This window comes from Butyrivibrio sp. Su6, assembly GCF_900108105.1.
GTDB lineage: Bacteria > Bacillota > Clostridia > Lachnospirales > Lachnospiraceae > Butyrivibrio.
This window is the reverse complement of the sequence record NZ_FNUR01000010.1, coordinates 1-57671: the sequence shown is the minus strand read 5'-3', so window position 1 is coordinate 57671 and position 57671 is coordinate 1. Positions and strand designations below refer to the sequence as shown.

The following is a 57671-nucleotide window of genomic DNA, read 5'->3' as shown; positions in this document are numbered from 1 at the left end:
CAAACATCTTGGGGATAGATGGACCTGTTATATCAGCATCCATGATTGCTGTCTTAAAGCCTTTTTTATTCATAGCCACTGCTGAAAGACCTGTAACAAGGCTCTTCCCAACGCCGCCCTTACCACTTACGATTCCAATCACTTTTTTTACATGTGAATTGGGATTTGGCGCAGCCTTCATATTGTCTTCCATCTGCTTTTTAAACTCTTCTGGTTTCTTTGCCATTTTTAATAAATCTCCTACCATACATATTATTCATAAAGCAATGACAATCTATAATGATTGAAATTATCTCTTATAGACATACTCAGATGTCTCCATATCCTCTTTATCGCCGACATAAGACTCGATGATAAATCTTGGTCTGTTCTTAGTCTCGAGATATATCTTACCAACATACTCTCCTATTACACCAAGAGAGATCATGATAAGGCCTCCAATCGCCCATACAGAGAGAACTGTTGTAGTCCATCCCGGAATTGTCTGGCCTGTAAAGTGTCTTACAAGTGAATAGATAAGAACAACTATGCTAACGAAGAAGATAAAAAATCCAAGCCCCGTGATGAGCTTTATTGGTTTTGTACTAAGGCTGGTAATTCCCTCAATTGCAAAACTCAGCATCTTTTTAAGAGGGTACTTGCTCTCACCGGCAAATCTCTCTGCTCTCTCATAGTAAACAACATCAGTATTAAAGCCTACCATTGGCACAATGCCGCGAAGGAAAAGATTAACCTCACCAAATTCAGCAAGTGCCATAAGGGCACGTCTGCTCATAAGTCTATAATCCGCATGATTGTACACTGTGTTTGCACCCATGGAATTCATAAGCTTATAAAAAGACTCTGCTGTAAACTTTTTAAAGAAAGTATCAGTAGCTCTTTTGGACCTAACTCCATAAACAACGTCACATCCGTCAATAAACTTATCAACCATTCCGTCTATGGCATTTATATCATCCTGAAGGTCGGCATCAAGAGAGATTGCTGCATCACACAGATCCTTGGCTGTCATAAGCCCGGCTAAAAGAGCATTCTGATGTCCCATATTTTTTGAAAGATTGATTCCCTGAAAAATCTCATTTTTCTCATGAAGCTCTTTTATGATATTCCAGGTATTGTCCTTAGAACCATCATTTACAAAAAGAATCCTGCTATCATCTGAAATTTTTCCGGCAGCAATAAGGTCTCTTAACTTTGCCTCAAGCCTTTTTGAAGTTTCCGGAAGAACTTCCTGTTCGTTATAGCAGGGAATTACACAAAATAATCTATTCATGACTTTTTCCTTTTTCTTATTATTAAAAAATACACATTTACTATGATAATATAAAATGCTTTGTTTTTAAAGTGCGTCACACTCCAAAAACAAAGCATTCTTATATCATTCTTTACTGTTTATGTAGTTAATAAGACCCTCAGAATCAATTATCTTTTGCATAAAAGGTGGAAATGCCTGTCCTGTAAAAGTCTTGCCGCTTGTCTCATCTGTAATAAGGCCGGTGTCAAAGTCAATGCTTACAACATCACCTGCTTTTATGTTTTCTGCCGCCTCCTCGCATTCAATAATAGGAAGTCCGATATTGATGCTGTTGCGGTAAAAGATCCTTGCAAAACTCTTGGCTATTACACAGCTTACACCTGAAGCTTTGATGGCAATAGGTGCGTGCTCTCTTGATGAACCGCAGCCAAAATTTTTATCTGCAACAATTATGTCTCCTGCCTTAACCTTTGATGTAAAGTCCTTATCGATATCCTCCATACAATGCTTAGCAAGCTCTGCATGATCTGTAGTATTAAGATATCTGGCAGGAATTATTACGTCAGTATCTACATTATCTCCATATTTAAAAACTGTTCCCTTAGCAGCTTTCATTTTTTCCCTCCACAAAATCTGATATTTTAATGAAATGATATTCTGTATTATTCCAAAATCACAGTCCAAGCTCTGATGGCTGAGAAATCTTGCCTGTTACAGCACTTGCAGCAGCAACTGCAGGTGAAGCAAGGTAAATTTCTGAGTCTATAGCGCCCATTCTACCAACAAAGTTTCTGTTTGTTGTTGAAACGCATCTCTCACCGGATGCTAAAACTCCCATATATCCGCCAAGGCATGGTCCACAGGTTGGAGTTGACACGATTGCGCCGGCTTCTATGAAGGTTTTTAAAAGTCCCTCTTCCATCGCCTGCATATAGATTTTCTGTGTGGCAGGGATCACAATGCATCTCATGCCTTCTGCAATATGATGATCAGTCAAAACTTCTGCTGCAATCCTAAGATCATCAATTCTGCCATTTGTACAGGATCCAATAACAACCTGATCAATCTTGATATCATCTATATCATCAAATGTATGTGTATTCTCAGGAAGATGTGGGAATGCAACTGTAGGTGTAAGCTTACTAAGATCGATTGTGTATTCCTCATCATATTCTGCATCAGGATCTGCTTCATATACTGTATATTTTTTGCCCTTTGCATGCTCATTTATATATGCAAGAGCAATGTCATCAACAGGGAAAATACCATTTTTGCCGCCAGCCTCAATGGCCATGTTTGCAATAGTAAATCTGTCATCCATGGAAAGGTTTCTGATTCCTTCTCCCACGAATTCCATTGATTTATACAAGGCTCCGTCAACGCCTATCATTCCGATGATATGCAGAATGACATCTTTACCGCTCACCCATTTAGATGGCTTGCCAACAATGTTGAACTTAATAGCTGAAGGCACTTTAAACCAGGCCTTTCCTGTAGCCATTCCGGCAGCCATGTCTGTTGAACCGATTCCTGTTGAGAACGCTCCAAGAGCTCCGTACGTACATGTATGAGAATCGGCGCCAATAATAAGATCTCCAGGTAAAGTAAGACCGCTCTCAGGTAAAAGAGCATGCTCAATGCCCATTTTTCCTACTTCAAAATAGTTTGTAATACTGTTTCTTTTAGCAAATTCTCTGACACATTTGCAGTTCTCAGCTGACTTGATGTCCTTATTTGGAACAAAGTGATCGGGAACAAGGGCAATCTTGTCTTTATTAAACACGCCCTCTTTAGTAAACTTCTCCATTTCCTTAATGGCAACAGGGCTTGTTATATCATTTCCAAGCACCAGGTCAAGATCTGCCTCAATAAGCTGTCCAGCTTTTACCTCGGAAAGTCCCGCATGTGCCGCCAAAATCTTTTGTGTCATGGTCATTCTGCTCATACACGTCAATCTCCTCGTTAATTAATGTCAAAAATATACTAGTAAATATAACATGAAAACAAACAGTAAAACACATATCAAATTTAATCATTTTTCTTGATATATTTTAATGTATACCATGTGAGGCCACCCAAAATCAGAAGTCCGATGACGCTCATAATAAGGCCACTCTTAAAACCTTCAGGTGTATATGTAACTCTTATCTCATGGCATCCGCCCTCTACAGGAATTGCCATAAGTCCATAATCTGCAGACAAAATCTCAGTATCTTTTCCATCTACAGTGCAGCTAAAGCCTTTTGTATAAGGCACTGAGAAAAAGACAAGTGTACTATCCGGAAGCATTGCTGTCTTGGCAGTAAATCCGTAAGTATCAGTCACAAAACTCGTACAGGAAGTCGCAGCTCTTTTATCGCACTCAAGCTCAAAATCATAGTAAGAAAAATCATCTTCCATGAGATCTTCCGCTGTGAGCTCTGTCATTGCAAGCGTATCTCCGTACTCAACTGCTACATCATCAGGAATTATAAGGACTCTTGAGAGATCAAGGTCATGATCATCAGCATTCAGATCACTCCACTCTGACTCAGTAATATAGTACTCATAAGTAAATCCCATAGGAATGAAGTTCTGATTTACAAAAATATCGAATCCGTCCTGAGTATCAAGGTAAGTATAGCCTTCTGTTCCTTCACCATTGGCATATACTCTGTTCTTACTGATCTCAGCATTTTCAAAATAATATCTTGCTGAAAGAATAGCTCTTGCTCCGGCTCTTGAAACAGGGATGTTGGTCTCGACAGTTCTTGTTATTCCCAGTGTTCCATCAAGGAAATCAAAAATCTCAGAAGGAACAGTACTTAAAAAGCAGTGTATGGATGGCACACCCCAGACAATATCATAGTTCGTGGAGGTAGAATCAACCTCGCCTCTGCAGAAATCACTCTGATCCACATTGACTTTATTAAAGAGCATCTGCTCCTGCCACATTTTTTTGCCCCTGTCACTTATGATGGAACTGCCGTTTTTAACAGGTATGAAGGTAGCAAGAATGCAACTGCATATAACAACTATCAAAACAACAACATCTCTGATCTTGATCAGTGAATGTTCCTTGTCGAATTTAACTTTCTTTGGCAGTACAAAAACTGTAAGCAAAAGGAAGAAGCTAAGGATTGCCGTTCCAAGCACATCACGCAGGAATATCGTATTATTCTCTGTCATGTTGAACATGACCATCTCTCCGCTGTCATTTTTAGACGGGAAGAAATACACGAGAATGAAAAACATGAACATAAGCACTGCTGCAACTGCGCCTTTTTTCAGCTGAGGAGACTTTCCTCTCTGGGCAACCTGCGCTGTCATAAGGCACATCAAAAGAATCGGCATGTAGAACCAGCGTGCATAATATGAGCTGTTAAACATCGAAAATGCTGCGTTAAACACCGGTATAAAGGCGATCACTCCGCAGATTATCAGCATTGTCTTTTCCCAGTTGTGCTTCTTTTTGTTTAAAAGAAAATACGCGATGACACCTGATAATCCAAACAATGGCAGGTAAGCTGCAAGAGACGCATTCTTAACTGTTCCTGTGTAGAAAAGTGTTCCTTTTCCAATGATATCCGGAAGCATTGAAAGACTCTTTACTATATCCCAAAGAAGCTTCTCACTTGGATAAATCAGGATGTCATAACCGTTTATGTAATTATCAAGTCTTGAATTGCCCTGAATACCTGCAAACGCCTGCATTAGGAAAAAACCTGAGATCATAACACCCAGCACTCCGCTAAGGAGAGCTCTAAAGAAATGTGTTATGACCTGTTTAACAGTACTTCCCTTTATGTATCTGACCACAAAGTACAGGACCATATATACGACCTGTCCAAAGAAGAAATAGTAATTCACAACAGACATAAAAGCTGTCATAAGAGCAAAAAAGATGAATCTCTTATACTTATCTTTGCCCTCAGCTGACATAAGCTCTTCAAAGCAAAGAAGGAAAAGCGGGAAAAATGCAACTGAATCCGTAAAATGGTTGAATACAATATTGCAGGCATTAAATCCTGAAAAAGCATACAAATACCCACCGATCATTGCATAGGTGTACTTATAGACATATCTCTCAATGTACAGATATGCACAGGTAGCTGCTGTAGCATATTTCAGTGCCATAAGAAATGGCATAATATATGGAATTGCACTTTCAGGGAAAAGAACTGAAATCCAAAAGAATGGACTTCCCCAAAGATAGAAGGCAAAGTCACCGAACATGGTTCCGCCAAGATCAATATTCCAGTTCCAGAAAAACTCTCCGCTTCTTACAGCTCTATGAGCAGCAATATAAAACGGAACCTGCTGAACATTATAGTCGCCGTAATAGAAAAAAGGCAGACCTCTGGAAATGAGAATGGGTAAAATAGCAAGCACATACATCAGAAATGCGCTCAAAAACATTACTACAGGAGTATAGTACTTCTTTTTCTCAGACATTTTTTCATAATCCTCATCAAATAAAAATAGAAAGAGCACCGCGAGGCGATACCCTTTCTATCATAGTCTAATTTATGAACATTTTCAATTAAATGGACCCCTAACCCCGTCCCCAAGGTCCGTTTGCAGTTTAGTTGTTGATGAGCTTGTCTGACTCGTTGTTCCAGCTGTAGAGCTTTCTGATCTCTTCACCGATCTTCTCTGATGGGTGCTCAGCATGAAGCTTTCTCATAGCCTGGAAATGTACCTGTCCGCCAGCTTCAGACATATCAAGAAGGAATTCTTTAGCAAATGTTCCATCCTGGATATCAGAAAGAATCTTCTTCATTGTCTTCTTTGTCTCATCTGTGATGAGCTTAGGTCCTGTTACATAGTCACCATACTCAGCTGTGTTAGAAATAGAATATCTCATTCCTGCAAAGCCTGACTGATAGATAAGGTCAACGATAAGCTTCATCTCGTGAACACACTCGAAGTATGCATTTCTTGGATCATAACCAGCCTCAACAAGTGTATCGAAACCAGCCTGCATAAGTGCACAAACACCACCACAAAGAACTGCCTGCTCACCAAAGAGGTCTGTCTCTGTCTCTGTTCTGAATGTTGTCTCTAAAAGACCAGCTCTTGCTCCACCGATTCCAGCGCCATATGCAAGTGCAAGATCAAGTGCCTTACCTGTAGCATCCTGCTCAACAGCTACAAGACAAGGTGTTCCCTTTCCAGCCTGGTACTCAGAACGAACTGTATGTCCAGGAGCCTTAGGTGCGATCATAGCAACATCAACATCCTTAGGTGCCTTGATAAGTCCAAAGTGAACGTTAAATCCATGAGCGAACATAAGCATGTTGCCTGGCTGAAGGTTTGGCTCAATGTCCTCTTTGTACATCTTAGCCTGTTTCTCATCGTTGATAAGGATCATGATGATATCAGCCATCTTAGCTGCTTCTGCTGTGTTATATACTTTAAGTCCCTGTGCCTCAGCTTTTGCCTTACTCTTTGAGCCCTCGTAAAGTCCAATGATTACGTTGCATCCTGAATCCTTAAGGTTAAGAGCATGGGCATGTCCCTGTGAGCCATAGCCAATAATAGCAATTGTCTTTCCCTCAAGTAAAGATAGATTACAATCTTCCTGGTAAAAAATACGTGCATCCTGTGACATTAATTTTTCCTCCTACTATATAAAAAATTGAATAAACAACTTATTCATCAAAGAAAATAACCTTATCTGTTCCCCTGCCAAGACCTGCAATACCGGTGCGGGCAAGTTCAAGGATCTCGTAGCCTTCAAGTAACTTAAGGAAAGCATCAACTTTGGACTGGCTACCTGTTATCTCTATAATCACTGAATCAATGCTGACATCAACAATGTTGCCTCTGAAAATATTGGCAGTAGCAAGAATACTCTGTCTCTTGTCCGCCTCTGCCCTTACCTTAACAAGAGCGAGCTCTCTATATACACTATCCTTAGGTAAAAGCTCATGAATATCTCTTACATCAACCAGCTTACTAACCTGCTTTTCAATCTGCTCAAGAATCACATCGTCGCCAGATGCAACAATGGTAATCCTCGTAAACCTTGGATCTGCAGTGGTTCCTGCAGTTATACTTTCAATGTTATATCCTCGCCTGGAAAAAAGACCTGATATCCTGGAAAGAGTTCCCGGATTATTATCAACCAGTAATTGAAAGACTTTTTTTTGCATTTTGTGCTCCTTTTTAAGTCTTACTTTATGCTTTTAAGAATACCGGCTTCGATTTTTGAACCGATAATAACAAATTATACTCCTCTAGTGTACCACGTCAACAACTTTTTCTTTTAGACTTTAAACTTGCACTATTTTACAGTATTAAAGTATTTTTTGCAATCGTTTTTTATATTGAGGTTATTATAAACAAAAAAATTTATCGAAGGTAAAACTTTTTACTTCGTGAGTTATACTAATGGCATAATACTCTCTCTTTGTATAAGCGTAACTGACTTTTCTAACTCTCTATAAAAATTTAGATTGCGGCTACGTACGCCACCATTGACTGAACCTGAGGAAACCGCCCTGCAGGCTCTGCCGACGGTGAGGATGATGGGAACAGTAGATTTTCTCGCACCGTCGAATTCAGCATTTTAGCGTTTTCCCCAGAACCCGTCAATGTCAAGCACCTTCGGTGTGGCTGGGGTAAGGTGCCTCGGAATCCAATTCCGAGAACAGTAGCTGTTGATACTTCTAGAACGTATAAGGCTTTATTCCCTCGGCTCCCAATGAGAGCGAGCTGCTGTTTTGGGCATATAGCTCGTTTTCAATAGCTCAGCCACCTGCAATTAACCGGTTTTGGGCTCATAGCCTGATTTCAGGCTTTCAGCCACCACGCATTATAGCTTTTATCGTAGGCAATTGGGCATATACGGTAATTATCCGTTCGCAGCCACCTTTTAACAGGTGGCTCGAGTCTTGAAATCGGCCTATATGCCCAGTTGAATTTTCATGAGGGGTGGCTGACCTCGCAAAAAGCTGCTATATACCCAAAATAGTAAAGAATCAGAGGTGGCTGGAAGCTTTACAAAGCGCTATATGCCCAAAACGATATTTTTTCTATTATATGGATCGTTATACGGAAGGAATGATTTTGTAACAGCGATTTTCTGAGATATAGGATAAAACCTGACCATTTCTATCGAAATCCACTTTGATAATACCTATCATGACTAGAAACATGACCTAAGTAAAAGAAAAATACAAAATAGGTCATGAATTTTGTAGCAGTTTAAGCATTATCACGATAAAAAATATGACCTAAATAAATGAAAAATACAGAATAGGTCATGAATTTTGTAGTACTTTAGCAATATCACGACAAAAAATATGACCCCTAGATAAAAGAAAAATGCTGTTTAGGTCATGAATTCTGTAATAACAAGGCAATATCATGACAAAAATCATGACCTAGGCAAGTGAAAAATGCTAATTAGGTCATGTTTTTGGTAATATCCATGCAGATCATAATGAATTGTCACAGTGAAATGAGCAGATAGCCTGCACACTCTTGAAAGAAGCCACCCCTACTGTTCCTGGATTCAGAGCCTGAGGCATTAGATTACAGCCACACCGAAGGTGCTTGCCATTGACGGGTTCTGAGGGAAACGCTACAATGCTGAATCCGACGGTGCGAGATAATCTACTGTTCCCATCATCCTCACCGTCGGCTCGCAGATAAAGGCGTTTTCCTCAGGTTCAGTCAATGGTGGCGTACGGAGCCAAGCATTTACCAATTTCTTAAGCTTATACATAGAATAACAGGGGCAATGTCTGCCCCCTGTCTACCCCCTAACTTCTACCTCACTTACGCATATACAAAGCGAAAGCATTGTTATATGCAACACTTCAAGACTTTGAACACCAAAAAAGATGGCCTCTCGCACCTTCTCAGGAAGCGAAAAGCCATCTATAAAATAATCTGTTATTCTGGTATTTCTGGTATTACTTCATACCTGCAACATAGTATTCAAATGAATCATAGGCCTGTTTTGTATAGAATTTGGCAGTCATTGTTTCACCAGGCTTAAGCGCGCCTCCTGTGTTATAAAGACCGCATTCTCCAAAATCGACTATCTGGCCCTTATAGTAATACACAACTACAGCCTCTCCGGATACAGCTTCACTGCCTTTATTTGTAACATATATTTCTACATTTCCATTTCCTGCATCATAGCCTTTGGTATCAAGGTCATTACCTGCAGCTTGTACTCCATATGTTCCAAGTTTAGTATTTACGAAAAGGTCATAGTCATAGTTTGTTGCTGATGCTGAATTTGGGAATACTCCTACAAGCATATATATTTCGCCTGGAGCCAATATAAATACATCATCCTCAGCGTTTGCTTCAATTGCATTACCACTTGCATCAATAGAAATAGCATCCATTGAAACTGCTGTATCTACCCCATTTGTATTTGTAACTTCAACAAGAAGATACATATTTCCATCATCAAAAGTTGCAGAATACTCTTTACCGACAACAATACCATTAACAGAGCCAGATGCAAAAGCTGTGGTATAAACTCCAATAAGCATAGTAGCAACAAGCATAATAGCCAAACTTACTCTTATCTTCTTCATAACGATTCTCCTTTTAAACTAAGGTGGTTAGCGTGTATACAAAGTATACATTATCGGCTTGTCGTTTTGAATTAAACACTAGTTAAATCATTATAAAAAAACAGTAAAGCCCTAAAGCTTTACTGTTCCTTGCATTTCGTAAGAGCAACTGTCCCTGTTCGCGCTATTTCAACTATGCTCACGCTCTTAAGCATCTCAATAAACAGCTCAATTCTCTCTGATGTATCACATATCTGTATTACCATCATATTTTTGGACATATCAACTATAGAAGCGCCCATGATCTGGCAGTTCTCCATGATATCTCTTCTGTTATCCCTGTTGTACTTAACTTTGATAAGCATAAGTTCTCTATTTATACTCATGCTCTCCTTAAAAGTCTTAACCTTGATAACATCAATCTTTTTATTGAGCTGCTTTTCTATCTGTTCAATAGTTCGTTCATCGCCTGTTGATACAATAGTCATACAGGAAACGCTTCTATCTGCAGTTTCACCAACAACAAGCGAATCAATATTGAAATTTCTTCTTGAAAAAAGACCTGCCACTTTAGAAAGTACACCTGCCCTGTTTTCTACAAGAACTGAATATATTCTTTTCATGTTAAGCTACCTTTCCCCATTCCTTATCTGGTAAGTGCCATAGGATCAACAATTACTTCCATAAGACCGGACTTATCATCCTTCAAAAACTCTTTCAGGTTTGCATCAAGGTCGCTTTTTCCGTCGACCTTCACATATTCCATTCCATAAGCCCCAGCAATAAGTGACAAATCCGGATCACCGGAAAGCTCTACCATTGAATAATGATCATCATAAGTAAAATGCTGATGTTCTCTTACCATACCAAGATATCCGTTTTTCATAACGATTATCTTAACAGGAATATTGTACTGGCGCATTGTAGCGAGCTCCATCATTGACATTTGGAACGCCCCATCACCAATAACAGCTAAAACCTGCTTTTTAGAGTCAGCAAGCTTGGCTCCCATGGCCGCAGGAATTGAATATCCCATAGTTCCCATGCCGCCCGAAGTCAAAAATCTGCCGTCGCGCACCTTAAAGTATGAGCAGGACCACATCTGATTCTGGCCTACATCTGCTACATAAACACAGTCTCTGCTGACCTCTTCTGAAAGCTTATTTATAAAAATTTCCGGATCAACAAAGCCTTCCCCTGCAGGTTTTCTATCTACATGCATATCCTCTTTATATTTTTTAAGGAGATCAACCCACTCATCATGATCATCTGCATGATCATCCTGCTCAAGGAAATCTGCAAAAATATGCTTTATATCACCTACAAGAGGAATTGTCGGTCCAACGTTTTTGCCTATTTCAGCAGGGTCAACATCTATGTGTACCATAACCTTATTCTCAGTAATAAGATCAGGCCTGTTTACTGCACGGTCCGCAACTCTTGCGCCAACCATCAAAAGAAGATCTGACTCATTCATAGCTCTGTTAGCATAAGGAGCCCCGTTGTTTCCAACCATTCCAAAATAAAGAGGGTGCTCTGTTGGCATAACACCAATGCCCATCATGGTAGATACAACCGGAACTTTATTAAGCTCAGCGAACTTAACGATTTCGCTGGTAGCTCCGCTTAAGTGGACACCGCCTCCCACACAGATGATAGGTCTCTTTGCCTTCTCTACCTCTTTTATGACTTTTCTGATCTGAACAATATTGCCCTTTACAGTTGGCTTATATGAGCGCATGGAGATTGTTTCAGGATATGAAAACTTCCCTGAAAACTCTGCAGTCTGAACATCAAAAGGAATATCAATAAGAACCGGTCCTCTTCTTCCGCTGTTTGCAATATAGAAGGCCTCCTTGAATATCCTTGGGATATCATTTACATCCCTTACAAGATAGCTGTACTTAACAAAAGATTCCACAGCACCTGTGATATCTGCCTCCTGGAAAACATCACTTCCGATCATATCGCTATTTACCTGTCCGGTAATAGCAACAAGCGGAATAGAGTCAGCATATGCTGTAGCGATACCTGTAATAAGGTTTGTAGCGCCGGGGCCTGAAGTTACGGCACACACTCCGACTTTGCCGCTTATTCGTGCATATCCGCTGGCACAGTGAGCAGCATTCTGCTCTGTTCTTATCAAAACCCTCTTTATATCAGTCTTTAGCATTTCATTCCAAAAGGGGTCAATTGCAACTCCTGAATAACCAAAGATGACTTCTGTTTTTTCCTGTAACAGGCATTTAACTATTGCTTCAGCTCCAATCATACAACGCTCCTCAAATACTTTTTATCACTGATTGTCTTCGATATTAAGAATCTGTTTAACCACCCTGACAGCATCGGCTGCATCTGATGAATAGCCATCCGCTCCTATCTCCTGGGCGTAATCCTCTGTCACCACTGCTCCGCCGATTATGATCTTGGAGTCAAGTCCCTCCTCATGAGCAAGATCCACCACATTTTTCATTTCTTTCATGGTTGTAGTCATAAGTGCAGAAAGAGCTATAATGCTGGCATCGTTCTCCCTGGCTGCGTTTATTATTGTTTCCTTTGGTACATCTTTTCCAAGGTCAATAACATTAAAACCATAATTTTTGAGCATCAGTGCCACGAGATTTTTGCCGATATCGTGAATGTCACCATGAACAGTTGCTATAACAACTGAAGGGAGCTTTTTCCCTGTGGCTTCATCGCCCTTTAAAAGCGGTTCCAAAATTCCTATTGAAAGTTTCATGGCCTCAGCCCCTGATATCAGCTGTGGAAGGAAGAACTTTCCCTTATCAAAAAGATCTCCAACTTCGTTTATGGCTGGCATCAAAACCTCATCAAGGATAACCCTTGGCTCTATTCCTCTATCAAGCGCGGTCTGTGTATCTTTTACGATAGTTCTTTTTGATCCTTTTAAGACATCTGCCTTTATTATAGCAAGAATATCATCATTATTTGTAGACGCTGATTTATCCATTTTTGCAGCGCTGGTTTCTGTAGCGTTTTTATCCTCTTTTGCTTCTGCTATGCGCTGCATTCTCTCAATATATCTGATGTCAGCACCTTCTTTATTGCGCAAAAGATCTGATGCAAAAGCCGCATTTACAAGCATTTCCTGGGACGGATTGGCGATAGCCATAGTAAGCCCTCTTGAAATAGCCATAGTCAAAAAGGCGGTATTTACATTCATTCTCTCAGGAAGTCCAAAAGAAATATTGGAGAGTCCGCAAACCGTGGCATATCCGTTCTCATGACAAAAACTTATGGTATCCAAGGTCTTTATGGCAGCTTCCCTGTCAGCTCCAACAGTAGCCACAAGTCCATCAACCACGATATCTTCAAGGTTCATTCCCATATCGTAAGCCATTTTGGACAGTTCTTTTATATTCCCTATCTTTTCCTCAGTTGTCTTAGGAAGTCCCTCCGGACTTAGAGGTAAAAGAATAAACATAGCGCCATACTTTTTTGCAAGCGGCAGGAACTGTTCTGCTTTTCCTTTTTCCAAAGAGATGGAGTTCATAAGAGCTCTTCCCGGGTAAATCCTCAGGGCTGCCTCCATAACCTCGGCACTGCTGGTATCTATGCAAAGAGGAAGATCAGTCTGAGACATAACTTCCTCAAGCACCTCAAGCATCATCTCTTTTTCATCAATTCCGCTCATGCCCACATTGATGTCGAGGATAGATGCACCTTCCTGCTCCTGGCTTCTTGCAAATTCAGAAACCATGGAAAGATCCCCTTCACGAAGAAGTGCCTGTAATTTCTTTTTACCTGTGGGATTTATCCTTTCTCCCACGATCATGAAGTTTTCGTCAAGTCCAAAGGAAAGGCTCTGTCTTTCTGATGAAAGATACCTTCTTCCAACCATTTTCCTTGGTATATCATTTTCCGGTATATAGTCTGAATAGTTTTCTTTTAAAGCCTTTATAAAAGCAGGAGTTGTACCGCAGCATCCTCCGATAACGCTGGCGCCCGCATCAAGAAGTCTTTTCATCTCCTTAACAAAAGTAGACTCATCCATGTCATACTCAGTATTTCCATTTTCATCAACAGAAGGGAGCCCCGCGTTGGGCTTTGCAATTATAGGAACGCCTGTAACAGAAGCCATATTCCTTATAAGTTCTTCCATCTTATCAGGGCCTGTGGAGCAGTTCGCACCAATAGCACATGCTCCAAGTGCCTCTAACGTAATGGCACTTGCAGAAGCATCAGATCCGTAAAGAGTCCTTCCGTCAGCCTCAAAGGTAAGAGTTACCATTACTGCAATATCAGAGATTTCCTTGGCGGCAATAAGAGCTGCTCTGCATTCCTGAAGACTCATCATGGTCTCGACAATGATCACGTCGCACCCTGCTTTTTCAAGGATACTTATCTGTTCCTTATATGTATTTACAAGCTCTTCAAAGCTTAAATCTCCGATAGGCTTTAGCTGCTTTCCGGTCATGGTAATATCACCTGCCACCAGTGCTCTGCCATCTGCAGCCTTTTTGGCAAGTTCTACAAGCTCAGTATTTATCTCTTTTATGCTGTCCTCAAGACCGTAGTCAGAGAGCTTTATCCTGTTGCCTGTAAAAGTAGGGGCATAGATTATATCCGCCCCTGCATCAACATAGCTTCTCTGAAGTTTAAACATCACATCTTTATGCTCAAGGATCCATTTCTCCGGGCACACGCCGGCAGGCATTCCTGCCTTCATCAGATTCGTACCTGTTGCCCCATCCAAAAAAACTACTTTTCCCTTAAACTTTTCTAAAAACTCTTCTCTTTTCATACCGCTCAACCTTTTATATTTTTGTTTTCCTGCAGCTGTATTTTTTGATAGTCCTTGGTATAAACCATATAAACAAAAGGCACAGAGCCATTATCACAAAAGGCTTTGCTCCCATGGAAATATCCGGTAACACTCCATAGTAAGAAAGCTGATCCACAAGACAGATCACTAAAACATGATAGAAATAAATATTTGATGATCCTTCTTTTCCTATCTTCCAAAGGTACTTGCCACCGCCAATGCCTGTCTCTGATAAAAAGAGTATTCCAAGTACCATTAAAAGCGCTCCGAAAGGACATTCTTTTTTCCCAAGAAGAAGGAACTCGGCGCTGGAGATTACCATTCCTGCAAGTATACCTAAAAATCCCGGAATAATCCATTTTTTGCTGCGGATCCTATATTCATTCTCAGAAAGGTCTTCTTTTAATTTGCCAATGTAATCCGAAAACCAGATTCCTATAAGAACATAAGGCATACCCTCAAAAAGCCAGTTTCTGAGCACATACCAGGTAGTTATGCTGATATCAAAAGGTCTTATAGGATAAAAAGTCTGAAGCAGTTCTCCAAAATAGAGCCCTGCTAAAAGGATCACTACAAGAAATTTGTACCATTTTCTAAGAACAGGCGCAAATATGTAAATGAGCCCAAATACATAAAAAAGGGCAAACAAATACCACAGATGGTCAAAAGTATAAGATCCGTCATAGATAAACTTGCCGGAATTAAACAAAAAGAACCATCTGGCTTCAGAAAGATTGAATTTGGAAGTAAACCACTCTCCAAAACCAATGCCATTTTTTAAATGGAATAAAAGTGAATAGACCAGATAGATTAAATAAACTACCCCAGTGGTCTTTAAGAGTTTTCTGATGGCCTTGCCAACTCTTTTTCTGATATCTTCAGTATTTCTCATACTATAGGGTATGAGAAATCTTCCTGATATGGCAAAAAAGAAAGGACATATATATCTGCTGATAGCGTCCCAAACAAAACCAAAAGTCCCCGGAAATCTGGTGTGACCTATGATCACTCCCATTGATGCGATAAATTTTACTAAATATATAAATGTATTCATTATTCTTCTGTGCTCGTTCCTATCGTAGAGAATTGTATAGAATCCTGTGTCGTTACTGTAACGCCCTCTCCCGTTGGAACTTCGCCATGAAGAACCTGTAACATAACCAGTACTCTGCTATTGGCTCTCTGGTAATACTGACTAGCAAGCGACTCGCTGTCACCATCGAACTCATTATCATAGGCCTCATGATAAAACTGATCGGCCATTTCCATGTAGTCAGCAGCTTCAACTGCAATATCTGATATTCCTGAAAACTCCTCAGGAATTGTAAGCTCTGACATTTTCTTATACTCTTCATTCATCTCATCCAAATATCCTAAAAGCTGTGATACAGCCTCATCAGAATTAGGATCGATGCCATTGATTGATTCATCAAAATAAGAAAGCTTATTATAAAAAGAGTCCATGCTCTCCTTATAGCTTTCAAGTTCGTCATTTGTTTCCTTCTGACACCCGGTTAAAACCATACCTACAACCAGGGCACTCAAAAGGAGTGTCCTTACTTTTTTCACACTTCCTACTCCCCATTTAAATTAATCTTTATACTTAGAAACAGCTGACAATCTTGTAAGGGCTCTTGCAAGTCCTGCCTGAGACTTCTTAAATTCCTTGATCGACTGTTTCTGCAGCAGGTGCTCCTTAGCATATTCGTAAGCTTCCTGCGCTCTTCTCTTATCAATATCCTCAGGTCTTTCAACAGTATTTACAATGACAATGCATCTGTTATTGGCAACCTGAACAGAGCCAAGGCTTACTACTCCAACGGTCCATTCGCCACCCGGCTTTTTTATCTTGATTATACCGTCAGAAAGAGCAAGGATCATCTCCTCATGGCCTGCCAAAACCGCAAGCTCCCCATCATCACAAGGAAGAATGATCTCTTCTGCCTTATCATCATAAAATATTCCGTTTACGGAAATGACCTGAAGGCCAAAGGTAGCTACCCTTTCCTCACTCATACTCATGCCTCGATCTGTTTTGCTTTTTCAACAACTTCATCAATAGATCCAACATTAAAGAATGCTGCTTCCGGATACTTATCCATATCGCCTTCTATAATAGCTCTAAATCCCTTTATTGTCTCTGCCAAAGGCACAAACTTACCCTTTAATCCTGTAAACTGCTCTGCCACATGGAATGGCTGTGAAAGGAATCTCTGTATCTTACGTGCTCTGTAAACTGTAATCTTATCCTCATCACTAAGCTCTTCCATTCCGAGGATAGCGATAATATCCTGAAGCTCTTTGTACTTCTGAAGTATTTCCTGCACTCTGAGAGCCGTTTCGTAATGCTCTCTTCCTACAATATCTTCTTCAAGGATACGGCTTGAAGATTCAAGAGGATCAACAGCCGGATAGATACCCTGTTCAACAATCTTACGAGAAAGAACTGTTGTGGCATCCAAATGTGCGAATGTTGTTGCAGGTGCCGGGTCTGTAAGGTCATCTGCAGGAACATATACAGCCTGAACAGATGTAACAGAACCAAATCTTGTTGATGTGATCCTCTCCTGAAGAGAACCCAGATCAGTAGCAAGAGTTGGCTGATAACCTACCGCTGAAGGCATTCTTCCAAGTAGTGAAGAAACCTCAGATCCTGCCTGAACAAATCTAAAAATATTATCAATGAATAAAAGCACGTCCTGATGACCTACATCTCTGAAATACTCAGCCATTGTAAGTCCAGTCTCAGCTACTCTCATACGAGCTCCCGGCGGCTCATTCATCTGTCCAAACACAAGGGCAGTCTTTTCAATAACGCCAGACTCACTCATTTCTGACCAAAGATCATTACCCTCTCTAGAACGCTCTCCAACTCCGGTGAAAATGGAATATCCACCGTGCTCTGTAGCGATATTCTGGATAAGTTCCTGAATAAGAACGGTCTTTCCTACACCGGCTCCACCAAACAGACCTATCTTTCCGCCCTTAGCATATGGCGCAAGAAGATCAATAACTTTTATTCCCGTCTCAAGAATCTCTACTACCGGACTCTGATCAACAAGCTTTGGCGGATCTCTGTGAATCTGCCATTTTTCAGGAGTTTCAAGCTCTTCCTTGTGATCGATTGTCTCTCCAAGTACATTGAAAAGTCGTCCAAGGACCTTATCTCCAACAGGAACACTTATTGGACCACCTGTACAGTATACAGGCATATCCTTACATAGTCCCTCACTAGGAGAAAGCATGATACAACGGACTGTATCCTCTCCTATGTGCTGTGAAACCTCCATGACACGTTTTTTGTCTTCTACATAAACCTCGAGAGCATCACTGATATATGGAAGATCACTGTCTTCAAATTTTACATCCACTACAGGCCCCATGACCTGCAAAATCTTACCGTTTTTCAAGATTTGCTCCTTTTTTTCTTTGCTTCTTTGCTCTGTTTAAGAGCCTTGGCGCCACTGACAACCTCTGTTATTTCCTGAGTTATCAGTGCCTGCCTTTGTCTGTTATAGGTGCGTTTGAGATTACTTATCATCTTCTCAGCATTCTTATTTGCTGAATCCATAGCCATCATTCTGGCGCTTTGAACTGAACAAAAGGCTTCAACAAGCGCTCCATATATAAATCCGGTAATATAATTTGGAACAATATTGTCCAAAATTGCCGACGGACTTGGATCCATTAGGAATTCTTCCCGCATTACTCCCGGTGGGAGCGGCTGCTTTCTGATATCTGTAATGATATCAAGAGGAAGCAATTTCTCAAATCTGGTCTCACATACATTGCCCTGAACGGTAGTGTAGACCACATAGATCTCATCAAGCTTTCTCTCATAATAGTAATCAAGGATCTCTGCCGCAATCTTTCTGGCTCTGTGAAGAGTAGGATTCTGGGAAGTGAACATAAAGGATTCCTCTATATTCATATTCTTGGATGCAAAATGGAACCTTCCAACTTCACCAATAACAAAGAGCTTCCATTTGTCACCATCAGTCAGAATATGCTCTTCGGCAAGCTTCAGAACATTGTGGTTATAGGCACCGGCAAGTCCCTTGTCATCTGTAAAAATGATATATCCCCTTCTTCTTTCTTTTTCAGGGATATCCTGCCAGGTCTCCAGAAAGATATTTTCAACTCCCTCCGGGAGATGCCTTACTACTCTGGAGATCATTGCCCTCGTAGCAAAAAAGAATGGTTCTGTATCTTCAAGCATCTTTTTTGCTTTTCGAAGCTTGGTCGACGAGATCAGGTACATAGCATTTGTAATTTTCCGGGTATCATTTACCGAATCAATTCGGTCCCTTATTTCCTTAATTGTTGCCATGAGCTATCTCTATTTCTTCCTTAAGCTGTTTGTTTTCAACATCATTAAACGCATCAACACTATCAAGAATTCTCTTTTTAAGCTGGTCCGAAAGTTCTCCGCTCTTTTCAAGTTCTTCACAGATATCACCCTGCTCAGTATTGAAATAGTTAAGGAGTTTTTCTTTATAGTCCCTTACCTGCTTAACAGGTACCATATCAAGCCTTCCGGCATTGGCTGCCACAAGGATGATAACCTGCTCATGCATCTTAAGAGGATGCTCAAGAGGCTGTTTTAAGAGTTCCATAAGAACGCTTCCATGACGTAGCTGATTCTTGGTAGTTTCATCAAGGTCTGAACTAAACTGTGTGAACACAGCCATTTCCCTGTACTGTGCAAGGTCCACTCTTATACTTCCGGCAGATTTCTTCATTGCCTTAGTCTGAGCAGCACTACCTACACGGGAAACAGAAAGTCCTACATTTACAGCAGGTCTCATACCCTCAAAGAAAAGATCGCTTTCAAGGAATATCTGTCCATCAGTAATTGAGATAACATTGGTAGGAATATAGGCAGAAACGTCGCCTCCAAGTGTCTCAATTATTGGAAGTGCTGTGATAGAACCGCCACCAAGTTCTGATGAAAGCTTACATGATCTCTCCAAAAGTCTTGAATGCAAGTAGAATACATCTCCAGGATAAGCTTCTCTTCCGGGTGATCTCTCAAGAAGAAGAGAAAGTGCTCTGTATGCTACCGCATGCTTGGAAAGATCATCATATACGATCAGTACATCCTTTCCATCATGTAAAAAGAACTCTGCCATAGCCGTTCCTGAATAAGGAGCGATATACTGAAGTGGTGCCATATCAGAAGCTGTTGAACTCACTACTATTGTATAGTCCATTGCCCCTGTCTTTTTAAGGGTCTGAACAAGTTTGGCAACAGTAGATGCCTTCTGACCTATAGCCACATATATACAAATTACATCTTTGCCCTTCTGGTTTATGATCGCATCAAGAGCTATAGAAGTTTTACCGGTCTGTCTGTCGCCGATGATCAGCTCTCTCTGTCCTCTTCCTATCGGGAACATGGTATCTATAGACAAAATACCTGTTTCCATGGGCTCGTTTACTGACTGTCTCTCAACAATACCAGGTGCAGGCTGCTCCACAGGTCTGTACTCGGTTTCTTTTATTTCACCAAGTCCATCAACAGGAGATCCAAGTGCATCAACAACTCTTCCAATAAAAGCCTCACCAACAGGTATTCCGGCTTCCTTGTAGGTTCTGACAGCTCTTGTACCCTGTCTTATTCCTGTGTCGTTACCAAAGAGGATACAACCGATATGGTCACTTCTGATATCCTGTGCCATTCCTCTTGTACCATCTTCAAACTCAATGATTTCGCCATAAAATGCATGCTCAATACCATCTACATTGGCGATGCCATCACCAACCCAGGTAACTGTTCCTACTTCCCTGTCCTCGACCTGAAGCTTAAAGTCCACGACCTTATTTCCAAGCATGGATATGATCCTGCCTGTATCGTGTTCTTCAGTTTTCTTGCTAAGGTTATTAAGTTCTGCGCGGAGCTGCTTTGCTCTGCCGGCATCAGACCAGTCGTATTCAAAGTTCTTGCAGGATACAACAAAGCCGCCTCCTATAGAAGGATCCTCTATTGTCTCAACTTCGATTACTGCGTCATCGAACTTCTTTTCAAGAATTTTCTTGATCTTTTCAATCTGCTCTGAACTTGGAGGAGTACTTGCATAGCGCAGTTTTGCTTTTAAAGTTTCACTCATTATTTGCTCCAGCTTCACTTATAAATTTCTCATACAGTTCCATATCATCTTCTTTGCTGTGTTTTGTCGCAGCAATTTTAGAAGCGGCATCCACAACCATATCAGTGAGCTGAGCTGCATAAGCTTCTTTTGCACGCTCGTTCTCAACTTCTGCGTTGTGTCTCGCTTCAACTATGATCTGCTCACCTTTTTTCTTGGCTTCACTTACGATCTTTTCATACTCGTCATAGCCCTGCTTCTTGATGTCTGCAAGAATCTGCTCTTTTTCTTCATCAGCCATCTCGATTTTCTTTTCATACTCTCTCTTGGTGGCAATAGCAGACTTTGTGGCCTCATCAGCAGCTTTGGTGGCAGTATCCACTTCTTCTCTTCTCTGCATCAGAACCTTGTCCACTCTCCCAAAAAGAAATTTCCTGAACAAGAAATACAGAATGAGAAGATTAAATATAGTACATGCTATGTTTACAATACTGGTTGTTAACACTTTGTATCCCCTTTACACGTCTAGAATTATCTTCTCTTATGAGAAAAGAATGATCATGATAGCTACTACGAAACCATAAATAGCTGTTGCCTCTGCAAGAGCGCAACCGAGAAGTAAAAGTTTCATGATCTTGCCATCTGCTTCAGGCTGACGGGCAACAGCATCCGTTGCCTTTGAGGTAGCAAGACCGATACCAAGACCTGCTCCAATTCCTGTAAATGCGGCAATGCCTGCTCCAATCGCTGTTAAACTCATTATAATTCCTCCTTTTTGTGTAAATATTATTCCACTGCTTCTTTAATATAGAGTGATGTCAAAAATGCAAAAACATAAGCCTGTATACATCCATCGAATATATCGAAGTACAAGCTAAGTAGTGCCGGGAAGATAACCGGTACTACGAACTTGATAAGTTCCATGATTACTGTAGCACCCAAGATGTTACCAAAAAGTCGCATACACAGAGAAAGCGGCCTGATAAGGAGCTCTAAAACATTCATCGGTGTTATTACCGGCATAGGCTCCGCAAATCCTTTAAGCCACTTCTTGGGACCTTTCTTGCGAAGACCTGCTGCCTCTACAAGCACAATGCTCATAACCGACAAAGCTATGGTCACTGTAAGATCCATAGTGGGAGGTGTAAGGCCAAAAAGTCCGACCATATTGGAGCATGCAATAAAGATAAGCACTGTCGCAATATAATCTACGTACCTCTCTCCTTCTTCGCCAAGCATTCCCTTAACTGCACCTCTTATCCAAAGAACAAAGGCCTCAACTGCCGCCTGCCTCTTGGAAATATTATGCACTTTAAGATTACTTGTCATGATCAGAATAAAAATAAAGACAAAACCTATAATCACCCACGAAAGGACAACAGATTTATATATATCAAAAAATCCATTGCCAAAAGGGAAGTGAATTAAAGTTTTGTCTTCCATAAGGATTTCATTAAGTAATTCCTTCATAATTTTATACCCCAGTAATTCTTTTTTTAGTTAGCCCCGTTTAATCCTCCATTGCAACAAACCCCCAAGCTATCTATAATTATAGAAACTGCTTGGGGATTGTGCAACCCTTTTATTGATTGTTTATATTTTAATCATTTTTGTTTATTTTTTCGTCCTCTTTATTGATTTTTTCATTGCTGTCATCATAGAATATCTGTTCTTTATTTTCTATTTTCTGAGAAATCTTGACTCCGATCTTATTAAGTATTCCCGGAAGCTTTCCGCCATGTCTTACTACAAATACTATTATCAGCACAATTATCAGGAGTATTCCAACTAAGATTCCGACAATTCCAAGTACAACCAGATATACCGTTTTTTCGGCGCCATTGAACTTTATATCAAGGGTAATACTATTGCCTTCTATCTCGTAGATATTGTAATTGCCCAGTTTTCCCTTTTTCTCAAGAAGCGTTTGCTCCTCACCCTTAACCAGATATACATCATAATCTTTAAAGCTCTTTGCAAGATCTACAAGAGGTTTGATCCTTACATCATGGATATTTGCCCCATCATCAGGAATCTCAACAGCAATAGTCTCATACTTTACCAGATCTTTTATATTGGCAACCTTTTCAAAATTGTTATCATCGTAGTACAAGGTGTGAGTTACAGTCAGCGTATCATTTTCTTTGAATTGTCCATCCACTAAAACTTCTGCCTGATAAAAGCCGTCTTCATCACCTGATGTATCCTCAGAGATCGTTGTCCTGTACTTCACATAAGATGCTGTAACAATTTCATCAGTCTTTATGCTGTCTATGCAGTCCTGGTCCCATGAAACATAATAGCCTTCTTTTGGCTCTATCTCAGGATAGTCATTAAGACTCATGCTCTCGCCAAAGCGCTTGCTGACTTTTTTCACCAGCTTTTTACCGCCATCTATATTTTCATCCTCAAGGATAAAAGAGATAGTAAGATTTTTAAAATCATATGGCAGATCAGCCGCATTATAGCTAACAGGTTCCGCCTTTAGCGACTGGCTTGTCCTGTCTATTCCAGCAAGGTCATCGCTGATAAACGTGTTGTTCCTCACAACTCCATCGTCGCCCACATGACCGGAAACCGCACCATAAAAGCTCTCAGCGTCCTCTATTTTTACCAAAGCCAGACAATCGCTAACATTCTGCCCCTCACCGGTTATTCCGCCAACGTAGGACTCCCCTGACAGAATTCCCATGGAATTTGAACTGACCACGTAGGACAAAGAACTGCCGCATACTCCGCCTGTATACTGACCTGAATTAGACTTTAGATTCCCAAGATTGGTGCATTTAAGAACTGTACCCATCTCCTGAAGTCCGCAGATTCCACCAACATAGTTCTTTTCACCTGTTACATCGCTATAGTTCTTGTTATTTCGCAGAACGCACTTTGTCAGATACGAGCTGTTAAGTCTGGAATCTTTGATGCCTGTCGCATCGCTTTCCTTGTCGAAATCGTACTCAATCGCCATAGTTCCGGCAATACCTGCAGTATCGATATCACCTTCTACAGAACCATAGTTTATGCACCAGTCTATGGTTGCATCAGTACAATTCTCAGCTTCGTCAAAAGAAATATCTTCATAATTTGATGTATAATCAGCCTCCAGCACTCCATCAACCGCATCGGAGAACAAAAGCATAATAGTATTGAACTGGTCGTTCATTTCCTGCAGGTCATCTACTATAACTCCTGTAGCATTATTCATCTCCGAATTAAGAAGACCAAAGTTATCATTCATCCCCTGCATATTATCAACAAAGGATGTTGTTCGTGCTCTGTATTCACTGCTAAACTGAGGAAGAGCTATACTATCCCTTCCGGCTATATTACTTATTATAGCCTTAGTATCAAAACCGGCCTCCTTTAGATGGTCTGTAGCCTGTTCAAAAGAGTTCACGGCCTTAACTGCATCTTCCCTTGTGGCATCAGTCATCTTCGAAGTTGCATCAGCTGCTATGGCAGCAACCGTTGCACTGGAGGTCGTAAGATCATCGATATAGGCATCCTCGCCTTTTTCTCCCGTTACAGGACTCTGATAATTTCTCCTTGCATATCTGTCTGCCTCCCCTGCAGCATCTTCCATAGCAGCCTGGTTGAGAGCCTGATCCGCTTCATACCTTGGATCTGCACTATCGCTTACCGGGAATAATGCGCCATCTGTACTGTGCTTCCATGTACCGTCTCTCGCATCTTTTTCAAGCTCCGTACCATCACTTGAAACATATACAAGATCCTCTGTTTCATCTGATCTGTGGATTTTTACATATTCATTGTATTCCTCATAATATTTCGCCTCATACAGCGATTCATATTGACTTGAAAGTCCTTCAAGTACATCCAAAGCATTGTTATACTGCTCTTTTTGGTTATCATCCATGTACAGTTCAAGATCCAAGTCTTTTACCGTATCCTTAAGGCTCCCGGCAGAACTGTGAAGATCTTCTGCTGCATAGGTTGCCTGATCAAGCGCGCCATCTTTCTTGGAGGATTCATCAAGAACATAATCGACCCTTGAAAAAGCTTCAGTAGCTGCTCCTGACACACCATTTGCAAAGTCGATGGTTCCCTGGGCAATATACTTTACGTCTTTTATGGCTCCATCTGTGAACTGCTGAATTGCAGATAATCTGTTAGATATAGTATTGGACTGATTCCTGGTATCATTTAAAGTCACAGTGACTATATCATGGAGCTTTCCTATAGCTTCGGAGAGCTGGTATGCGATATCAGAACTTAAATCAACAGTGACATAAGGCTCTGCCTGTCCGACAATTCCGCCCACGTCTTTTCTTCCAAGTATATCGCCGTTATTGGTGCAGTAATATAAATACCCTGACTGTCTTCCTGCAATTCCTCCCACATTGTAACCAACATGTTCATATCCCACATCGCCAATATTGATACTTCTTCCAATTATACCTATAGAAAGACCTGCAATTCCTCCAATGTCAGATGCAGTAACATCTGCGTTGGCATCCTCTGCAGTGTTGTTAATATTCTTTACAAGTGATATCACTTTGTTGAGGGTGCTCATTGAATCTATTGTGATCTGAGTGTCTTCGTTGGTTGTATTTACCAACGCCTCATTGGTGCAGCCATAAATATTGCCCATGTTCTCACCGGCAATACCACCCACATAGTGAACACCATGGATAAATCCCTTTGAAGTGCACCCTTTGATATCGCCTGACAGCTGGTTGATTCCGGCAATTGCTCCTATATAGTCATTGGCCGTTATGACGCCCTCAAAATCACAATTCTTAATAAGTCCGCTGTTATCTGATACAATTCCTCCAATTATGATATTTTCACCGCTTGGCAGAATTGAAGCTTTGACCTTAAGATCACTTATGCTTCCTGTTTTTTGAAGGGTTACAAAAAGTCCCACATGAGAGATGTCTTTTCCAATCGTAAAATCACTTATTGTATGGCCATTTCCCAGAAATTCTCCAGCAAAAGTCGGAACACCTTCAAAGTTTGTTCCCAAAAGTGAAATATCTGCATTTAAGGAAACTCTTTTATTCACAGACCAGGTATCAAGTTTACAGTTCTCGGCAAACTGCAGGAAATCTTCAACAGAGTTTATACTTATCTCCTCTATTTCCTCTGATATTTCAGCCTCTATATCTTCCTTGATGTCCTCATCTACATCTACTTCATTCTCAATAGCTCTTTCCTGGGTACCTGTCTTAACAATTTCTCCTTCTGTTGCAAGTGCTGAAAGCGGCATAGCAAAAGCAATAGTTATTCCAAGAAGGAGTGCACATAATCTCTTTTTCATATTAGTTTTCCTCCCCTTCTGAATAATAGAAATCGCTTTCCTTAGCACTTGTATCATATGGCTCTTCGTCCATCATGGTCACATCTCCGTTTTCTATAAAGGCACTTACATTGCCTTTGACAACCGCGTGGATGACACCTGTGACATTACCGTCTATATGACCTCTTATTGCACCATCAATCCTCATAGTTCCTGATCTTTGTTTGGTGGAAAGAGGAACATTCATGACAAAGGCTGTAAGCTCAATTACCTTATCTCCCACAAGAAGTATCTGCGGAAGCACAAACATTGTAATAAGAATAGAGATAATTGTTCCTCGTCCAAGACACTTACCAATTCCATAGATTGCGCAGTCTGATGTCATCTTACCAATAAGGGTTCCCGCAACAGCAAGCATGGTACCTGATGTAATGATAGTAGGGAATGAAAGATTCATTGTATCGATAATGGCATCTCTTTTACCCATGGTCTGTCTGAGCTCTGTGTATCTGCCTGCGATAACGATAGCGTAGTCGATGTTGGCACCCATCTGGATAGAACTAACGATCAGGTATCCAAGGAAGAACAAATTGTCATGCTCTATGGCAGGTACTGAGAAGTTGATCCAGATACACCCCTGAATAACTGCAATAAGGAGAACAGGCATACCTGCTGATTTGAAGGTGAAAAGAAGCACCACCAAAACCGCAAGTATTGATATGACACTAGTGACCATATTGTCCCTTGAAAAGCACTTCTTTAGGTCATACTGGCTGACAGACTCACCAACAACATATATCTTATCCTCGTCGTAATATTTTTCAGCGTAGGTATGCATTTTATCAAGAAAAGCAAAGGTCTCATCAGATTCCTGTGGAAGATTCAGATAAACAAGTATTCTTGAGTAGTCTTCTCCCTGAAGCTGCTTTTTTGCGAACTCCATCATCCTGTTGGCATTTTCAAGTTTTTCCATCAGCTCGTCGCTCAATGTCACATAGCCTTCTTCTACTTCCCTGTAAACAAACATAAACATGTCAATAAGGGGAACCTTATAATTGGCAAGACCATTGACAACCTTGGCGTAGTCCTCATCATTAACCGCATAGGCCGTGTATATGAGTTCTGCTATCTCATAATCGATATTTAAAAGCTCTGAAAACTGTCTTGGTGTGAGCTTTTCAGTAAGCGTGTATCCATTTAAGGCCTCAGTGTTGGCAAGGCCTGTTATAGATGAAACATTCTCATCATCCAACAGATCTTCGATCAGCTGCTTTTCTGTATCGTAATCTCCTGACGGAAATACCAGAGCTACCATATTGTCTGACCTGAAGTTATCATCCTGCATGTTCTGGGCTGCCTGAACTTCGTTGATAAGCGGCGGCGTGATCTTTGTATAGCCATATACATAAGGTGTTCCTGAAGAGATTCTGTTGGCGATTATGATCACAACTACAAAAGCCGGTGCTATTACATACCTTGTGGCATAGGCAAACTTACCGACAAATGGAATCTGTGGAATGAAATTCTTGTGCTTTGTCTTTTCCATAAGACCCGAAAATACCATGATAATTCCCGGCATAAGAAGGAATACAGACAAAAGGCTTAAGATAATAGCCTTTATAAGAACGATTCCCATATCTTTTCCTATTCCAAACTGCATAAACAGCATGGCAATAAGACCGCCGATCGTAGTCAGTGAACTTCCTGATATCTCAGGAATAGACTTGGAAAGGGCGATTATACATGCTTCTCTTGAAGGAAGCTCAGCATGTTCCTCTTTATATCTGTTAAGGAAAATAACAGCATAGTCTACAGACAAAGCCAGCTGCAGAACTATAGTCACAGAATTGGACACGAAAGAAATTGTCCCAAGAAGGAAGTTTGTTCCCATCTGCACCAAAGCAGCACTTCCAAAGGTAAGGAGAAGTATCGGAACCTCTGCATATGCCTGAGACGTAAGAAGTAATACTCCAACCACTACAAAGACAACGATCACTGAGATTACATCCATCTCTTTTGCAATAAGCTCAGACTGAGTATCTCCAAGAGTAGTTGAAAGATAGTAATCATATTTAGTAAAGTAATTTTTTACCTCATCAAGAAGTTCAAGGCACTTTTCATCTTTTTCATCATAATCAAAGGTTATATTAAAAAGAGCTGAGCCATTATTATAGTGTTTGTCAGTATCATCGAGCTCTGCTGAAAATACACCATCCATGTCCTCAAGGTCTTTTTGAATCATAAGTGCCTGATCATAAGAAACATTGGCAACCATGACTTTAGTCGAGCCATATGTGGTAAACTGCTCTGCCATCAGATCAAGTCCAAGCCTTGTCTCAGACGTTCCCGGCAAATATTCTGACAGTTGGTTTTCTACCCCAACCCATCCTCTTGATACAACTGCGAAAATACACAGAATCGCATAAATAAGAAAGAAAAGATTGCGCTTATCAACTATGAAAGCGCAGATTTTGAGCATAAAACTATTACTGGTTTTCTCCCCGCCGTTTTCCATATTGTCCCCCTGAATATATATGCTGCATCTACGCTATATTGTACACCCTATTTATTTTATTAACAATTTTCTGGTTGTTTTTGCATATAAAAGCATCATATCTGAATTGATATGCTTAGGCGAATTTTCATAGAATTAGTGTTATAAAAATATAATATTTTGGGGGTATTTCAATGAAAAAAAGTTTTGTTACAAGAATTCTTGCCTATTCTATGGCAGGCTTCTTAAGTGTGGCATCATCTGTAAGCTCTGCATCTTTCATTTCTTATGCAGAAGAAGATACAGAAGTTGTTACCAAATCTTTCACCTTAACAGATCTTGTATGTAACACAACCTTAACATCGCAGGCAGCCAGTCTTGGAAGTTCAAGCAACGTTTCTTTTGACATCCAAAGTGATGAAGTGACATATGTCACTGATCTTGCTCCTGTTTTTCCAGGATACCATCTTGAAAGGGCAGATTACAAAAAGGGTTATTCAAACTATACAGGCATCGACTATTTCTTCCTAAAACCTTATACAGTAAAGGCAACAGGCGAGACTGCATATTCAGTTTATATCCACTACACAGGTTCTGCTGGAACAAGTAATCTTTCAACAAGTGCTGCTCACACAAATGGAACTCATCTCTTCTGCCACTACGCCCTTAATAACTACAAGGTAAGCTATCTTGCAGACGACGATGTGACAAATGTTCCGGTTGATGAGAACATTTATACAATAGAAAACAGTTCCTGCATCACTGTTTCATCAGAAGTTCCTGTGAAGGAAGGCTATAACTTTGATGGTTGGGTACTGGAGGGAACAGAAAACCTGTATCAACCAGGTGATACTATTTCTCTTTCAGACCTTACAGCCGAAGAAGTAAACTTCCTGGCAAGCTTTTCTGAGATTGAAGCTCCTAAGGCAAATATTGAAGTAAGCTCTGAAGTTGTAACAGGCTGGAATGATCAGGTTCAGCTCAATGTAACAGTCACAAACCTCTCCGACGTTACTGCAAAGAACTGGAAAATAGCTTTTGATTTTGACGGAAATATCGATCAGATTTGGAACGCAGAAGTTGTTTCTTCTGAAAATGGCAGCTACGTGATTTCTCATCCATCATGGAAAACAGATCTTGCTGCAGGTGAAAGCTACACCTTTGGACTTATTGCCACAAAGAATTCAGAAGAAGACCTTTCAATAAATGAATCAACACTTGTATCAAAAGAAGAATCTGTTGATCTTGAAAATGTCAACGTATCTTTGTCCAAACAGGCATGGAGCTATGGATACAATGGAGAAATAAAGATTGAAAACAACTCTGATTCATCTCTTGATGGATGGACACTGGAATTTGACTTTGCAGATGAGATCACAAACATCTGGAATGCAACTATCGTAAGCCACGAAGGTAACCACTATGTTATCGAAAACGCCGGTCACAACGGAAGCATTGCTCCCTCATCAAGCGTTTCCTTTGGATTTTCTGCTACTCCTGCAGATGGAGCTGAATTCTCAGAAGCAGACCTTGAAAATATATCTATAACTGTGATCAGATAATGCAATAAGAATACGTATAAAGATTTGAGGCTGCCATAAGTGATTGAGCGTATCACTATCTATGGCAGCCTCTATGGTTTATTTCTTATTTAAGAGAGAGCAATAATATTAAGACACATCCTGCACCGCTTCAGGGAGCTGGGCAAGCAGTGAATTGATTGGAATTGGTCTGTAATCAATTCCTAATACTTCCATGGTATTTTCATCTATAAACATATCGTATGTCATCCACTCTGTTGCAAATGTAACTTCATATAAGCCAGTCTGATATGTTACGTATACATTTAACATATCACCTTCTGATATACCTATCTCTCTGGCTGCTGCACAGACAGCCATTTTTCTTTTTTCAGACATAATAGCCTCCTGTTATCTTCCAAACAAGCTACTAATACTGTCAATTGTACTAAATGCAGTATTAATGACTTCTTCAACATCTCCTGATTCATCTAACACTTCTTCTACAGCTTCATTTACATTTTCGTTTACGGCTTCATTTACTACATCATTCACAACTTCGTTTATCGCTTCATCTACTACATCATTAGTCACTTCATTTACTATTTCAGTTACTACTTCCGGTGCAACATTTTTCACTGTTTCATTAACTATGGTGTTTGCAGTTCCTAACGTATTATCAACAGTTTCGAGAGTCTTTGAAACATCTGCTTCCACATGAATGTTTTCATTATTGTTCTTAACTTCAACGTTTGCTGTACTACCGCTGACATTCACGCTTACCGAGTCATTTGCTTCACTTACATGTACAGTAGTCTCAGTCTTCTTTACATCTACAAGTGTCTGTTCGCTTTCATGCTCCTTTGCTTTTACTACTGTCTCATTTCCTGCTACATATGGAAGATTAGTTATTTCTTTTTTGGTTGAATCTGTATATGGAAGGTTCACAAGTCCATCGCTTGATGTTTTGACCTCAATATCCCCATCTGTAAAAATGACGCTATGAACAGGTTCTTTTACCTTAACCGATTCAGAACTGTTATCTGTTTTCTTTTCAGTTTTATCGGCATTGTCTTTCAGAGTTTGCAAAGTGTATGGCCCTATCACAACTTTATCAGCCGCCCTGGTAAAAGAGCATGTTAAAAGAGTACTTGTAACTATGAAAAGAACCAGAATCAGATAGAACGATGGCTTTTTATAGTTAAGAATCTGTCTTACTCTTGTGGCTACTCCCACTTCACCAAATGCAATAGGATATACTGTTACAAGCCTTTTCCTGGTGCTGCATAAAAGAAGTGAATTGGCATAGGATTTCTTCTGCCTTGCAGACATATTGCTGATGACCATCTCATCACATGCAAGCTCAATATCTCTGCAAAAAAGAATATATGACAGCCATACAAGTGGATTGAACCAGTGAATAGCCACGATCAGATATCCTAATTGCTTCCTGATATGGTCATATCTCTTAATATGCACAAGCTCATGGGCAAGAACATTTTCAATTGTCTTATGGTCAAGGCCTGAAGGCAGATAAACTATCGGACGAAACATTCCAAAAATAAAAGGTGTATCAATTTCATCGCACACAAACACTCTTTCGCTTGAGCTAAAACGAATGGATATTCTGGTCTTTAGATATATCCTGACGTAGCTAAACACTGCATAGCCAAGAACCGCAGCCACTCCGATAAGCCATATAACAAGGATTCCTACGAAAAACTTATTATTTATATAACTTCTCACTGATGTATCCTGAGTATCTGCAAAAGCCAGTTCAGCATCTTTAGTGTCTGCAAAAGAAATATCACCAGCATAGACATCAGCCATTATTCCAACAGATCCGAGAACCTCTGTGTCCACCGCCTTTTCTGAAGTTGATCCCTTGGAAAAAGCCGAATTAACAATCTTCCCAAAGTCAGGCATAAAGCCAATATCTGACTGAATCTGAAGTGGAACCAGTAATCTTAATGCTACCACTGCCCATAAAACACCCATGAACCATTTCGGTGCTTTCTTAAGCGGTATTCTGATCAGTGACACTGCTATCATGAGAAGAATAGACGCCATACTCATCTCAATGACTTTTATAAAGATTAACCCCATACACTTACCCTCTGCCTATATAAAAGCGTAGCTACTACTTGATCTTATCTATAATGTTCCTTATTTCAGCTATATCTTTTTTTGAAAGCTTCTGATGTGATGTGAAGGCTGCCAAAAATGCCGGAAGCGAACCTCCAAAAGCCTCTTCGACAAACTCCTCACTCTTTTGTGAATAAAAATCTTCCTTGGATATTTTTGATGTGACTACTCCGTCAATGTTTTGGAACAATCCCTTCTCACATAATTTCTTAAGCACTGTATAAGTTGTAGATTTCTTCCATTCAAACTTTTCTGAGCAAAGCTTAACCAGATCACCTGAACCAATCGGTTCATTCTCCCATATAAGCTCCGCAAATTTCATCTGAACTTCCCCAAATTCTACGGCCATATCCTTCCGCCTTTCATTGGTCTATTTATTATAGACTTTATAATGTTAGTTTATAGTGAGTAGACCAATTTGTCAAGATGATATTTCGTTATTATTATAACGTGATTATCTCTTGTCCTGCTCCCAGATAAACCGCGAAAAGGACGAGCCTTTCGACTCGTCCTTTTCTATGTGTATACAAATTATTTATCGAAGCTGTCTTTGTTATTGGCCTTTACCTTGATGTTCTTTCTTCTTGCATACTCTTCTACTGAGATTCCAGCAGCTGCTGCGAGTATAGCAACAATCCACCATGGGAATGATGCCTGTTTTTCAGCCGGAGCTGCTGCCTTTGCTGACTCTTCATCAACAATTGTTACAGCCTCACCCTGAGCCGTCTTTTCTTCAGTATTCTTTGTCTCTGACTCTGCTACAACAGCTTCTTTATCTGATTCTGAAGCCGTATTATCAGCTACTGCCTCATTTGTTTCTACTGCCTTGTTCTCTGACTTTGAAGCTTTGTTATCAGAAGTCTTATTTACTTCTTTCTTTGTGTCAGTTACTACCTTAGTAGTTGTCTTGGCTGTATCAGAAGTAGTTGCAACTCTCTTTAATCCAAGAACCTGCGCGCCATCAGCTACAACTGGAGCAACTGCAGTTTCAGTGTTATCATCATTTGTTTCTGAATCTGCAGAAGCTTCTGTTGAAAGTGTAATAACAACAGGAGATGTATTTGATGCACCTTCATTCTGCTTTGCAGCTTCTTCTGCTCTCTTTGCTGCCTCAATTCTGGCAATTGTAGCATCAAGATTCTTTTTAGCCAAACCAAGCTTATCATCTATCTCATTTTTTCTGGAAACAGCTTTATCATAGTCTGTCTTTGCCTGATCATAAGCTTTATTTATCTCAGCTATTTTGTCAGAAACCTCATCAATTCTTATAACTGAGCCATTAACGATTACGACATTTCCAATACCCTCAAGTGCATTCTTAAGCTCATTAAGTCTGCTTGAAGCTTTTGTTACAGCAATATTTGCTTTCTCAGCAGTTGCAGAAATTTCAGTATATTCAGTCAAAGCTTTTGAATAATCTTCGCTCGCTTTCTTGGCAGTGTTGGCGATTTTTCTTGCTTCTTCTGCATTCTCCTTTGCGTCTTTAGCAGTTTTCTTAGCAGCTTCTGATACTTTTTCAAGATTTTCTGCTGTAGCCTTTGCATTGGTAGCTGTTATCTGTGCGCTGTCAGCTTCACTTCTAAGCTCTTTTGCTGCTTCCTGAGCCTTATCATATTTTGCTTTTGCTTCAGCTGCATTTTTCTTAAGCCTCTCAGCTGTTTTGCGGGCATTCTGCGCTGTTAAAGATTCACTTTCTGCGTTCTCTATAAGTTCCTTGGCAGCTCTGCTGGACTTATCAGCATTTGTGCGAGCTGTTTCAGCCTTGATTTTTAGTTCAGAGGCAGTCTTCTCTGCATTTGACGCTGTTATATTTTTTTCTGATGCTGTCTTTGCAAGCTCATCAGCTGTTTTCTGTGCTGCTTTTGCTTTAGTTTCAGCCTCTGTAACGGCATTTTCAAGAGCATCTGCTGTAGTCTTCGCATTATCTGCTGTTGTCTTTGCTGCATTAGCTGTGTTCTGAAGTTTTGTTGCAGTTTTCTGTGCATTACCAGCCTCTGAATTTTTAGCTGAATATTCGTCTGCTTTAGAACCAGCTATATTTGTATTATCTATAGCCGTAGCAAGTTTTTCTGCTGCTGTTTTCTTGTCTTTCATAGTCTTAAGAGAAGACTCCAAACCAGAAACTTCCTCTTTGGCTTTGTTTACTATTTCTGAAGCATCTTCACCTGCTTGTATTGATGCTGCTTCTTCATTTTGTAAATTATCGTACTTAGTCTTCAATTCACTAACTTTTTTCGCTTTGTCTTCTTTATCAGTTTTTGCCCTGTTATAATTAGCCCATTCGTCGGCGTTACTTTGGAATATTTCTTTTATTATTCTTTCAGTCTCATACTTTATACCAAATATTTTTTCATATGTCCTCTCTTTTTCATATACTGATATATAATCAGCTCCCGTAGAAAAATTAAAGTACTTAGTTTCCCCATTAACCTTTGCTTCTATAAAATGCGCTTGTGGTCCAGCATAATTAAAAAAATCCTGCTTAATAAAGTATATATCGCCAAGATTATTGACAGCATAATAATACTCAATTATTCGTTTAGCAATTTCAGCATTATTATCAACATCCCAATTTACCTCTGCATTGTATATATATTCTGCACATTCTCGCATTTTAGCATTGTACATTTTATCAAAAGTTTCTGATGCATTAGTTGAAGCAGCATAGGCATCATTATATGCTTTTTTTGCTTTATCAACTCTTTTCTGAGCTTCGTTTCCAGCTTTAATTTTTTGTGACACTTCAGAGTTTTCATCCTGGAGTTCCTTTAAGGCGCCGGATTTTCTTTTCAGTACAGCTTCAGCTTCGCTGATACTGATATCCTGTGTCAGCCCTTCATATTCTTTTTGTGCTGCTGCAGCATCGCTATTTAGTTTTTCAGCTGTTACTATTTCGCCCTCTGCATATCCTGCAGCAATAAGGCTCGCCTTTGCTGTTTTTTCAGCCTCTTCTGCATCTGCTTTTGCCTTAGCTGCGATATCTGCTAATTCATTTGCTCTGTTCTGCGCATTAGTTGCAGTTGTCTGGGCCGTAGTCGCTTCGTCCAGTAAAGCCTTTGCTGTTTCTGCTGCTTTGTCTGCGCCATTTCTGGCAGATTCTGCTTTGCCTTTCAGTTCATCAGCTGTTGCCTGTGCGTTATTTGCTGTAGTCTGCGCTGCGTTTGCTTCTTCTCTTAAATCCATAGCTGCACTGTTACTTTTGCCTGAAGCTTCTTCCGCATTTCTTGCCTGCTCTTCAAGTTCATCTGCTGTTTTTTTAGCATTATCAGCTGTAGTCTGCGCCAAAGCTGCTTCCATTTCAAGGTCAGATGCAGTTTCATTTGCACTGTCTGCATTTTCTTTTGCTTTATCTGACTTTATCTTAAGCTCATCAGCAGTTTTTTGAGCTCTATCTGCTGTAGCATCAGCTTCTTTTGCAGTTTCCTGTAAGTTCTCAGCTGCCTCTTTTGCTATCTCCGCATTTTTTGCAGCTTTTTCTGATGCTTCTTTTGCTTCAGCAGCTGCCTTTTCTGCATTTGTTGCAGCTTCATTTTTTCCTTCTAAATCCGCTGCTCCCGCCTTATCAGCTTCTTCTTTTGCATCATTTAAATCTGAAAGTTTCTGGTTTGCCTTATTTGCAAGCTCAGCTGCCTTAGCCTGGGCATTTGCAAGATCTTCTGAAGCTTTTTTAACGTCTGCTTCTGCATCATTAAGTGCTGTCTCATATGCTGATTTTGCCTGGTCAAGCTGATTCATGGCATTTTCAAAGCTTTCTTCTGCTTTATTGTAATTATCCATTGCTGCATTAACTGCTTCACCGGCTTCTGCAGCATTCTTTTCAGCCTCCTCGTATCCCTTCTGTGCATCATCAGAAGAAATAGCATTACTGATTTTCTCACTTGACTTATCAATTTTATCAGTAGCTTCATTCACTACTTTATCTATTTCTTCTGCAGCTTCCTGAGCTTTATCTGTTTCTTCCTGCGCGTTAGCTATTGCTCTATTAAGCTCAGTATTTGTTTCTTTAACGTTATTTATGTCATCTACAAAGTTGTCGTCCAAATTTTCAGTAGTATCATTTTCATTTGTTGTTTTGCTGCCAGTTGCAGGATCATTTACAACTCCATCATCTGCAGCAAAAGCTGTAACAGGCTGCATAGCCATGCTTGCGCTGATTCCGATTGCAAGTGCCTTGATAAGCTGTTTGTCCAATGTGTTCTTTTTCATTTCAATACCTCACAAAATATAATTCATATACACAAGTGGACATTCTACAAGATGACCTATCATATCACCTATCATAATTCGATTAATTTTTGTATTTTTACCTCATTTTTATTATTTGTTTCAAAAAAAATAATCCCTCCTGCAACTTTTTTGCAAAAGGGATCAGCAGTTTCCGGTATAGACAAATTCCAGGTTTTTCCTTGCTATATCTGCAAGATGATAGATGCTGTCAACATCTGTAGGTGGTCTGTCTGTCATTTTGAATCTTGGGAAAAATCTTGAAATGTGAAGCGGAACATTTTTGCCGATAACATTCCCACTCTTATCCTTAAGGGAGGCAATCCATTTGGAAATTTCTAATATTTCCTCATCAGAATCATTTTCCCCGGGTATTATAAGAGTTGTGATCTCGACATGGCAATGCTTTACTGCCTCGGCAATAAAATCCATGACCATCTGCCGATTTCCTAAAAGAACATCGCTGTAAAAAGAATCAGAAAAGCCCTTTAAATCTATGTTCATGGCATCAATATATGGAATGATCTCTTCTAAAACCTCCAAAGAGGCCATTCCGTTAGATACAAGAACATTTTTCATTCCCTTATCATGAACTAACCTGGCTGTATCTCTTACAAACTCGTAACCTATCAGCGGTTCATTATAGGTGAATGCAACTCCAATATTGCCACTTGTCTTATACCTTGCTGCAAGTTCAGCAAGTCTCTCAGGGGATACATATTCCGCCTCTTTTTCAAATTCATAGACTCCCTGGCCCCAGGAAATCTCATAATTTTGGCAAAAGGGACATCTTAAATTGCAGCCATAACTTCCAACAGACAGTACCATAGTCCCAGGCATAAACCTGTTTAAGGGCTTTTTCTCAATTGGGTCAAGGGCTATGCTTGTGAGCCTGCCATAGTTTAAGGGCACAATCTCACCATCTCTGCAGCTGCGAACGCCGCAGAAGCCGGTCTTTCCTTCACTGATCATGCACTTTCTATAGCACACATTACAAGCAGGCATCCTATTTCCTCTTAATTCAAATCATTTTCATTCAAGTAAATCAGTGGTTTTCATTAGTAGTGCCTTACTACCTTAAATCTCTGCAAACGAATCTCATCATCCTCAGTTATCCCGCCCTTTTGCATGGCAATAGCCACCTGCTGCTCTACAGAATCCACACCATCAAGGTCAGGTAAAAGAAGTCCTCTCTTTCTTCCACTTGAAACTATGACACCATATTTTTTGACATCCAGCTCATCAATGGAAGAAATGTTTTCAGGTTCCCCCAAAACATCAACATTTATCTCCAAAAACTCAAGTTCATTTGCAGTAATAGCATTAAATCTCGGATCTTTAGTGGACGCGCTTATGGCATTTTGTATGATCTCCTCAGCAACATTTTCGCATGTAGGCCCAATTGTCCCAATGCATCCTCTAAGCTTTCCGTGCTCATGAATTGACACAAAGGCTCCCGCTCTTATTCCAAGCATTTCTTCAGGAATATCACTCGGAACAGGTAGCACCTTTTTCTCAAGAACATAGCTGTACACTGACTTATAAGCAAGCTGCACATAGGCATCTGAATTCTGTCTTTTTTCTTTTATCTCTCTTTCTTTTTCCCGGTAAAAGAGATCCAAAAACCTCCTACTATCATCCTCATCCCCAGGCGTAAAGGTACATATTCCATAGCCAACGCCTGTAATATCCTGGTGTGAGAGCCTGTTTGCCCTGACCTTCATACCGTCAAGTGCACCTGCCATTATGACAAAAGACCTGTGACCGCACTCAGCTGCCTTGTCACAAAAATCCTCATCGAATTCCAAAAGTTCTCCAAAAGCTCCTCTTTGGCACACATCCATGACCTTTTGGTCATAAACAGGTCCTTCTGCTGAGTATCCATACGGTCCGTAATCCTGAAGCTTGTGAGAAAGATCTCCACTGGCAACATAGACAGCTCTTTTTCCTGTGGCATCCACAGCATCCTTTATTATCTGCCCCATTCTGTAATGATCCGTCAAAGGAAGTCCTGAAAGTCCTACTCTTACTATCTTTCCGCCTTTATATTTTTTTCTGATAAAGAAAAGAGGGACCATTGTTCCATGATCAAGATCTCTATCCACTTCTCCCAGAGTTCCTGCAGGAAAAGAAATTTTTTTAGCTCTTTTTTCTATTTCAGAAACAAGAGTTGTGTCATACTCCTCGATAAACTTCACCTTATCAGCTCCAAATCTTGAAAAAGACCCGGTAGCAGCATTTCCAGGAGATATATGGAAGTAATCAGCATACATAGTCGCATGAGGACTGGAAATTATGATTGTCTCAGGTTCAATTTCAGCAATTTCTTCTGCGACTCTTTCATATGCTATTTTTGTCTCCTCGATCTGTGCCTCACCACCTCTTCCTACATCAGGAATGATGAGGGGTGGATGTGGAACCATATATGCAGAGATTATAGGCATGGCAGCCTCCTTTATATACGCTTTTTTAGTAATATTATTATAACATGTACGTAAAAAAGAGATTAGTGTAATCCGCTTACACTAATCTCTTTTTTTAGTTTATCTTACATATTTTTCTTTCTTTTTACTTGCTGTTTTCTGCTTCTTTTTCTTTGTGTCTTCTGTACATTTCTTCACCGGCTGTTCCAAGGACTGCTATGAGAATCAGCCACCATAGAGATGTCTTTTCTTCTTTTGCCTCTGTGAAGGTATCTGCTAAAGCTGTGTCCTCATCTTCGATAGATACAAATGCCTGCTCAGTATTCTTTACAACATCATTTGCAACCATCTCTGCTGCTGAAGGAACATTTTCATCATCGATCTGAGTGTATGTATCATCATTTGCATCTTCTACAGCTGCTTCATTTGCTGTGTTATCAGCAGCTTCTGCTTCATTTATAACTGCCATTTCAGCTGCAAGAGGTGTTATCTGATCTTCGATGTTGATCATAGAACCATCAACTACGAATGCTTCAGGAGCTACATATGCAGGAGCCTGATCATCATCTGTGTTCTGATCATTTGTATCAGCTACGTAGATGAACTGGATTGTTGATCCTGCTGGAAGTGTGATTTCAGCTGCTTCTTCGTTCTGATCCTCTGCAGCAGCTTCATTCTCAGCTACTTCTACGTTTTCTTCTGCAACTACAGGAGCAGGTGCTAAAGGAACTTCAGCTTCTTCAATATCTGTAAAAAGATCTTCTTCTGCAGTAGCATTTTCTGTCTTATTCTCTGCTATGATCTCTTCGGTGTTTTCTTCTGTCTCAGCTTTTTCCTCAGCCTTAACTTCAGGTTCTTTTTCCTCTTCTGGAGCAGTTGAATACTTAGCTACAACTGCTTCATATTCAGCTTTTCCTGCTTTCTTCTGCTCTAAGATAATATCAAGATCTGCCTGAGCTTCTGCCACTTTATCTTTTGCCTCTGAAAGCTTTCTGTCAAGATATCTGATAGCCTGATTCAGAGTCATGTTATTCAGAAGATTTGCTTCCTCAGAAGTAACCTCAATGTTAAGATATGCTGCGATATCATCAACTCCTAAAACCTCTGTTGCCTTTACGATCCTGTTTGTGCGGTTGTCCTTAAGGGTATCGATTGCATCCTCAAGCTGCTCAGCTTTTTCTACTGCTTCATCTACTGCATTTCCTGCATTCTCTACTGCAACTTCGTAATTTGTATATGTATCAACTCTTTCCTGAGCCTTTGTGTAGAAATCGATGAATGCCTGATCGCTTGTATCAACTACATTTGTTCCGCCATGAACCTTGCTGTTCTGGTTCTGAACAACTTCGTGGATTTCAGCTTCTCCTATGTAAAGCTTGCCATCCTGATCGATGGTAATGTCGCCATTTTCAAGTGCATCTTCAAGTTCTTTTCTTACCATGAACTGTGTTTTTCCATCTTCAACATAAGCAAATACATCAAGCTTGCCGGCGTTTGCCATATTACGGATGTTTTCGTTAGTAGGGTGGGCAGCGAAGTACTTTTTAAGATAGTCGTTAGCATCGATCTCTTCCTGAGTCTTTTCAAAGATCACGATATCTGTTGATGATCCAAGAGCCTTTCCGTCATAGCGATTTTTTTCGTTAATGTACTTGTCTGCTCTGTCGTAGTTGAAGTAAAGGGTCTGTTTCTGGCCGTTACTATCCTTGTAAGTTATGATGTTGTAGTTGTAATCCTGTGTGTCATAACCTTTTACGTACTTCTCAACCTTTATGTCAGTTGCACCACTGTCTACAAGCTGAGGAATATAATATTCACGGATTATTGTGTACATGAAGTTACGCTGTGGGCCCCAGTCTACTACTACTTTATCTGCGCTATCCTTGATTTCTTTTGCAGGCTCAACCTGAGCCTCCATTTTTTCTTTTGTCTCTTCAACTATAGTTCCAAGAGTATCAACCTCTGCCTGAGCCTTTTCAAGTTCTTCCCTTGCATCTGTTGCATCGTCAGAAGCATCATTTAAAGCTGCCTCGTAGTCTGCCTCTGCCTGTACAAGTCTTTCTTTTGCCTCTTCATATTTATCATTAAGCTTATTGAAGTATTCCTTCTTGGCATTTATGTCAAAAGATGTATCCTCTATAACCTTTACAAGTTCATCATAGCTCTTCTGTGCATCTTCTGCAGACTCAGCTGTTGTTATGTCTTCTACAAGATCTTCAACCTGCTCTTTTGCTTCCTGTGCAGATTCCTGCGCACTTTCAGCTACTTTTACAGCTTCGTCAACATTTTCAACCATCTCGGCAGCTGCTTTATCCGCTGCTACGTCGGCCTGATCTGCTTCTACAAGAGCTGTTTCAACTTCATCGATTTTCTCAGCTGCAGTTTCAAGACTTTCGATGCTGGCCTCTTCAACATTTTCAATAGTCTCTAATGTCTCTGATGCTTCCTCGATAGCTTCTGTTGTTTCAGCCGCAAGTTCCTGTGCCTCTGCAGTTACGCTTTCCTCTGATGGACTTTGTGTATTTTCATTTTCAGAAGTTTCTGCTGTTTCAGGAGTGATATCAGGAATATTATTCTCATCATCCTGCGCATATGCAGTTATTGGAGATGAAATACTCATCATCGCCGATATTCCAACAAGCATTGCTGAAATAAGTTTCTGATTTGTAAGATTATTCTTCTTCATAATAGCTGCACCTTCCTCTTTCAAAAATAATTTACTCTTCAACACCTTCGGCTATATGCTCGAACAGGTATTGAAGAACATCCGGGGTGAATTTTCTTGCCTTAAGAGCAATTGTCTTTTTTCCGTTCGCTTCTTTATCTTCTCGTACTACATCGGCGTACATGATAAGTGTCTCTGCTACAACTATCACATCATTTCCGAGTATTGAAGGAGTTTTCTCGTCAACTGTGATAGCCATTCCAAGAGGACTTACGTTCTTAACTTCGCCGAAATATTTCTCAAGTGATTCTTTATCAACAATTACACTGTTTGCTTTGAACTCAACTCTGTTTATTTTTCTACGTTCTTCCATTGTTATCTCCTTCTTGTACTTTTATTATCGTCATTATACATCATAAAAATAATCATATTTAACGCGATTTTTGTTATTTATGATAGTTTAAGACTCCGTTTATTTTTGCTTAATATTTATTTATTTTCACTTTAAATTTGGTCAAAAAAAAGAACCGATTTGTTTATCGGCTCTTTTCTTTTTTATATAACCAGGATATTCTCTTTTTTTGCATCTGACCTAAAGATCATTTTGTCATAGGTTTTCCGATCGCTATCGAGTCTTAAAACCAGACCATCTATGACAAATACTGTTCCGGCGTATGCCACCTCAGTTATAACCGCCTGCGCATTTCCGCCTTTTTTTATCTCCTCTTCATAATAGAACTGTTTCTTCCTTAGTTCCTTCAGCTTACTCTCTTTCATGCCGACAGCTGCATTTATCTTGACCTTCCATTGCATTACCTGTCTGTCTACAGCACCGATTTCCTGAAGCCTGTCTCTCTCTTTTGCAAGAGTTCTGTAATCCTCTTCCTCTCTGCTTATAGTCTTTTTTATCGCACTGTATTCTGTCAAAAGAGCTGAATCAACCCCAAGGTTTACTATAGTTTTTGCTCCTGTCTTATTCCCTATGGAAGCAACTTCAATTCCATAAATGCTGTGGCAGGTTCCTCCATACAGGGTTCCTGCTCTTCCGTATGTTCTGATAAAGCCTTTTGCAGTGAGCTTACAGTTGATAAAAAAGTTTGCAGAAATATCTTTTCCAACGACAGTTACGCCTTCAAAGAATTTTGCAGAAACATTGCCCTTGGCAGTTATTCCTCCTCGGATCGGACATGTAGCTCCGCCCTTGATCACAACATCTCCGCCACTTGTTATCTCGGAGCTTTCCATATGCCCACCAATGATAACATCACTTGAAGCTATGATCTCACTTCCCGAATGGACATCGCCTTTGATATAAACAACCCCATCATAATTTATCTTTTTATCAGTTATCTTTACCTCAGGCATAACAAGGATTTTCTCTATTTTGATATTGCCATCGTGCATAGTAAGGGCACCTGTCCATTTAGCAACATATGTGACCCTGTCATTTAGGATCATAAAGCCTTCACCTTTAAGAATTGGAATCTCTTTTCCATTCTTTGCCTGCTTTACTTCTCCCAATACGTTAAATCCATTCACGCCTTTGGTTGCTTTATGATAAAGAGCTATCTTATCCCCTACATGCACCTGCACAAGGGAATCAAAGTTTGTAAGATCAGCTGTGCCATCAGCTAATATTTCCGGTTCCTTCCCTTTATTTGTATCAAAGAAATACTCATAATAGCCGTCATGCCCATCTACAGCTTCTTTACCAGCAGCCACAAGATATTTTTCTGAGTGGTTCAAGTTGGAAATCATATTGGCGATTCCCGGCTTATCTACTCCTTTCCTAACATTACATTTAAAAAGAAAGGCAAGAACCACATCCTCCGTGTACTCAAGGCCATCACTTCTAAGAGGAAGCTTTAAATAACACAAAAGATTGTCTGAAGCAAAAGAAAGATACAGGTCCCTGTTGGCCATCATAGAATCAAGTAGCACCTTGCTGTCCTTAGTCCCGGCAGTCCTGTCAAAAACAGTTTTTTCTGTACCGTCTTCATCTTCAACTGCCTTATATACGCCGGAAAGCATCTGCTCCCTGATCCTACGCATATCTTTGGCAGTGTACATCATGGTCGAGAACTTACTGATATCAAGTCCTTCTTCAATTCCCAGTCTTATCTCACGCATCTGATCCGCGTGGTACAAAGGCTTGGAATAAGGAGCTATATCAATCTGATGTTCAAGTCCAATGCGCATTTCAAACATTTGCATCCAGCCGTAGGATACATCTGCATATCTTGCCACATCTACACCATTTTCAAGTCCGATCCTGATCTCTTTTATGGCATCTCCACGCATGTCCCGGGTAATATAATCATCTATAGGGAGACCCTCTTTCAAACTGATCCTTATTTCCTCAAGCTGGTCCGCATCAAAGCGGTCCTTGATATACCTTGATACATCTATTCCATCAAGAAATGCCTTATGCATCTGGTCTAGCACAGATGCGTTGTATCTGTCTATCTGCTTGGTGTCAAAAAAGAGCCCATCCTCTGCGCTTTCTCTTACAGCACGCATTTTCATATAAGGAATATCAACAGAAGCATAACCGGAAATATCAATTCCTGCTTCAAGGCCTTTTCTTATTTCACGCATCTGCATGCAGTCAAATGCCGGATCCTGAAAAAAAATAATAGGAACCGGAGGCTTGGCTAAAAGTCCATGCCTTAGCTCTCTCATCTGAACTGCCAGATATTCTTTTTTTGCATATTGGGAAACGTCAATTCCTGCGGCAAGACCTTGCCTGATCTGAGACATCTGCAAAAAGTCGAATCCTTCATCACGATATTTGCTCATATCTATGCCCTGCGTCATTTCAAGACGGAGTTCCTCCATCTCTGTCCAGGCATACTTGGGATCCATATACTTTTTATAATCTATTTTATCAGTAATACCTTTTCTAATTTCAGCCAATTGGAGCGCATTAAATTTAAGAGCTTTCAGTTTTTCAACATCAGCTCCCAATTCACCACACAGCTTAAGCTCTTTTTCCAAAGCATTTTGGTTAAAAGAGTCCAACCCAGAATATTCACTTAATTCATCAAGTAGATCAACATCTGGTGAAGCCATATACCCCCCACGTCTTCGAAAAAATCATGTTATGACTTTTTCTAATGTAAGTATATTACAGCCATCTTCATACTTATAAAGGACTTTATCCATACTTTTTTTCACAATAAAAATACCAAGTCCGCCAATCTGACGTTCTTCAGCAGAAAGTCCCGTATCGGGATCCTCTTTTGCAAGCGGGTCAAAGGGTGTTCCCTGATCAATGAAGGTAATAACAGCAGTGGAATCCTCTGCTCTAAAGTCAAACCTTATTTCTGCCTGACCATCTTTTCCCTCATATGCATAGCTTGCAATGTTGACATATATTTCCTCAACAGCAACATCAATCTGCATTTGAACCTTCATGGACGCTCCGGCCTGCTCTAACTGTTCATCAACAAAGCCAAGCACTTCATCCAGTTTTTGAACCTGTGCATCAATTTTGAGTACGCTCATATGCATTCCTCATATTTGTACTTCATGATTGTTATACGCCTATAAAACCATTATATACAATATATCGTAAAAAGTGTTGCAGTTTTTATAAAAAAACGGGCAGAGTACTTTTTATGTAATCTGCCCAGTTTGTTAATCCTAAAAATTAAAGGTTTTAGAGCTCGAATTTTGCCACGAAATTCTGAAGTTCCTGAGCATTTTCAGCAAGTTTATCAGAAGCTTCTGCGACCTCATGAGTTGTTGCTGTCTGCTGCTGTGAAGCTGCTGATACATTCTGTGTCTCATCAGCAACACTTGTACTCATATCCTCGATCTTCTGGATATTTTCAGCTATGGTCTCAGTTCCATCTGAAAGCTGAGCAACGATCTCGCTCATACGGGCTGACTGTTCAGAAATTGTATAAACCATGTCAACGATATTGTTAAATGTATTACCTGCCTCATTGACTGTTTCTGTTCCCTCTGCAACACTCTCTGCACCGGATCTCATAGCTTCAACAGCCTCATTGGAGTTGTGCATGATCTCTGATATAAGCTCTGTGATATTGGATGCAGCTTCATTGGACTGATCAGCAAGTTTACTGATCTCACTTGCAACAACTGCGAAACCTTTACCCATTTCTCCTGCTCTTGCAGCCTCGATGCTGGCATTAAGAGATAGAAGGTTCGTCTGACTGGCAATCTCAGCAATTGTGTCAACGAATGTATCGATGTTTTTAAGCTGTTCTCCAAGGGCATCAACTACTGTAGCAGTATTTTCAACAGATGACTTGATAGTAGCCATCATATTGGTTGCGTTTGTCATGTCGGCAGCACCTTTCTTGGCTGCATCATTTGTAGAATCGATCATCTTAGTTGTCTGTTCAATAGCATCCTTGAATTCCTGCATATTGTCAACAAATGCTCTTGTTTCCTGACTTGCTCCGGTAACAGCTGTAATCTGACCTGCACAGGAATTAGCAACGTTTGTACAGGAATTAGCAACCATCTCACTTGCATCAGCAGACTGTGATGCACTGGCTGAAAGCTCTTCTGAAGCAGATGCAACATAGCTTGTCGTATCAAAGATCTTCAGCATAAGCTCTCTGATATTGTTGTGCATAAGATCAAGAGCTTCTGAAATCTGTCCAATCTCATTATTTTCTCTCTTAAGAGCACGAACCTGATTCATCTCTTCACTGTCACTAAAGTCGCTGTTAGACATTTTAACCATCTGATCAGTGACAAGAATAATAGGTCTTGTAATTCTCTTGCCCATGTAAATAGCTATAGCTGTTCCGATCACTATAAGGACGAGGAGCATAATAACAGATCTTGTAATATTGCTCATAAGGGCGGCATGTGAATGAGAAGTGTACTCTGCAAGAATTGTATCGATGTGATCAACCCATACACCGGTACCCATTACCCAGTCAAAGGGTTCGAAGTAAGCTGTATAATTGATTTTTGGAAGAGGCTCAGTCTCATTGGGCTTAGCGAACATAAGCTCTGTATATCCGCCACCATCCTGCATACCGTTTTTGATCATCTCCTGAATGAAATAAGTTCCATTAGGATCAACAGAATCCCATCTTGACTGACCTTCTGTATCTCTTCCAAGAAGAACTACGTTAACACCCTGAGAAGTGTCAACCCAAAAATATCCCGAACCATCATTATATTTTAGTTCTCTGATGATATCAGCAGACTCCTTTTTTGCTTCTTCAAGAGTCATTTCGCCTGCCTGGTATCTGTTATACATTATCTGGCAGACACTCATTGCTTCCTGAGTCTCATTCTTAAGCTCAGTCTTAATATCTTCCAAAAGTCTGCCTCTGTAGACATTTGTAGTAGATTTATCAGTGCTGATAGTGCTTGTTACTGAGAAAATCTCAATAGCAACTGCCGAAACAACAACAGCACAAAGTATTGCAAATACTATGACAAACATCAAAGAACCACGTTTCTTATCCATAACGACCCTTTCCCGAGAAATTATCGGTTTAACGACAGCTACATTTTCAATATACCATCAAGTAAAATCAATAACAATATTGCCATATATTAAAAAAGTATAAATCCCAGAATACAGAAAAAGCCTGGTTTTTCGCCAGGCTCTTTATAAATTATTTACTTATTATTTTTATAGTTTTTTGGGCATATTCAGATGATAGTAAGAATCTGTCTGATATACCTTCTGTCACATATACATTTCCATCTGATGTAACAAATACTGCCTCAAAATCATCTCTTTCTTTCCAAAAAGAAATAGCACTATCTAGGCCTTTTATATAAAGGGCTGTTGAATATCCATCACATTTAAGCCCGTCTTTTCCGACTATAGTCACAGAAACAAGTCCAGAATCAGCGGGAGCACCTGTAGAAGGATCTATTATGTGATGATATAACTTCCCATTCTCTTCAAAATATCTCTCATAGCCACCTGATGTTATAATGGCTTCATCACTTGCTCTCAAAACTCCAAGTATCCCTGACTTGCTGTCTTGGAATGGACTTTTTATGGCAACATTCCACATTTCACCATTTGACTTAGTTCCAATGCACTGCACATTGCCACCAAGGTTTATAAGTCCGCTCTTTACTCCGTTCTGGGTAAAAAAATCATAGAGCATAGTGCTTGTATAGCCCTTCACTACACTTCCAAGATCAATTTCCATGTTGGAAGGGATTTGGACAGATCTTTTTCCTTGTTCAGAGCTTTCACCTGAGTTTTCGAGTTTTATCTTTTTGTAATCAACTTCATCCAAAAGTTCAGAAATTCTATCCTCAGAAGGAACTTTATACTCACCTGTAGTAAAGCCCCACTCTTTCAAAACCGGGTAAATAGATACATCTAATGCCCCATCCGTTTCATCGCAGATATAAAGAGCATTTTCCAAAATGGTAGCTGTATCATTTGAAAGAAGAGTTTCTTTGTTCTTATTAAGAAGACTTATCTCGCTATCATTATCTGTCACTGACAATCTTCTCTCTAAATCTCTTATCTTTTCCTCAGCCTCCGGTAAAAGCTTCTCATCCCCTGCAACTTCCAATTCCATTACTGTATCCATTGCAAAAAGAGTGGAAGTTTTCATGGTCTCATTATTAAATTGGCACCCTGAAAAAATAAGGGCGCAGAATAATACTGCGCCCACATTTTTGATTTTACTAAAAATCATTGTTATCCTTAGAAGATTAGTTCTTCTTGTTCTCGTTATAAGCTCTCTTAGCTTCTTCGATACCAGCCTTAAGTCCAGCAAGTCCAGCCTTTGCAACTTCAGCAGATGCATCAGCAAGGTCTTTTGCAAGAACCTGAGCCTTCTCAGCAGCTTCCTTAAGCTTTTCCTTTGTCTCATCATCTACAACTGACTTCTTGCAATCGCAGTTAGCCTTAGCAGCCTTTTCAGCGATAGCAGCCTGTGCAGCAGCAAGTCTAGCTACAGGAACACGGAATGGTGAGCATGATACATAGTCAAGGCCAATCTTGTGGCAGAACTCAACTGATGAAGGATCTCCACCGTGCTCTCCACAGATACCAACATGAAGTGAAGGATTTACTGGCTTACCAAGCTTAAGTGACATTTCCATAAGCTTACCAACACCTGTCTGGTCAAGCTTAGCAAATGGATCGTTCTCGAAGATCTTTGTGTCATAGTAAGCATTTAAGAACTTACCAGCATCATCACGAGAGAATCCGAATGTCATCTGTGTAAGGTCGTTAGTACCGAAGCAGAAGAAATCAGCTTCCTTAGCGATCTCATCAGCTGTAAGAGCAGCTCTTGGGATCTCGATCATTGTACCAACTTCATACTCAAGCTTAGCACCTGCAGCAGCAATCTCAGCGTCAGCTGTCTCTACTACTACCTGCTTAACAAACTTAAGCTCTTTAACTTCACATACAAGAGGAATCATGATTTCAGGCTTTACATTCCAATCAGCATGTGCCTTCTGAACTTCAAGAGCAGCTCTGATAACAGCCTTTGTCTGCATCTTAGCAATTTCAGGATATGTAACTGCAAGACGGCATCCTCTGTGACCCATCATAGGGTTGAACTCGTGAAGAGAATTGATGATAGCTTTGATCTCTTCTACGCTCTTATGCTTTGCATCAGCAAGCTTCTTGATCTCATCTTCTGTTGTAGGAACGAACTCGTGAAGAGGTGGATCAAGGAATCTGATTGTAACTGGGCATCCCTCAAGAGCTTCATAGAGCTGCTTGAAGTCGTTCTGCTGATAAGGAAGGATCTTTTCAAGAGCAGCTTCTCTCTCTTCTACTGTATCTGAGCAGATCATCTCACGGAATGCAGCAATTCTGTCTTCCTCGAAGAACATATGCTCTGTACGGCAAAGACCGATACCTTCTGCACCAAGCTCTCTAGCCTTCTTAGCATCAGCAGGTGTATCAGCGTTTGTACGAACTTTAAGTCTTCTGAACTCATCAGCCCAAGCCATGATACGTCCGAACTCACCAGCGATCTTAGCGTCAACTGTTGCGATCTGACCATCATAGATGTTACCTGTTGTACCATCGATTGAAATGAAGTCTCCCTCGTGGAACTCTTTTCCAGCAAGTGTGAACTTCTTGTTCTCTTCGTCCATATTGATGTCGCCACAACCTGATACGCAGCACTCACCCATACCACGAGCAACTACGGCAGCGTGTGATGTCATACCACCACGAACTGTAAGGATACCCTGAGCAGCCTTCATACCTGTGATATCTTCTGGAGATGTCTCAAGACGAACAAGAACAACCTTCTCGCCTCTTGCAGCCCATTCTACAGCGTCATCAGCTGTGAATACAACCTTACCACAAGCAGCTCCAGGTGATGCACCAAGACCTTTTCCAAGTGGTGTTGCAGCCTTAAGAGCAGCAGCATCGAACTGAGGATGAAGAAGTGTATCAAGGTTTCTAGGATCGATCATTGCTACAGCTTCTTCTGGAGTCTTGTGTCCCTCATCAACGAGGTCGCAAGCGATCTTAAGAGCAGCAGGAGCTGTTCTCTTACCGTTACGGCACTGAAGCATGTAAAGCTTCTTGTTCTCAACTGTGAACTCCATATCCTGCATATCATGGTAGTGATTCTCAAGAGTCTCACAAACCTTGATGAACTCAGCATATGCTTCTGGGAATTCTTTTTCCATCTGAGCGATTGGCATAGGTGTACGAACACCAGCAACTACGTCCTCACCCTGAGCATTGATAAGGAACTCACCCATAAGTTTATTCTCACCTGTTGCAGGGTCACGTGTGAATGCAACACCTGTACCAGATTCATTGTTAAGGTTACCGAATACCATAGGCATTACGTTAACAGCTGTTCCCCATGAATATGGGATATCGTTATCACGACGATATACGTTAGCACGAGGGTTATCCCATGAACGGAATACAGCCTCGATAGCAAGCTTAAGCTGCTCTACAGGATCTGAAGGGAAGTCTTTGCCGAGCTGCTTCTTGTACTCAGCCTTGAACTGCTCTGCAAGTTCCTTAAGATCTGCTGCTGTAAGATCTACGTCAAACTTAACGCCTTTTTTCTCTTTCATCTCATCGATGAGCTGTTCGAAGTATTTTTTACCAACTTCCATAACAACGTCAGAGAACATCTGAATGAAACGACGATATGAATCGTATACGAAACGCTCGAATGCAGGATCTGGATTTCCTTTGATCATTGCTGCAACTACGTCGTCGTTAAGACCAAGGTTGAGGATTGTATCCATCATACCTGGCATTGATGCACGAGCACCTGAACGTACAGAAACAAGAAGAGGATTCTGAAGATCGCCGAATTTCTTTCCGTTGATCTCTTCCATCTTCTTAACGCCTTCCATAGCCTGAGCCATGATTTCGTCGTTAATCTTACGTCCATCTTCATAATACTGTGTGCAGGCCTCTGTTGTGATTGTGAAGCCCTGTGGTACTGGGAGTCCGATGCTTGTCATTTCGGCAAGGTTAGCACCCTTACCACCGAGAAGGTTACGCATTGTCATGTTACCTTCGCTGAACATATAAACCCACTTGTTCGCCATGTTTTTACCTTTACCCTTTCAAAACTATAAAAATTTATAATTTAGCTCCGCTTTTCGGAACGAAACTATCAAAAATAAAAATATCAAAGCCTTTTTTCGCATTTTCAAGCTGCTGTTCTGACTTTATAGTCCAGGCCGCTGCAACAGTTCCATATAAGTATCTGCAGAGTCTCCTGGAAATGTTATCTGCATATTTGTGATTAAATGCAATAAAATCAGGCCTTGTCAAAAAATTGAAGAATAAGTATGTAAGCAGGAAATATATCAACCCGCTAAACTCTTCCGGCTTATCCTTATGAAAATCATCTGATAGCTGGCCTCTCATGATCTCAGGTCTGTTCTTTTTATACCAGTGAACACCAAATGGATTAAAGGACTCAATACAATAAACGCCCTTATATTTTGAGAGAAGCTCATCAGCCTTACTACATACAGAAACGTCAAATCTCTCAATCTTAAGTTCAACTATAAGAGGAACCTTTCCATCAACCATTTTAAGGAAGTCTTCAAATCTGGGAATCTTTTCCTGTGAGTTCATAAGGTTAAAATTCAAGAGTTCATCGTATGTATAATCGATAACCTTGCCCTTCTGACCGGTAACTCTCTCGAGCGTAAAATCATGAAAAATAACCGGTACTCCGTCCTTACTTAGCTGAACGTCACACTCTATTCCATATCCTCCATCAACAGCCTTTTTAAAAGCTGCCATTGAATTCTCAGGAGCATCCGATTCATTATCGAACAGTCCTCTGTGCGCATACAGAACACCTGTGAAAGGCTCCCTTGAAGGTTTATTTATTATCCTGGGCATTATCATAAGCAGGTACAATGCAAGTAAAATAAGTAATACCAGGCCTATGACCTTCAAAAATACCATATGATCACTTCCTAAATGAAAATCATTGGATTTGTTAATTAATAAACATTACGCGTCCGCTAAATATTTTACAGCCTTATTTCATATAAAGCAACACTAATTTTATTAGGAAACTGCTATTACTTAAACGTTTAAAATGCCCCAAACCATCAAAGGTTCAGGGCACCGCCATTTTTACTCTTCAAATTTAAATAGAAACGTTTCCGGTTTGTCAGTTCTGTAAAACACCGGAATGACATCAATTGGAGCCTCAGTTTCTATATCACATCCACCTTGATACTTAATTCCGGTAAATGCATGTACCCAGTCACAGCCGGATGGAAGATAAACTTTTCTCTTCTTCTCACCTTCGTGGCAGATCGGTGCAACTAAAAGATTATCGCCAAACATGTATTCATCAGTAACATCCCAGCTCTTTTTATCCTCACTAAACTCAAGGAAAAGAGGTCTTATCACAGGTGTACCTGATTCAGAAGCCTGTTTCATGGCATTTCTCGTATAGTCACGAAGCTGCTCTCTTATGCCAATATAACCCTTCATGATCCTGTAAGCTTCATCACCATAGCTCCAGATCTCGTTAGGTGCTCCTGTTACTTCTCTCTCCTCGCCGGCTTTATTTATTATTTTGCTGTGAGGTTGCCTGCTGCCGTGCATTCTCATAACAGGGCAAAAGCACCCAAACTCAAACCATCTGAGCAAAAGCTCAGTGAACTTCTCACTTGTAGTATCACCGCCATGGAAACCTCCAATATCAGTAGTCCACCACGGGATACCTGCTATTCCCATCTGAAGTCCTGCAACTATCTGCTTCCTGAAATCTTCCCAGGAGGACATGATATCTCCCGACCAGACCAGTGCTCCGTACTTCTGGCTTCCTACCCAGGCGCATCTAATAAGATTAACTATGTCGTTCTGTCCGTTTTCCTTCTGTCCTTCATAGAAAAGCCTTGCGTATTCCCTTGGATAAATATTTCCTGTTTCAAGTACTGATCCGCTGTAATACTGGTAGTTTTCATAATCATAGCCTGTAAATTCAGGTTCAGCCTCATCAAGCCAAAATGTCTTTATCCCCAGATCAGCATAGTTCTTTTTTATCTTTTCCCATACATATTTTCTGGTTCTTGGATTGGTAGCATCCATAAAGAGATTATCCCCATGGAAAACCATCTGCACATCCACGCCGCTCCTGCTCTTTACCAGAAGTCCATTATGCTTCATTTCCTCATAATTCTCACTTCTGATGTCGACCTGAGGCCAGATAGAAACCATGCACTTTATTCCCATTTTGGTAAGTTCATCCACCATTTCTTTTGGATTAGGGAAATACTCAGGGTCAAACTTCCAATCGCCGCATCTTAGCCAGTGGTAATAATCAATAACAAGTACATCTACAGGAACTTTTCTCTTGTAATACTCTCTGGCAATTTCCAGCACCTGCTCCTGATTAAAGTAGCGAAGCTTACACTGCCAGTAACCAAGACCATATTCAGGCATCATTGGCGCTCTTCCAACAACCGAAGTGTAGTTCTCAATGATATCTTGTGGTGTATCACCTGCTGTGATCCAGTAATCAAGCTGCTTTGTCTCCTCAGCCACCCATTCTGTCACATCAACTCCGAAGTGAACCTCTCCAATTGCAGGATTGTGCCACAAAAATCCATACCCCTTATCAGAAAGAACAAAGGGCACACTTGCCTGTGAATTCCTGTGGGCAAGCTCAAGATTACAGCCCTTTAGATTCATCCTTTCCTGCTGATACTGGCCCATTCCATAGAGCTTTTCATCAGGATCAGACTCGAATTTCGCCCGAAGTTTAAACACATCACCGCTGATTCTCTTAAAGCTTCTAGCCTTTGTACAAAGCGCTCCGTTATTTGATATTTCTTTTAACAAAACCTTGCCTGAGGGTACCTCTGAGTAAACGATCTGCAGAGTATCTCCCCACGGCTGAACATAGCATGATGCTGTGATCTTTCCATTTGTAATACTTGCACTTCTGTATGAATCCTTTGGATCTTCTGAATCTTTATTATCATGGGTGACCACCTTGACTTCATGCATTTTTTCATCAGGAGGTAAAAGAGCTGCTGACTGATCTGTAACATCACCCAAAAAGACGCTCCTTACCCTGAGACTGTCTCTTCCCCATGGCTCAATTACAAGCATCTCGCCATTTCCTCTAAATATAAGTTTTCCGTTTTCCTCTGAAAAGAACTGCATAACTCCTCCAAATAATTCAGACCTTTAATTTCCAGTAGATACCATAGCTCTCTGTGTACTGATCAAAGTGAGTTGTGAATACAAGCGGCTTTGATGTTCCGATAAGATCGAATTCTGCTTCTCCATCTCTTTTTATAAGATATTTGTCTATATTTCCAACAAAATCTTCAACAGTTTTCTCTGAAACAATACTGATTTCATCGCTGTCTACGCTTCTTCCTGCAGAAGCAATAACTGCTATTCCATGAGGCTTTGTCATAATCTTTTTTGCCCCAAGTCTTGCTGAAAGCACATATGGGCCGTACAGGAAAGCATAGGTATTCTTTCCGTCAGGAAGGTTCTCGCAGGTAATTCCAAAAGGTATACACACTTCCAGTTCTGCTCCACCTGCTATATCCTCCTTAGAAACAATCAAAAAGCCTTCATTTTGCCCAAGCTCTTTTTCCTTGCCATTAAGCCTTACGCTTGGAACAGCCTTACTCCAGGTCGGAATTCTGAGCCAAAGATCATCCGCTACCACCTTGCCATCTGCAGGCTTGATCCTGATATTGACTTTGTCTGACTTTGTAAAATTGCAGTCCATAGTGACAACATAGTCATTAGAAACATATTCTGAAGCTATATATAGGGAAATCAAAAGTTTCTCATCTCCTTTATAGAATATGCCTCTCTGAAGCTTGGTGAAATTCTCATAGCCTGTTCCCGTGCAGCACCAGAAGTTTCCATCAAGAGTGTTAAACACTTTGTGGTAGCCTGTAGCCATGGGCTGGAAATAAGTTGTAAATCCTGTCTCATGGTTCTGTGATGCCATGATGGCATTAATAAGCGTTCTTGCAGAGTAGTCCAGATATTTCTTTTTACCTGTTACTGCAAAAAGCCGTCTTGAAAGCTTGAGCATGTTGTATGTATTGCAGGTCTCGTTGTTAACATTGGTCCTCTCTAAGTCAAGTACATTATCCTGACCAAAGTGCTCATTCTCACTGTTTCCACCTGTAACATAGGTATGTTTATTAACAACAAGGTCCCAGAAGCTTTCAGCATAATCCAGATATTTTTTCTCTGAATTAAATGCTTCATATCTTGCCAGAGCGCCTATAAATTTAGGAATTGTAGTGTTTGCGTGAACATTGTTAAGTAAATCTGCCTTACCGGATAATATCCTTTCAAAAAGCTCTGTCTCATCAAAGGCATGAGCAGCATCTGCAAAGCGTTCATATTCCTTGCTGTAAAGAGAGTTTCCCTTATCTTTCAGATCTCTGTTTATCTCATAAAGCTCATACAGGCAGTCGTTCATTCCGCCATATTCGATGCTAAGCACTTTTTTATGCTTATCTTCCGTCCAGCCTTCAGTTCTTTTTGCTATCCAGACACCCAGAGCATTAGCAATTTCAAGAGCTGTCTCACTTCCATAGTACTTAAAAGAAGCATTTAATCCTGTGAGGATCTTGTGCATTGTGTACCACGGCACCCAGGCCTCCAAAAATGGATGACTCAGACCTTTTTCTACATTTTCAAACTGAAGCAGTGGATTGTCTCTGAACTCCTTTGTTGGAAAGCCTGCGCCAAAGATAAAACCTTCATTTTCTGTTCCCTTTATCTTTTCCTGACATTCTTTTAATGAAACAAGCATATAATCAAGACGCTCTTTTACATCTTCAAGCTCTTTTCCTGTAACAGCAGGAGAAACTGCTGCCTGCGCAAGAGCTGTCAGATAATGCCCCATTGTATGTCCGCCAATAAGCTTATCTTCCCATTCACCGCCATAGCGCTGCTTTCTTTTCATGAAAGCATTTGTAATCTCTTCATCATCCCCCGCAAGAATGCAGGCGGTCTCACGGAAACCAGCAAGAAGTCTGTCCGGATCAAGCAAAAGCATATTCTTTACATCAATATGAAGTGCCTCATCGAAATATTTGTCTGTAACCTTTACATCTTTAAGTTTTGTCAATTCCCACATCTGATTGTATTTTCCCTCTCAATTATGCATTTCTTGTTAGTAACATCTATGCTAGCATTTTCGCCTGTTTAGTAAAATGGAACAATGATAGAAAGAGTGTCATTTTTACATATATTTAAAAAGCCGATTATACGTGGTAAAATGAAGAATGTATCAATAAAAAGTGTCATTTTTTTTAATTTTTAGTGTCATTTTTCCACTATTAGTGTCAAAACTTCTTTTTTGAGGAGAACTCAATGAAAAAAAATAAAGAAATAATGCAAATGGTTTTTCCAAGCAATCAACTGTTCCAGTATCTTAGAAACGGTAAATTTATCGCATTATCATCAGATTGGAAACACGCAAAAATGGGACTTCAGTTCGATTACGAGCTGATAGTAGTTACAGAAGGTGTACTATACCTTAGATATATGGATGAAGAATTCACTGTAAGGAGTGGAGAATACCTAATACTCCCTCCAAGCAATTCTAATAGAGAAGGTTTCAAAAAGGACTACTGCGCCTTTTACTGGATTCACTTCATTGTAGACACTGGAGCTTTTCCTGCCAGAATAAATACTTCTGATATAAAATCCTGCCAAAGAGCTAATTGTTTTCTAATGCCTCAAAAAGCCGCTGTCCCACAGCCTGCTAAACTAGTTGTTCAGATGAAACAGCTACAGGATCTTGATAGAAACAAATACCCAAGCATTTCATTAAATGCTGCAGTAACAGCTATACTAACTGAGCTGTACGGTCAGCTACAGGCAGAGAAAAACGAATCAGATCCATTAGGAAGCAAGCAGATTTATTCTGATATTGCTGACTATATTAGAATAAATATTTCTGAAAATCTTAAAACAACTGATATTGCTGATGCATTTGGATACAGTCCCAAATACCTATCCCACCTCTTTAGCGAGGTGCGTGGTATATCACTAAAGCAGTTTATCATGTCTCAGAAAATAGACACTGCCTGCTACTATCTGACAGACTCTGATAAGACTGTAACCCAGGTTGCCTCTGAACTTGGTTTCTCAGATATGCACAATTTCTCAAGAGCTTTTAAAAAAAGCACCGGGCTTACACCCAGTGCTTATAGAAATACTTATGCCAAAAGACTCTTGTATCATGTATGAACAACACGTTGAGAGTATGTTCCGAAAAATTGCTTTTTTTCAGCCCATACTAATTTTTCAATGTAGATTAGTGAGAGGATTTTGATGTTTGCAATTAGCATACATCAGAATCCTTTCTCTTTGTATATGCGTAAGTGACTTCTCTAACTCTCTAAAAATTTTAGATTGCGGCTGCGTACGCCACCATTGACTGAACCTGAGGAAAACGCCTTGTCAGCTTTGCCGACGGTGAGGATGATGGGAACAGTAGCAATGTCATTTAGTTAAGGTATTCAAGTGCATTTAATACATAACGGATGGCATAAAAACTCCGTTTTAGAAAACTTCATATCTTGTTTGCAAAACAAATGGCACGCCAAGAAAGCAGGATTGCTCCTGCTTCTTCCGTGCCATTTATTCTTGGAGAAATTTATGCTCTATAACTTAGTGGAACTACACGTTTGGTATGCTTTTTTCTTGGATATGTGCGGCCTTCTCGGATTGGCGTGACGTTACCTATCAACAACAGTTCCACTGTATCACTAGACATTCTGTTATGCAGGAAATCCCTGCAAGTAATCACAGCATCAGAAATAGAGACTTTGTATTCCAACAAGC

Annotated in this window: 40 protein-coding genes and 1 pseudogene (1 of these 41 running past the window's edge); 2 read left to right on the top strand and 39 right to left on the bottom strand. The window is 40.3% G+C overall.

Annotated elements, in window-relative coordinates; translation table 11 throughout:
• From C4S54_RS11320 to C4S54_RS11215, 22 genes are all read right to left on the bottom strand, one after another.
• Positions 1–226: the start of an Mrp/NBP35 family ATP-binding protein gene (locus C4S54_RS11320; protein ID WP_103869633.1), read on the bottom strand. 584 nt of this gene lie to the left of the window's left edge; the window shows 226 of its 810 coding nt (coding positions 1–226); its start codon is at positions 224–226; its stop codon lies beyond the left edge, outside the window.
• Between the two features lie 63 nt (positions 227–289).
• Complete coding sequence (locus C4S54_RS11315) at positions 290–1273, bottom strand: glycosyltransferase family 2 protein (RefSeq protein WP_103869632.1); 984 nt, start codon at positions 1271–1273, stop codon at positions 290–292.
• A 105-nt stretch (positions 1274–1378) separates the two neighbouring features.
• The gene (gene leuD / locus C4S54_RS11310; protein WP_103869631.1) at positions 1379–1870 is read right to left on the bottom strand and encodes a 3-isopropylmalate dehydratase small subunit; all 492 of its coding nucleotides are present in this window, start codon (positions 1868–1870) and stop codon (positions 1379–1381) included.
• A gap of 58 nt (positions 1871–1928) precedes the next feature.
• On the bottom strand, positions 1929–3200 hold the full coding sequence (gene leuC / locus C4S54_RS11305; protein ID WP_200821070.1) for a 3-isopropylmalate dehydratase large subunit: 1272 nt from the start codon (positions 3198–3200) through the stop codon (positions 1929–1931).
• 83 nt (positions 3201–3283) lie between these two features.
• Positions 3284–5689, bottom strand: a complete 2406-nt coding sequence (locus C4S54_RS11300; RefSeq protein WP_103869630.1) for a YfhO family protein — start codon at positions 5687–5689, stop codon at positions 3284–3286.
• 130 nt (positions 5690–5819) lie between these two features.
• On the bottom strand, positions 5820–6848 hold the full coding sequence (gene ilvC / locus C4S54_RS11295) for a ketol-acid reductoisomerase (RefSeq protein WP_103869629.1): 1029 nt from the start codon (positions 6846–6848) through the stop codon (positions 5820–5822).
• Between the two features lie 40 nt (positions 6849–6888).
• Positions 6889–7392 (bottom strand): acetolactate synthase small subunit, encoded by a 504-nt coding sequence (gene ilvN, locus C4S54_RS11290; protein ID WP_022776400.1) that lies wholly within the window; start codon positions 7390–7392, stop codon positions 6889–6891.
• Positions 7393–9159: 1767 nt separating this feature from the next.
• Positions 9160–9798, bottom strand: a complete 639-nt coding sequence (locus tag C4S54_RS11285) for a hypothetical protein (protein WP_103869628.1) — start codon at positions 9796–9798, stop codon at positions 9160–9162.
• Between the two features lie 119 nt (positions 9799–9917).
• Complete coding sequence (ilvN, locus tag C4S54_RS11280; RefSeq protein WP_022776201.1) at positions 9918–10400, bottom strand: acetolactate synthase small subunit; 483 nt, start codon at positions 10398–10400, stop codon at positions 9918–9920.
• Between the two features lie 23 nt (positions 10401–10423).
• Complete coding sequence (gene ilvB / locus C4S54_RS11275) at positions 10424–12049, bottom strand: biosynthetic-type acetolactate synthase large subunit (protein WP_103869627.1); 1626 nt, start codon at positions 12047–12049, stop codon at positions 10424–10426.
• Between the two features lie 24 nt (positions 12050–12073).
• The gene (locus tag C4S54_RS11270; RefSeq protein ID WP_103869626.1) at positions 12074–14542 is read right to left on the bottom strand and encodes a homocysteine S-methyltransferase family protein; all 2469 of its coding nucleotides are present in this window, start codon (positions 14540–14542) and stop codon (positions 12074–12076) included.
• Between the two features lie 13 nt (positions 14543–14555).
• The gene (locus tag C4S54_RS11265; RefSeq protein ID WP_103869625.1) at positions 14556–15617 is read right to left on the bottom strand and encodes an acyltransferase family protein; all 1062 of its coding nucleotides are present in this window, start codon (positions 15615–15617) and stop codon (positions 14556–14558) included.
• Positions 15617–16132: a hypothetical protein gene (locus tag C4S54_RS11260; protein WP_103869624.1), complete on the bottom strand. Its 516-nt coding sequence runs from the start codon at positions 16130–16132 to the stop codon at positions 15617–15619. Before C4S54_RS11260 ends, C4S54_RS11265 begins: the two co-directional genes overlap by 1 nt.
• 21 nt (positions 16133–16153) lie before the next feature.
• Positions 16154–16579, bottom strand: a complete 426-nt coding sequence (gene atpC, locus C4S54_RS11255; RefSeq protein WP_022776194.1) for an ATP synthase F1 subunit epsilon — start codon at positions 16577–16579, stop codon at positions 16154–16156.
• 2 nt (positions 16580–16581) lie between these two features.
• Positions 16582–17973: a F0F1 ATP synthase subunit beta gene (atpD, locus tag C4S54_RS11250; protein WP_103869623.1), complete on the bottom strand. Its 1392-nt coding sequence runs from the start codon at positions 17971–17973 to the stop codon at positions 16582–16584.
• Entirely contained in the window at positions 17970–18893 is a 924-nt protein-coding gene (atpG, locus tag C4S54_RS11245) for an ATP synthase F1 subunit gamma (RefSeq protein WP_103869622.1), read from the bottom strand. The genes atpD and atpG overlap by 4 nt, the downstream gene beginning before the upstream one ends.
• Positions 18880–20673 carry a F0F1 ATP synthase subunit alpha gene (atpA, locus tag C4S54_RS11240; RefSeq protein WP_242973796.1) on the bottom strand — a complete coding sequence of 598 codons (1794 nt, stop codon included), beginning with the start codon at positions 20671–20673 and terminating at the stop codon, positions 18880–18882. The genes atpG and atpA overlap by 14 nt, the downstream gene beginning before the upstream one ends.
• Positions 20666–21157: an ATP synthase F0 subunit B gene (locus C4S54_RS11235; RefSeq protein ID WP_103869620.1), complete on the bottom strand. Its 492-nt coding sequence runs from the start codon at positions 21155–21157 to the stop codon at positions 20666–20668. The genes atpA and C4S54_RS11235 overlap by 8 nt, the downstream gene beginning before the upstream one ends.
• 36 nt (positions 21158–21193) lie before the next feature.
• The gene (atpE, locus tag C4S54_RS11230; RefSeq protein WP_022776188.1) at positions 21194–21412 is read right to left on the bottom strand and encodes an ATP synthase F0 subunit C; all 219 of its coding nucleotides are present in this window, start codon (positions 21410–21412) and stop codon (positions 21194–21196) included.
• Positions 21413–21438: 26 nt separating this feature from the next.
• Positions 21439–22122 carry a F0F1 ATP synthase subunit A gene (locus C4S54_RS11225; protein ID WP_022776186.1) on the bottom strand — a complete coding sequence of 228 codons (684 nt, stop codon included), beginning with the start codon at positions 22120–22122 and terminating at the stop codon, positions 21439–21441.
• Between the two features lie 130 nt (positions 22123–22252).
• Positions 22253–25933: a hypothetical protein gene (locus C4S54_RS11220; RefSeq protein WP_103869619.1), complete on the bottom strand. Its 3681-nt coding sequence runs from the start codon at positions 25931–25933 to the stop codon at positions 22253–22255.
• Between the two features lies 1 nt (position 25934).
• The gene (locus C4S54_RS11215; protein ID WP_103869618.1) at positions 25935–28427 is read right to left on the bottom strand and encodes an efflux RND transporter permease subunit; all 2493 of its coding nucleotides are present in this window, start codon (positions 28425–28427) and stop codon (positions 25935–25937) included.
• Between the two features lie 173 nt (positions 28428–28600).
• Here C4S54_RS11215 and C4S54_RS11210 point away from each other — a divergent pair, with 173 nt between their 5' ends.
• Positions 28601–29968, top strand: a complete 1368-nt coding sequence (locus C4S54_RS11210) for a cellulose binding domain-containing protein (protein ID WP_103869617.1) — start codon at positions 28601–28603, stop codon at positions 29966–29968.
• Positions 29969–30076: 108 nt separating this feature from the next.
• On the opposite strand, the gene C4S54_RS11205 is transcribed toward C4S54_RS11210, so the two are convergent.
• From C4S54_RS11205 to C4S54_RS11130, 16 genes are all read right to left on the bottom strand, one after another.
• Entirely contained in the window at positions 30077–30325 is a 249-nt protein-coding gene (locus tag C4S54_RS11205) for a hypothetical protein (RefSeq protein ID WP_103869616.1), read from the bottom strand.
• Between the two features lie 12 nt (positions 30326–30337).
• Entirely contained in the window at positions 30338–32032 is a 1695-nt protein-coding gene (locus C4S54_RS11200; protein ID WP_103869615.1) for a M56 family metallopeptidase, read from the bottom strand.
• 34 nt (positions 32033–32066) lie between these two features.
• Positions 32067–32420, bottom strand: coding sequence for a BlaI/MecI/CopY family transcriptional regulator (locus C4S54_RS11195; RefSeq protein ID WP_103869614.1), 354 nt, complete (start codon positions 32418–32420; stop codon positions 32067–32069).
• Between the two features lie 182 nt (positions 32421–32602).
• Positions 32603–36277 carry a hypothetical protein gene (locus C4S54_RS11190; RefSeq protein ID WP_103869613.1) on the bottom strand — a complete coding sequence of 1225 codons (3675 nt, stop codon included), beginning with the start codon at positions 36275–36277 and terminating at the stop codon, positions 32603–32605.
• A 162-nt stretch (positions 36278–36439) separates the two neighbouring features.
• Positions 36440–37300, bottom strand: coding sequence for an AmmeMemoRadiSam system radical SAM enzyme (amrS, locus tag C4S54_RS11185; RefSeq protein WP_103869612.1), 861 nt, complete (start codon positions 37298–37300; stop codon positions 36440–36442).
• Positions 37301–37353: 53 nt separating this feature from the next.
• Positions 37354–38739 carry an AmmeMemoRadiSam system protein A gene (gene amrA, locus C4S54_RS11180; RefSeq protein WP_103869611.1) on the bottom strand — a complete coding sequence of 462 codons (1386 nt, stop codon included), beginning with the start codon at positions 38737–38739 and terminating at the stop codon, positions 37354–37356.
• Positions 38740–38863: 124 nt separating this feature from the next.
• Entirely contained in the window at positions 38864–41404 is a 2541-nt protein-coding gene (locus tag C4S54_RS11175; protein ID WP_146059992.1) for a hypothetical protein, read from the bottom strand.
• A 31-nt stretch (positions 41405–41435) separates the two neighbouring features.
• Positions 41436–41756, bottom strand: a complete 321-nt coding sequence (locus C4S54_RS11170) for a PilZ domain-containing protein (protein ID WP_103869609.1) — start codon at positions 41754–41756, stop codon at positions 41436–41438.
• Between the two features lie 182 nt (positions 41757–41938).
• Positions 41939–44455 (bottom strand): DUF342 domain-containing protein, encoded by a 2517-nt coding sequence (locus C4S54_RS11165; protein WP_103869608.1) that lies wholly within the window; start codon positions 44453–44455, stop codon positions 41939–41941.
• A gap of 24 nt (positions 44456–44479) precedes the next feature.
• The gene (locus C4S54_RS11160) at positions 44480–44890 is read right to left on the bottom strand and encodes an ATP-binding protein (protein WP_103869607.1); all 411 of its coding nucleotides are present in this window, start codon (positions 44888–44890) and stop codon (positions 44480–44482) included.
• A 154-nt stretch (positions 44891–45044) separates the two neighbouring features.
• On the bottom strand, positions 45045–46844 hold the full coding sequence (locus tag C4S54_RS11155) for a methyl-accepting chemotaxis protein (protein WP_103869606.1): 1800 nt from the start codon (positions 46842–46844) through the stop codon (positions 45045–45047).
• A gap of 151 nt (positions 46845–46995) precedes the next feature.
• Positions 46996–48048, bottom strand: coding sequence for an FAD:protein FMN transferase (locus tag C4S54_RS11150; protein ID WP_242973795.1), 1053 nt, complete (start codon positions 48046–48048; stop codon positions 46996–46998).
• A 16-nt stretch (positions 48049–48064) separates the two neighbouring features.
• Positions 48065–50902: a pyruvate, phosphate dikinase gene (gene ppdK, locus C4S54_RS11145; RefSeq protein ID WP_103869605.1), complete on the bottom strand. Its 2838-nt coding sequence runs from the start codon at positions 50900–50902 to the stop codon at positions 48065–48067.
• Positions 50903–50936: 34 nt separating this feature from the next.
• Positions 50937–51779 (bottom strand): glycerophosphodiester phosphodiesterase family protein, encoded by an 843-nt coding sequence (locus tag C4S54_RS11140; RefSeq protein WP_103869604.1) that lies wholly within the window; start codon positions 51777–51779, stop codon positions 50937–50939.
• Between the two features lie 174 nt (positions 51780–51953).
• Positions 51954–53999 carry a glycoside hydrolase family 31 protein gene (locus tag C4S54_RS11135; protein WP_103869603.1) on the bottom strand — a complete coding sequence of 682 codons (2046 nt, stop codon included), beginning with the start codon at positions 53997–53999 and terminating at the stop codon, positions 51954–51956.
• A gap of 16 nt (positions 54000–54015) precedes the next feature.
• Positions 54016–55956, bottom strand: a complete 1941-nt coding sequence (locus C4S54_RS11130; RefSeq protein WP_103869602.1) for a beta-L-arabinofuranosidase domain-containing protein — start codon at positions 55954–55956, stop codon at positions 54016–54018.
• Positions 55957–56192: 236 nt separating this feature from the next.
• On the opposite strand from C4S54_RS11130, the gene C4S54_RS11125 reads away from it, so the two are divergent.
• Positions 56193–57074, top strand: a complete 882-nt coding sequence (locus C4S54_RS11125; RefSeq protein ID WP_103869601.1) for an AraC family transcriptional regulator — start codon at positions 56193–56195, stop codon at positions 57072–57074.
• Between the two features lie 409 nt (positions 57075–57483).
• Here C4S54_RS11125 and C4S54_RS16165 read toward each other — a convergent pair.
• Positions 57484–57671, bottom strand: a pseudogene (locus C4S54_RS16165) (IS4 family transposase); the annotation flags it as partial.

What these genes read in the sequence shown, in the direction of transcription:
- C4S54_RS11270 (WP_103869626.1), bottom strand. Translation starts at nt 14,542, where the DNA reads ATGAAAAGAGAAGAGTTTTTAGAAAAGTTTAAGGGAAAAGTAGTTTTT.
- C4S54_RS11205 (WP_103869616.1), bottom strand. Translation starts at nt 30,325, where the DNA reads ATGTCTGAAAAAAGAAAAATGGCTGTCTGTGCAGCAGCCAGAGAGATA.
- amrA (WP_103869611.1), bottom strand. Translation starts at nt 38,739, where the DNA reads ATGCCTATAATCTCTGCATATATGGTTCCACATCCACCCCTCATCATT.
- ilvB (WP_103869627.1), bottom strand. Translation starts at nt 12,049, where the DNA reads ATGATTGGAGCTGAAGCAATAGTTAAATGCCTGTTACAGGAAAAAACA.
- C4S54_RS11190 (WP_103869613.1), bottom strand. Translation starts at nt 36,277, where the DNA reads ATGAAAAAGAACACATTGGACAAACAGCTTATCAAGGCACTTGCAATC.
- C4S54_RS11170 (WP_103869609.1), bottom strand. Translation starts at nt 41,756, where the DNA reads ATGGAAGAACGTAGAAAAATAAACAGAGTTGAGTTCAAAGCAAACAGT.
- atpE (WP_022776188.1), bottom strand. Translation starts at nt 21,412, where the DNA reads ATGAGTTTAACAGCGATTGGAGCAGGCATTGCCGCATTTACAGGAATT.
- atpG (WP_103869622.1), bottom strand. Translation starts at nt 18,893, where the DNA reads ATGGCAACAATTAAGGAAATAAGGGACCGAATTGATTCGGTAAATGAT.
- C4S54_RS11210 (WP_103869617.1), top strand. Translation starts at nt 28,601, where the DNA reads ATGAAAAAAAGTTTTGTTACAAGAATTCTTGCCTATTCTATGGCAGGC.
- ilvN (WP_022776201.1), bottom strand. Translation starts at nt 10,400, where the DNA reads ATGAAAAGAATATATTCAGTTCTTGTAGAAAACAGGGCAGGTGTACTT.
- C4S54_RS11225 (WP_022776186.1), bottom strand. Translation starts at nt 22,122, where the DNA reads ATGAAGGAATTACTTAATGAAATCCTTATGGAAGACAAAACTTTAATT.
- ilvC (WP_103869629.1), bottom strand. Translation starts at nt 6,848, where the DNA reads ATGTCACAGGATGCACGTATTTTTTACCAGGAAGATTGTAATCTATCT.
- C4S54_RS11150 (WP_242973795.1), bottom strand. Translation starts at nt 48,048, where the DNA reads ATGATTTTTAGTAAAATCAAAAATGTGGGCGCAGTATTATTCTGCGCC.
- C4S54_RS11215 (WP_103869618.1), bottom strand. Translation starts at nt 28,427, where the DNA reads ATGGAAAACGGCGGGGAGAAAACCAGTAATAGTTTTATGCTCAAAATC.
- amrS (WP_103869612.1), bottom strand. Translation starts at nt 37,300, where the DNA reads ATGCCTGCTTGTAATGTGTGCTATAGAAAGTGCATGATCAGTGAAGGA.
- C4S54_RS11130 (WP_103869602.1), bottom strand. Translation starts at nt 55,956, where the DNA reads ATGTGGGAATTGACAAAACTTAAAGATGTAAAGGTTACAGACAAATAT.
- C4S54_RS11200 (WP_103869615.1), bottom strand. Translation starts at nt 32,032, where the DNA reads ATGGGGTTAATCTTTATAAAAGTCATTGAGATGAGTATGGCGTCTATT.
- atpC (WP_022776194.1), bottom strand. Translation starts at nt 16,579, where the DNA reads ATGAGTGAGGAAAGGGTAGCTACCTTTGGCCTTCAGGTCATTTCCGTA.
- C4S54_RS11265 (WP_103869625.1), bottom strand. Translation starts at nt 15,617, where the DNA reads ATGAATACATTTATATATTTAGTAAAATTTATCGCATCAATGGGAGTG.
- C4S54_RS11315 (WP_103869632.1), bottom strand. Translation starts at nt 1,273, where the DNA reads ATGAATAGATTATTTTGTGTAATTCCCTGCTATAACGAACAGGAAGTT.
- C4S54_RS11165 (WP_103869608.1), bottom strand. Translation starts at nt 44,455, where the DNA reads ATGGCTTCACCAGATGTTGATCTACTTGATGAATTAAGTGAATATTCT.
- C4S54_RS11135 (WP_103869603.1), bottom strand. Translation starts at nt 53,999, where the DNA reads ATGCAGTTCTTTTCAGAGGAAAACGGAAAACTTATATTTAGAGGAAAT.
- C4S54_RS11125 (WP_103869601.1), top strand. Translation starts at nt 56,193, where the DNA reads ATGAAAAAAAATAAAGAAATAATGCAAATGGTTTTTCCAAGCAATCAA.
- C4S54_RS11195 (WP_103869614.1), bottom strand. Translation starts at nt 32,420, where the DNA reads ATGGCCGTAGAATTTGGGGAAGTTCAGATGAAATTTGCGGAGCTTATA.
- C4S54_RS11140 (WP_103869604.1), bottom strand. Translation starts at nt 51,779, where the DNA reads ATGGTATTTTTGAAGGTCATAGGCCTGGTATTACTTATTTTACTTGCA.
- C4S54_RS11155 (WP_103869606.1), bottom strand. Translation starts at nt 46,844, where the DNA reads ATGGATAAGAAACGTGGTTCTTTGATGTTTGTCATAGTATTTGCAATA.
- ilvN (WP_022776400.1), bottom strand. Translation starts at nt 7,392, where the DNA reads ATGCAAAAAAAAGTCTTTCAATTACTGGTTGATAATAATCCGGGAACT.
- leuD (WP_103869631.1), bottom strand. Translation starts at nt 1,870, where the DNA reads ATGAAAGCTGCTAAGGGAACAGTTTTTAAATATGGAGATAATGTAGAT.
- C4S54_RS11300 (WP_103869630.1), bottom strand. Translation starts at nt 5,689, where the DNA reads ATGTCTGAGAAAAAGAAGTACTATACTCCTGTAGTAATGTTTTTGAGC.
- C4S54_RS11285 (WP_103869628.1), bottom strand. Translation starts at nt 9,798, where the DNA reads ATGAAGAAGATAAGAGTAAGTTTGGCTATTATGCTTGTTGCTACTATG.
- C4S54_RS11220 (WP_103869619.1), bottom strand. Translation starts at nt 25,933, where the DNA reads ATGAAAAAGAGATTATGTGCACTCCTTCTTGGAATAACTATTGCTTTT.
- ppdK (WP_103869605.1), bottom strand. Translation starts at nt 50,902, where the DNA reads ATGGCGAACAAGTGGGTTTATATGTTCAGCGAAGGTAACATGACAATG.
- atpA (WP_242973796.1), bottom strand. Translation starts at nt 20,673, where the DNA reads ATGAGTGAAACTTTAAAAGCAAAACTGCGCTATGCAAGTACTCCTCCA.
- leuC (WP_200821070.1), bottom strand. Translation starts at nt 3,200, where the DNA reads ATGAGCAGAATGACCATGACACAAAAGATTTTGGCGGCACATGCGGGA.
- C4S54_RS11175 (WP_146059992.1), bottom strand. Translation starts at nt 41,404, where the DNA reads ATGAAGAAGAATAATCTTACAAATCAGAAACTTATTTCAGCAATGCTT.
- C4S54_RS11160 (WP_103869607.1), bottom strand. Translation starts at nt 44,890, where the DNA reads ATGAGCGTACTCAAAATTGATGCACAGGTTCAAAAACTGGATGAAGTG.